Source organism: Candidatus Defluviibacterium haderslevense (assembly GCA_016712225.1).
Lineage (GTDB): Bacteria > Bacteroidota > Bacteroidia > Chitinophagales > Saprospiraceae > Vicinibacter > Vicinibacter haderslevensis.
Genome location: JADJRL010000003.1, coordinates 1,089,385 through 1,147,055, shown reverse-complemented (window position 1 = coordinate 1,147,055; position 57,671 = coordinate 1,089,385). Strand labels below are relative to the sequence as shown.

Sequence of the window (57,671 nt, the reverse complement as noted above, 5' to 3'; positions counted from 1 at the left end):
ACCAATCAATTATTATGTGCATTCGACACAAGTTGTGCTGAAATAAATCTAGATGATCCTCAGTCAGTAAAATTCTTTAGATGGCATACCACTGGTGGTACTATCATCACACAGAATCCTGAATTAATGAATAGCGTATGCATTATATGGAATCAACAAAATGGCGAAAATGGAAAAGTGTGTGTGGATTATCAAACAGACTGTGGTCAGAGCCAGACCTTTTGTAAGGATGTAATGTTTGGATTGGGTGTGAAAGATATAGCAGGACAAAATAAAACAATAAGCGGTCTTAGTACTTCACTCAGCGCTATAATTCCTATTGGAAAGTGGCAAAAAATAAGTGGCCCTGGGAAAGCCAATTTTAGTAATATCAATGATCCTAATTCTAAAATTAGTGTAAGTAAATATGGGATTTATGTGCTTTCGTGGAAATCTCAAAAGAATGATTGTTTAATGCAGGGCTTGGTCACTCTTAAATTTATAAGGGCTTAACAGGATTCCATAGACGTCAATCTTCACCTGATTAAGGATGGATAGCGTAAGTAAGATTTATTATAAAAAACTTGAATTTTATGAAATTTTGATATCTTAGTGTATTAATTAATTCTATTCTCTAATCTAAACCCTATGAACATGAAGAATACGCTATTTTTTTTATGCTTTTTATTATTCAAAACTTCCAGTCTATTAATTTCACAATGTCTACCTTTTTCAGGTTCAAACCAATGTAAAGACGCAAAAATATTTTGTTCACTCGACGACTTAAATGGATATCAATGCAGCAATCCGGATAATAGTCCAGTCGATTGCACTCCCTTTTACCCATTTATTGGTCCAGCATATAAAGCAGGTTGGTGGGCATTTGTTTGTGATGGTGGTTTCATTACAATAGATGTTGAGATCATCAGTTGTCAAGGAACGGGTGATGGAATTAAAATTGGATTGCTTGGAGGTTGTGAATGTGATTTTAAAACAGATACCAGGCCAACTCCAAAATGTATTAAAAAAGGAACTTATCAGATAACTGAAAGTTTAACAGCCTGCAAAACTTATTATTTGTATATTGAAGGGTGTGATGGAGATATTTGTGATTTTATCATTCATACATCCGGAGGCTCTGCTCCAAAATTGAGTCCATTGGGTAAAATTAATAATGATATGGATGGTAGAATAGAAGTTTATAAAGGATGTCCAGAAAATTATAAAGTAACAGCACAAAATAATGGCTGCGAACCAACGTATGTGTGGACAGTAGATGGGGTAAAACTTTCTGGTAATAATGATAACATAGATTATACTTTTCAACAAGTAGAAAGTTTTCAATTATGTGTTACGGCATACAATGGTAATCCTTATTCAGGAAATATTTGTGATTCAATAGGACCAGAATGCGTTACGATTGAATCAAGAGCATTAAACTATCCAGTACTACAAATTCCAAAATGTGCAGAAATTATAAGAAATAAACCATGTGACACCTTTCAAATCACAAAATTTGGATGCCTGTTAGATTCTATAATTTGTTATGATATTACTTTACCTGTTCCTGATCCACCGACTATTTATCATATAGCTTGCGATGCTGCTGATGTCTATATTGATCCAACAACGAAACAAGTTTTTAATTCATGTCAAAATGATGAAGAAATTTTATTACCAAAGTCTACCCTTCCATATCATTGTGATAGTAGCTATAAATTAACTGCAATTTTTTTGGATTTTGGTGTTAGTTTCAGAGAAGATTGTATTGGGGACAAAGTAGAAATTGTTCCTAGAGTAATTAATAGGACTAAGAGTTGTGGTGGAGGTGAATCCTATGAATTTATCTATCAATGGTTTGAAAAAAAGGAAAAGACCAGAATAAATATTGGAACCAGTGAAATACTTCAAGTAGATAAAAAGGGTGATTATTGTTTGGAGATCACAGTAAACACAAAATTAGGGATCATAGAAAAAAAATGTGTATTTGAATTTTGTGAAAATTTAAATGAAAATGAATTTGCAACTCATCCAACTGCGAAACTTAAAGGTTTTCAACTGTTATGCCCGTTGGATACGAGTTGTATTCAATTGTTAGATGCACCGCAGAATTCGGCTTTATTTTCCTGGAATGTAGTAGGTGGAACCATTCTGACACCCAATCCTTTTTTAACAGACCAGATCTGTGTATTATGGAATAATCCATCAGGATTAGACGGTAAGGTATGCGCTTCATATGAAACGAATTGTGGTAAAAGCGATACCACTTGTTTAGATGTTAAATTTGGAATAGGTATTAAAGATATTGCTGGTATAAATAAAAGTGAGCTGGGCCTTAAAACTAATCTGTCAGCAAAAGGAATGGGTTACTGGCAAAAATTAAGTGGACCAGGACGAGCGACGTTTGCGAACATGAATGATCCAAATACTTCGGTTAGTGTAAGTAAATATGGTATTTATGTGTTCCAGTGGATATCTCAACAAAATGGATGCACTTTAAAAGGAATTGTTACTATTAAATTTATTAGGAACTAAAATTCAACCTTATTCATTTAATTGATATTTTAGTTATGTTTTGTTTATCATTAAAATGAATATTTCAAAATAAGTTAGCATTTAATTCATTTCATTCATATACTTTTGCGCATATTTAAGTTTAGCTGATCTAATCCTGGCTTCGAATATTCTATTCATATATTCTTCCAATTTTTGTTTAGCGGGGATAAATATTATAGCCATTAAAGAAAGCATCAGCAACATTTGCCATGGGGAATGATGTGTTATTTCTTCCAGGATAGGATGAAACAAAAGACTTATAAATTCAAAACTAGATAATATAATAAGTGTCGACATAAAACTTATAACTTTCATATTAGCTAAAAAAGTACTGGAGAAGATCATGATAAATGCTAACAGACAGATGATAATCAGAAGAATCAAACTGTATTGGACTTTTTGTTTGTAAGCTAATGCAGCCTTTTGATTTTTTGTTGTTTGTTCTTGCTCTAATAAAAATTGATTTATTTTGTGTTGTTGTAAATTATTTACAAAAGATTCCGCTTCAAAAGATTGTTCTAATTGAGATTTTAATTGTTGGTAAAATAAAAAGCTATCTTTTTTGTTTTCTTTAATATAGATATCCGCTAATACGTGATAATCTTCTAATAAAGATGATTTTTGCATTTGTTGTTTGGATATGGCAACGGATTGTAGTGCATAAGATTTAGCTATCGCAAAATGTTGTTGTTTTAATTCATATTGAGCCATTTTTGCCAAGGATGTAATTTGTGTTGGAACAATCTGTTGATCACGACTAAATTTTAGACATTCATTTAAATAAGTTAAACCTAAATCAGGGAATTGTTTTTCGATATAAATAATACCTAACAAATAGAGACTTCTGCAATATCCATAGGAATCTTCGTGCTTATTGGTTATGCGATGTGCCTTTTGTGCATATATTAAAGCTGAATCAATTTCCATTATACCAATATATGCATCGGCAAGATTAGTATATACCCGATTGGGTAATATACCGTCAGGTAAATATATTTTGGCTTTATTTAAATATGCAAGGGAAGAAGTATAATCTTTTAGATCTCTAAATACAAATGCTATTTGTTTTAGGACAAAACTTTTTCTATAATAATAATTACCTTTTTCAAGAATGCTCAGACTTTCAAAATATCTAGAAATAGCTGTGTCTGTTTCTTTTGTCATGGAAAAAGCGCATCCTTCATAAGCAAGAGCAGTACCATATAGTGAATCGCACTTTAATCTTTGAGCCAGTTCTTTCATTTGATTACTGTAATAAAAAATACTATCGCTTTGACTGGTATAAACATAAGTATTACAGACTTCTGTTAAAATTTCAAATTGTTCTTCAGGCTTGATTTGTAATTTTAATTGTTCCAATAAACTATCCCTAATCTCTAAGTTTCTGCTCTGGCTGAAAATTATTATGGGTCCGAAAAGGCAAACAAAGAAAAAAAAGTAATTTATATAAATGTTGATTCGCATAGTATGATTCTAGTTCAATTCTTCCAATGTTTTTTTAACTCTTTTTAAATGCTGTTCCTTATTTTTAGTCCGAAGTAAATGTATCATCCAATGTTCTATTTTATGATGAATTGGAATGATAATCGCTCCAATACTAATCATAATACTTAGCATAATTATTGGACTTTGTTCTGTCGTTTTATTTAAAATGGGAAATAAAAGTAAATTAATAAATTCAAAAATCATGATCATTAGAAATATGCCTAAATAATTAATATGACGTTCATTGATATATGCAGAATATGAAAGTATAAATAATACAATCAATAAAGATAAAATAACTACAAATGTAAAAACATATTGAGTGATTCTATTTCTCTCTGATATTTTTATTTGATCATCAATTTCTTTTTTTTGGTTTAGTAAGTAACTTTGAAAATTTGAATTCTGATCTTGAAATATTTTTTTTATTTCAATTAAACTATCAGCATTAGCTTGATATAATATTCCATATTTAAAGGCACTGTCTAAATTTGATTGTGCAAGAAATATGTCTTTAATGGTTTTAGTTAAATCTTTAATATAACTAAAATCTTTTCTTGCATAAGCCTTTTGATATCCAAATTGAGCGATGGACAAAGCTTCATTTAAATCTTTATGATGAAACAAAAATTGAGCATATGGCAACTCATAATTTAGCAAGGACATTGAAAAATTATGTTTCAAACAAAATTGATGACAGGTGGAATAAAATGTTGAAGCTAATGCATGTTCACCTTTCGCATCATATACTTTGGCAAAGATAAATAGAGATCTGGCAAATCCATAAGGATCAGTATTTTCATTGGAATACTCATTCGCTAATTGAATATAATAGAAGGCTGAATCTGTTTGTTGAAGAGCGAGATATGTTTCAGCTAAATGGGCATAAATTCGTTCATTTAAGCTCTCATCACTCTTGCTCAATGTTAATGCCTTTAAAATAAATTCTTTTGCTAAAACATAACTTAACATATATTTATAACAAATCCCAATTTCTTTATATATCAGAGCAAGGTTGACACTATTATTGCATTTTTTTTCATATTCTAAAGCCAAATTTAATTGAGCTAGTGAAGAAGCATAATCTCCTGACATATTAAAATTTAAGGATAAATTTAAATATGCATTTGAAATAAGACTATCTTTTCCAGTGTGTTTGGCAATGTTGAACATATTTCTAACGCACATTCTATGGCTATCTATTTGACTGGAATTGTTATATTCATCAGAAAGTAAGTTATATAAATTGTATAGTTTAAATGCATTTGATTCATGTTGGATATGATTTTTTAAAGAATCAACAGATAGAGCAAAACTATCCAATGGGGAACAGATCCATATAAAAAAAGAAAGTGAGAAATATTTAAAAAATGTAATCACGAATAGTTTTAATTAATGAAGATTCAAAAAGTTATATAATTTGATTTACAAATAGAAATTACCTTGCCTTGGAAATATTTGTTTAATTTATGTGAACTATTTTTTTAACAATTACTCCAAGTTTAGTCATCAATTTAATGATAAAAGTTTGGTTTGGATAATTTGATAAATCTAGTATTTGGTTTGAAGTAATTGGAGTTTCATTAGCTATTGATTTGCCTTGTTGATCAAATAGCAAAATTTTATATACTTCATGATTTGGATCATCAATATAGACTATGCCTTGAGTGGGGTTTGGATAAATATTAATGTCAGATATTTTGTTATTTTTTGTTGATACTATGGTTCCATTAATATTAATATCATCCAGAAAAAGTAAATTTCCGAAACCACTATGACCTTCGAATCTTAATTTTATTTCATGATCTTTATACATAGTCAGATCAACAGTATCTTTAACCCAATCACTTGGTGTAGGAGTAAACGCATCGTTATAAATCTTAAGGGTAGTCGCAAGTTCAACTGAAGTTTTACGGTATATGGGAAGCCATGTCAGTCCGCAATCTGTTGAAATGCTAATCATCAAAGTATCCTTATAATTTTGTTCATAAATACCATAAGCTCTAGAAAAAGTTAATAAGACAGTAGCTGAAGTATTTTTTAAATCAATTCTAGGAGAAATAAAATAATCAGTCCCATTTAAAAAATTAAAAAATGGTGCAAGTAAGGCATGTTGAGATAGCCCAAATCCACCATAGCCTTGAATTTCGGTCCACATATTTCCTGTTTGAAACCATTCCAAAGGCGGATCAAACCCACTTTCAAAATCTTCCATTAATTTTGGTACCGTTGAATTATTTATAAAAATAAATCTTGTTTTTTCATCATTCAGGGAATACTGATCCATCTCTTGATTTGGCATAGAAGTATTCACAATAATATGGTGTACACCTCCTGATAAATTAATATTTTCTATAGTATCTATGAGGGTTTGTTTTGATGGAAGCTTACCAGTCCATAATTTTGCTTGAGGCTGATTATCTATTACATAATTTATACGAACACTTTTAAGTGTATCGGTTCCATAATTGGTTAATGCAATGATTAATTGGGAAGATACACTATCACAATAATCTAATCTTTCTGGACTTATGATTTGCGTAATGGAAGCATCTTGTGTTATGGCATCGCTTGGAGTAAAAAGATCTACTGAATAAATACCTCTGCCATGGGTGGCAGCATAAAGTTTTCCATTTCGGGTATTGATGTCAAGATCTGAAATTATAACGCCAGGCATTCCATTGTTGTAAGACTTCCAATCAATAAGTGTATCATTTTTATAAAACACACCAAAATCAGAACCAACATAAATATCATGTAGTGTATTATTTTGGATAGCGATGGTATTCATTGGAATATTTGGCAATGATCCGGATATATTATTCCAATGTTTTCCACCATCATTAGATTGGTAAACTTTTTTTCCATCATGAAATCCGGAAAAGGTAACATATATTATTTTAGAATTAACGTCACTTAATTTAACATCAGTAATGGATGCTGAATCACTTGGCAATCCATTAGTTATATTTTCCCATGAAATGCCATTGTTTTGCGTAACAAAAATATTGTGATAAGACGCTACGTAAATGGTATTCGTATCAGCTTTAGACATAGCAATTGAAGTAATGGGAAGATTCTCATCTAGAACGGGTGAAATAATATTCCAATGATCGCCTTTGTCATATGATAAATAAATTTTATTTCCAGCAAAGTAAAGATGCTTGTTATTTAATGGATTAATTATAAATGGAGATTCCCAGTCACCTTGAAATTCAGTTGGTGTGATTAGATTATAAAATGTTGCTCCGCCATCATCTGAACGGTACAAGTAGCCGTATTGAATAGCAGCATAAACAACCTGTTCATCACCCTGGTCAAAACTACAATCCAAACCGTCTGCGGCATTCACTGTAAACCAATTTGTACCGTCAAACAAATGTGTGGAATTATCTTGAGCTCCTGCAATAATTGAATTGGGTTTTAAATTGGAAGTGTTTAATTTATAATATTGTGTAATATTCAATCCATTATTTAATGAATTCCATGTTTCACCCACATCATGGCTTACATATATTCCGCCATCATTAGCCGCATAGATAGTACTTGGATTAAATATGGAAAATTGTAAACTATGAAAGTCAACATGAATGCCTTTCGTTGGGGATTCAATGGAATCAACTTTGACATAAGTTTTGCTTGTGTTTGTGGTTTTTACTAAATCAACTAAACCAATTAGAGCAATCGATGTATCAACAGGTGAAAGCGCAAAAGCTTTGTCATAATTGCCTTGATGAAAAAAGGGATTAGATAGATTGTTGATTGTTTTAAATGATTTTCCACCATTATCGCTTCGAATTAATTGTCCAGCACCACGAAGGACATAGATTTTAGAAGTATCAGCTGCGGATATTCTGATGTGGCCTAAAGTTGACGCACCAACTAAATTTGTTAAATTGACAATTTTAAAACTAGCACCGCCGTCATAGCTACGCTTTAGTTTTTGACTATTATTGGTAAGTGCATAGTATTTAGTAGCATCCAATGGATTGATCAATAAATCATAAGTTCTTGTAGTATCCAATTGTGTCCATGAATTCCCGGAATTTGTTGAACGAAACAATCCTTTGTCACATCCTAATAGCAAATGATGAGGTTGGATGGGATCGATTATCATTCTGTAAATATTCTCAGTTTGATACTGTTCGTAAGTAAATCCTGTGGGTTGCCAAGATAGACCACCGTTAGTTGACATAAGTACGCCACATGAATAATGACCTTGATGAAAATCGGGATTTGATGTAATGGTATAATTGCCAATGGCATCACCTGTTGCAATGTACATGGTATCAGGATGTATTGGATTTATGGCAATATCACTAATACTCATGCTTGGTAATTGGTTATCTAAGCAGGTCCATGATCGCCCACCATTTATTGTTTTCCAAATTCCACCACCCATACTACCTATGTAAAGTGTCTGACTATCAAGTGGATGTTGTGCTATGCAATTGACTCTGCCTACTCCAACGCGTGTGCCATAATATGGGCCACTGGGAGGATCATAAAATGGGCCAATGGCTGACCATGGATTAATATTAAATGGTGTTTTGTTTTGGGCATAATAATTATTGTATGCATTATAAACTGCGTCAGAATTAAACATGACTCCTTTTGGGCCTACACGAGGCAACATAAATTGTTCCCAACGTTTGAATTTGGCCATGGCATTATCCTTTTCATCTTCTGGCTCATTAAATTGTACGGTTTCATTTTTAATATTTGAAAGAATTTGTTTTCTTAGATCAAAGAAATTGTTTGGTGTGGAATATGACTGTTGGCCAATAGTTATTTGTACATTGACTAAGAATAAACAATAAAGACTAAATCTTTTCATTTTCTATTTTTTTATTTTGTGATGAATGGGATCCATTAATTAGTTGATTTCAATTGTGAACATACATCATTCACAACATTTTGAGTATTATTTCGGGCAAATGAAGTTGAATTGAGGAATAGTAATTTCCCTTTGGAGTGTATATATTTTTTATTTTTTATTTGGATGGAATTCATAACCCAAAGTTCGGCATATTTTTCAATGAAAAGTTCCGCTGAAGGCTCCATTTCTAAATTCCAGACTTTCGCAATACCACATTTTATTTTTGGATAAAACGTTTTATTTGTAAAGCGATTTTTAATAATAACTGTACTAAATTCATTGGGTACTGTCTGGGTAGTCCAATTTTTATTACAAAACCAATCTTGCTCTCTTCCGGATGCTCCACCTATCCACTCGGTTATTTTTTGAGCATGAATCATTTCAACAAATAAGCACAATACAATTAAAGTAAGCATTTTTAAATTTATTCTGTTCATGTTAATATAGTTTAAAATTTAATGAATGATACTGCAAATGTATGATGGTGTAAAAATAAATACAACCACATAAAAGGGGGGGGTGTTTTTCCTGTATAAAATGTAGGAAAAATAACCTAACCAATAATTTCTTATTTGGCATTTACATATTACCTGGTTGAATAGAAATATATTAATTATGAGTTAAGGGTATTGATAATTCTATTTGGGTGCCTTGATCTAATTGGCTGAAAATATTTAAAGTTCCATTAACTTCTTCAGCTCTGTGTTGCATATTTAAAAGTCCTCCTTGATGTGTAATTTGATCGATATCAAAGCCAATACCGTTGTCTTCTATAGTCAAGTATAAACTTTGATGTGTTATTTTTAATGTTAGTTTAACATGACTGCAATGTGCATATTTGATTAAATTATTAACCGCTTCTTTGAATATTAAATACAATGTACTTTTAATCTTTAAAGATATTGAGAAATCATCGTTTTCAGGTGGAAAATCAAAGTTGTAATGAACATTTTGTGCATCGAGTAGGGCAGTGCTGTATTCTCTCATCCTGCTCATAGTTGCAACCAAACTATCATTATCTGGTTTGATATTCCAAATAATATCACTCATTTTTTCAAGTAAGCGTTGACTTCGTTCATTGATTTTTTCCAATGCAATATTGACTTTTTCTATGTTTCCAGTTTGTAGATTATTTCTGGTAGTTCTACTTAATATATTAATACTACTAAGTGTACTTCCTATATCATCATGTAAATCTCTGGATAATTCAGATCTAAGACGCTCTATATTGGTAATGTTTTCTATTTTTAATTGTAAGTTAAGTATTTCCGTTTCATTTTTTATTTTTTCAATCCTATTAGATTTATACCCAAGACCTAATGCCAAGCAGAGAATTTCACACAAAACTCCAATTTCTAAATAAGTGGCTGGCGGGATGTTTAAAGTAGACCATTCTGTAAAATTATTTAAGAGAATGCTAAAAATGACTGCAATAAATAAAAATGAAAACCCTATAAAAATGAAATTATTTAATTTATTCTTGCTATCATTAGTATAAATGACCAATACTAAGACCAACATTCCGATAGGTGGTAAAAAGTTGAGTAATAAATTAAAAATAATGAACCATCTTGATGAAAAATCAAAAACTAACAAACAAATAAAAATTACTAATGAGATAGAAAAAATTTTCAAAAAATCATTTGATAATTTATATATTACCGGATATTTAATTTTAATTTCAGTAAAATGTTGAATGAACAAAACATAAAAGATAGCTGCTATTAAATTTAATACGGTAGGCATTTGATAGAAGTAATATGGATATAATTGAGAAATAAATCTAATATTAGAATTTAATTCAAATGATCTTTCTAAAAACAGAAAAATGGTAAATGAATATAAAGAATAAAATAAATATTCAGAAATTTTATTGGAGAAAAAATAAATTAACATGAATAACGCTAACGTAAATATGCCGCCTAAAACTAATGAATGAAAAAAAGCCAAACCTTGATTGTTCGAATCATTCTTTAAAACCCAATCATTAAAAGTAGAGGATATGATTAATTTGGGTTTAGGGATTTCATTAATTTTTCCATAGTGTTCTATTTGTATATAATAGCTTATACTATCATTGGGATTTAATAGGACCTTAATACCATAATTAGGTTTTATATTATTTGCACTGCTTGTATAATCAGTAAACCCTGCGGAAGCAATGTATTGAATAGAATTATTATATTTAAATAGTTTTATCAATGCGTACTTACCTACATGGAGTTGAATAGCAATGCTGGTGTCGTTTGGATTAATTAGTTTGATTTTAAGCCATTGACAAAATCTAACTTGATTGTAGAAACGTTTATATTTTATTTTGGTTAGAGGTTCAAATTTTATTTCATCAATCAGAACCGTATCTTGTATGGTTCGCTGTTCATCAATGTAGCTTAAAGTTTCATTGGATATGTCAATTATTGTATCCGTAAGTGATATTGATCTTGATTGGCAATAGGCTTTGCTTGCAAGACATATTAAGCATATTATAATATAAACATAGTATCTAATACGAGCATTAAAAAATTTGAAAGAAAGGGGAATATTAGATTTCAAAATGGTGATCTATTATTTGATTGAATTTATTGAGAATATTTTTATAAAATTACTTGAATTGATAATTTTCATTCTATTTGTAGAAATTCTGATAAGAACATATAAATTTACGAATTCAATTTTAATAAATCTTAAGATCCTAATTGGAAAAGTAGTATAATTTAAATTAAAATCGAAATAGCATTGACCTATTGTCATATTTGAATTAGCAGTCCAAATATAGTGTGATGTTTTATAAATATAGATTTTGTTATTTAATCTTCTTTTGACTTGAGTCATATGTTGCTTTTATTATACCAATTTATTTTGAATCGCTTTGGCTACGGCTTCACTTTTTGAATTTACGTGCAGTTTAGTATAAATATTTTTAATATGATATCTTAGGGTTTCTATACTGATATTGATCTCACCGGCTGCCATTTTATAACTATAACCACGCACCAATAGAGATAGTACATCATTTTCTCTAGGTGTAAGTTTTTGTAATTCAATATTAAATTGGAATGGTTGAGAGAATAATTTTAATACCTGTCTGGCTACAGAAGGTGTCATCGGAGCACCACCTTCTTGGGCTTCCTGGATGAAACTAATCATTTTGTCGGGAGCCGTCTTTTTTAGTATGTAACCTGATGCGCCATAACAGATGGATTGGAAAATTCTATCATTATCATCAAAAACAGTTAACATTATAATTGTTACTTCCATTTTTTCAGCCCTAATATTTCTAAGTCCTTCAAGGCCATTAGTTACAGGCATATCTATATCCATGAGCACTATATCAGGTTTATACAGTCTAATTTGCCTTATCGCATCCTTGGCGTGTGTAAAATGAGCAAGGACTTGCATGCCGGAAGCATGATTGATAAGATCTTTTATACTATCTGCAAAGTCTTCACTATCTTCATATATTAGAATTTTAATCATCTTTTTTATTTATGGACAAAATAAGCTGATTTAAACATATTTTTTACCTACATATTCATGGGATCTTTTTTTTGACTATTATTTACTACTCTAATTGTAACAATTAAGCCAATGTTGTAGTACTCCTGATTTCAATTAATAGGTGATGATATTATTTAATTTTATTATTTTATACTTTTGCAATACAGTGATTTTGGAAAATTTATATTTCTGTTTAATGGATCTATTTTATGTAGTTCAAAGTAATCAGTAAGATTATGATTAAAATGCCAAGCAGGGATATGATGAAGAAATAATCTGCTATATTTTCAAAGGATTTTTCTTTTTTAGTATTATTTGTTTTTATTGAGATAAAAGAAAAAATACTTGATAGCGTTAGTAAAACAGCAACGATTGATGTTAACTCATCAATGATTTCTGTTTCCACCATATTGGAAATATGTAGAGAAGTAATGACAAATAGGCAGAAGCCTAAAAGTATAGCAGAAGTATTTAGTATATGAGGTGATGTATTATTAGCCATTTGGCAAAGCTAATAAAACGAACCAAATTTGAGTTTCAAATTTTAAAAAAACTCAAGCAAGGTATCATTTATCTCATTTTCATTATTGGTTTAACTTGTTGAAGTTTGCCGTTTTGAATTCTTGCGTAATAAGTTCCAGCAGGTGCATCTTCCAAATCACATGGTAGATCATATTTACCCGCTTCTAATATTCCATCATATAAGGTTTTTACGAGTATTCCCTCATTATTGAATATTTGAACCGATGTATGATCTCCTTTGGTTTCTATTTTAATTTTAGTAGTCGTAGTAAATGGATTTGGATAGGCATAAATCAGATTTTCACCGGCTTTATTATTTTGATCATGAACATCTGTAGGGATGCAACCAGAAGGATCAAATAAAGGTAAAGCTTGAAAGTTTTTAAGCAATACATTCTCTAAGTCATCTTTTGGTACGCAGAACCAGTCTTGAAGGATTGAGGCATACACTGACCTAAAGTCATATTGCATAGGAATATTGGAATTAACCGTTGCCGCAGGATCAATCGTTGGATTTTTTCCTACCAAACCGGGTACAATTTTCTTACCAAATAAAAACATGGGTTGGCCACCTCCATGGTCAGTTCCAATAGATGCATTTGTTTTAATCCTTCTTCCAAATTCTGAAAATGTCATTCCAGCTACTCGATCTTCAACACCGAGTAATTTACAATCATCAAGAAATGCATGGATAGAATCTGAAACCCCTTTTAAGAGATTGGCATGATTTCCTGTTGTTTTATCAGTGGTTGAAACTTGGTTAGAATGGGTATCGAATCCACCTGTACTTACCCAATATATTCTAGTCTTTAATCCTCCTGAAATGAGTTTAGCGACAATTTTGAGCGCATTGGATAAAGAAGCTCCTGGTGCAGATCCGGTAGGGTACAATGTTGATAAGTTTTTACCTTTCATAGCTCCAGCTGAAACTGAATCACCAAATTTATCCGTTTGTCTTTGGACTTCACGAACATAAAGTAATTCCTTTCCCTTAAAATCACTAGTAGCTTGATCTTTGTATATAGATCCTGTTAAATTAAGTAGGTCATTTGTATTATTTATGGAAATACCCATATTCACTCCCATGTTTTGTAATCCCAGACCGACACTTCCACCTATTCGGATGGCAAGTGGATCAGGTAAAGTAGGGTTTGGAAATCCAACTGGGTAATTGGGGTATTCATAATTCAAATATCTTCCAGCCCAGCCAGAATTTAAAAATTCTTTAGAATCTGAAGCTGACATCCATATATCCGTAGCTCTAAAATGGGAAAAACTAAAACTTGGATAACCAACACTCTGAACGATTGATAATTTTTTTTCATCCCATAGTTCATTGAATCTATTCATGGCTGGATGAATACCAGTCTTTCCGTTTGTCCCCGATAAGCTTAGAATTTTATCTTGAGCCATCAACAAATTACTTCTATGAGACAACAAAGTATCATATTGATCTAATGGAAACACCATATTTAATCCATCATTTCCGCCACTCATTTGAACGATAACTAAGACACGATCGGTATCATAAAGGGCTGAAGTCAAGGCTGAAAGCATTGGAGTCGAAGCATAAGATGTAACTGACATACCACCTATAGCTACCGGTACTGACTGTATAAATTGTCTTCTTTTCATTGTAGTAAATTTTGTTGGATGATGAATGAATTAACACAAATGGAATTCAGCAGCAGACTGCATGTCCAAAAATAGATCTCTAAGAATTGTAGGTACCTTTTTAGCAGCTGGATCTGTTGTGGAAGGATTAGATACATATAATAAATAGGCATCAGTCCAATAATGGTCACTTACTTGACCCTGAAGTAAGAAGGATGTTTTTAGTTGATCTTTTACCGTTTGGGATATTGGAACACCAAAAAGTAGTTCTACCGATTGATCAATAAGTGCATTGGGATCTTCCGGTGTATCCAATGATTTTACAAATCCAAGATGATCTTCTTTGATGAGTATGCTTTTATTTGCGGCGTCAAAATAATACGTACCGGAATTAATTCCACTTTTAGACAAATTCTCATAATAAACCTTTCTTTCTGGATAAGTTGCCGTATCGATCCACATTTCATGAAATGATGGAGTCTGATAGTATGCAGGCCATCCAGCAACATTTGGGGGATCGAGGATATCCTGACCCATATTTCTAGCATAATTCTTAAATGTAGACCAAAAATAGTACTGCGCTTCGAATTTTGTAGCATCTGGAATTACAACTCCAAATTGACGTACTTTAGATATTACAAAACACAAAGGATCTTTGATTAGACAACCTCTGTTCTCTGGTTTGAAGAAATGATCTGATGTAAAGAATGCTTTTAGTAATGTTTTTATATCGTATGAACTATTTTTAAATATCAAAGCTAATGGTTCAATCAATTCAACTTCAACTGTAGGTGAAATTTCATAATATATAAAGTAAGTATATAACTTTCGACAGATGAATTTAGAAACTTCATCAGTAGCTAAAATCATTTTAATGAGTTCAGTAATTTCCTTTTTAGCACCGGCTTCATCATTAGTAGCAGATGATTTAATAGTTGTATTGTTATAAAAAGATGAGAATTTTTTATCAGCGATATCATGATTCGCAGGGTTAAAACTAACTTTTGGAATAATATTGACAGTTTTGCCTTGAGCATCTTTTGTTGTGGTAGTAATACTCCAACCTGTAAGTAGGCGGGCAGCAGCTTTGACATCATCTTCAGTATAATTGGATCCTGGGCCTTTACCAACTGAAAATAATTCTTGCAACTCGCGACCATAATTTTCGTCCGGAGCAGATTTCTTATTTACATATCCGTTAAGATATCTAAGCATTCCCGGATCTAGAGTAATTTCATTGAGGAATGTTTCAAAATTTCCGATACAATTTTTTCTCAACAAAACATTGGTAAAATAAGAATAAAATGAGTTACCAATTTCATTAGCTTCTGTAGAAAAATGGTTGTGCCAAAACAAAACCATTTGCTCGCGTAAATTTCTATCCTGATGTATCATAAGACCCATCCACCAAGCTTTTATACTTTCCCTTCTGGAGCCATCAGGACTATTGGTTTGATTATTAATTGGAGTGTTTACCCAAGTTTCTCCATATTTAACCTCTGTATCTAACATCGAAGGATCAGGCAAGTTATTCACTCTTAATCCATAGTATTTTATAGGTGGTGGAACCGTGTTGTTAAACGTCAATAGGGCATCTACAACCTCATTCAGGGACTTATTTTTAAAAAAATTTAAGTCAGCTTTTGATACGCCAAATAATGTTCGGCGCAACAGATGCAGTAATTCAGGACTGTCGAAAGGTCCGCTATAAGGTAATAATGGAGCTACATTTGCCATAATTGATTTTATTTGATGTTAAAGATACATAATTTCCTGATTCACTTTTATTAAATTTTGTTGCTTATCTACATTAAATTAATAATTAAACATTAATTGGAATGACCACTGATAATATTCGTACGCCAAATGAGTCAATTTAGATTAAATTTGCCCAAATGAAGGCACATAGTCATTTATTGAAGGATGCTAAATTGAAGAAGATCATAGGCAACTTGCCTAAAGATCATGTTACATTTCCTGAATTTGATGGTCAGGTAAGAGAACATTTAATTAGCTCTATAGTGAGTCAACAACTATCCACTAAAGTTGCCAGAGTAATACTCGATCGATTTATCAATTTTTTTGATGGGACTTTCCCCAGTTCAAAAGCCATATTAAATGTTGAACCTATCTTACTTAAATCGGTTGGTTTATCGCTCCAAAAAGCTCAATACATACATAATATTTCCATGTATTTTGAAGAAAACAATAGACAAAACGAAGATTTTATTGGTTTGAGTGATGAACAGATTATTGCAGAACTGACTCAGATCAAAGGAGTTGGAAAATGGACAGTTGAAATGGTACTTATATTTTGTCTTGGACGACAGGATGTATTTGCTGTAGATGATTTTGGAATTCAGTCCTCTATTATAAATGCTTATAAGTTAAAATTAGAGAAAAAAGAACTCAAGCAAAAAATGTTAAAAATTGCCGAAAAATGGAGACCTTACCGCACTTTAGCTTGTCTTTATTTATGGGCATCAAGAGACTTTAAACAATAATACCAATGATTACACACGATCAATTAGACCAGACTATTGCTAATTTTGAACATGATCCCAAGATTGTAGATGCGGCATTTGAAGCATTAGAAAATAGTCACCAAATATTAATAGATATTTTAGCAGGAACACATGCTTCATTGCTTACTGATGATGAAATGGATTATTGCTTATTTTTATTCGCAATTATTTATCATACAGTGTCCAAGTATAGAGCACTTCCGGAATTGGATGAAGCATTTATTGTTAAAGTAGAGGAATCAGTTTGGGAATTTATTAATGATCATAAAGATTTTGAAACCTGTATAGATCATTACTTGAATCAATCTGAAGAAAAGGACCTTTATGAATTTATCGAACTTTCTATTGGTCCATCAGATGATCAGGATATTGCAATATCTGATACCGGAAGAATCATAATGCTTGCTATCCTAGTAGCAGAAGTGAAATGTTTATTGGAAACCAATTAATCGAATAAATCTTTATAATATTCAGGTTCGGGCTGGCATTTTTTATTTCCAAAAACTTGAAACCCTGGTATCTAAATTATTTCTAACATTAACATAAAATAAATTAAAATCTCCCCGATGAAAATTCGAGGTTCGATAGAGAAAACTGCCTTTGAATTTTGGTTTGCTGGTCCATAGTATGTTTTTGTAGATTTGGGCACTTACAGAAGGAATGGCAGTCTTTTTCATATCTACCACCAAACCTAGATTTTTATCTTTAGGTACCAAGTCTTCTGAGGTTTTCCAATTCAATGGATTTGTAATCATCATTGGTTTTTCCAGGCCAAGCCATTTAGGTTCATACCCTCTTTTATAACTTCGCCAACTGCATATACAAGAGGTTTGATGTTCGTCCTGACATACTTGTAAATGTTTAAATGCATCTTTTGGAACTGGATAGCCAACCACATAGGCCACCACTAATTTATTTTTTAACAATCCATCATCAAAAAATTCTTTCAATAGTCGGATTAAATGCAATGCACCCTGGCTATGACCCGCTAAAACTATTGGTCTGTTATGATTATAATGTTCCAAATAATATTGGAAAGCGTTTTTAACGTCTTGGTATGCTACATCCAAAGCTTGAGAAGCTGAATTTTTATCTTCAGATATGAAGGCCTGATAATGAGCTTGACGGTATCTTGGAGCGTATATTTTTCCTGAAGCATTAAAAATGCTGGCTTGAAATAGGATGGAACTTTCATCAGTAGTTTTATTAAGTTTAAGATCATCCACAGAGGCATTCCATTTATTTTGATGTTTTTTGCCAACATAAGTGGTTGGATATAAGAAAAAAACATCTACATCTGCTTGATTTTGCTTGTCTATAAATCCCTTGGGAGTCCGGTCCGCAAAATCCAATCGGTCTGGTAATGCAGCCCAATTTTGTGCTAAAGAATAATCTGGATTAGGTCCTAAATGAGCAGAATTAAATACCTCGGATGGTTTTGTTGTACTACATGACCATAATGCAACTATAAACAGTATAAACAGTCCTTTTTTCATAAATCAAAGTAATTAGCCATTAACCTATTGAATCCGCGGATTTATCCCTAGTTTTGACCATAATTTGGCAAATCTAAGCAAACTACACTATACTCAATAATCCATTTTCGTGAAAACTATACAAAAAAAAGATATTTTGACTTTAAGTTCTGACGAACTTAAACTGCGGTTGTCCGAATTAGGTTTTGAAAAATATCGCTTTAAACAAATCGAAGATTGGCTTTGGAAACATGCAGTTCGATCTTTTGAAGAAATGACCAATCTTAGTTTGGAAAGAAGACAATTACTGGAAGAGCATTTTACTATCCATAAGTTAATTACTGACAAAATACAACGCAGTTCAGACGGTACTATTAAATTCAGATTTTTATTGCATGATGGTCAAAAAATTGAATCTGTTTTAATTCCGGTAGATGATAAAAATAGGTTTACCGTTTGTGTATCTTCACAAGCGGGATGTAGTCTGACCTGTACCTTTTGTGCGACGGGTAGAATGGGACTGATTCGTCAACTTACAACTGCAGAAATATTTGATCAATATATTGAAGTCAATAAAATTGCCTTAGAGACCTATGGCCAAGCTTTAACCAATGTAGTTTATATGGGCATGGGTGAACCATTGCTCAATTATAAAAACGTAGTGCAAAGTGTACGTAGATTGATTTCTTCTTCTGGTCCCAATTTGTCATTTCGCAGAATTACGATTTCTACAGCAGGAATTGCAAAAATGATTTATAAATTAGCAGATGAGAATATCAAGTTGAATTTAGCATTGTCCTTACATGCCTCTAATGATGAAAAGAGGAGTGAAATGATGCCCATAAACGATAGTAATAATTTGTATTCACTTATGGGTGCTTTGAAATATTTTCACCAAAAGACAGGAAATCGTATAAGTTATGAATACATTGCATTTGAACATTACAATGATTATATTGAGGATGCAAAAAATTTGGTAAAACTCTGCAGTCAGTTCCCGGTAATGGTTAATATTATTGAATATAATTCAGTTAAGGGAATAGATTATATTAAATCAACATCAGACCGAATCGATGAATTTGCAAAATGGGTAAGTGCCAGAGGAATAATGATTACAGTTCGAAAAAGCCGAGGAAAAGATATTGATGCCGCATGTGGACAATTGGCCAATCAAAATTAGTATTCGCATGCAATTTATTATTCATTTTTTCGTTGCCATTTCATCAAACATAAGGGGATACATGTTAAGATTTACTTCTATTTTTTTTGTTTTAATGATGGGTTCATTTCATATGCTGAAAGGACAAAATAGCAATGGTCAAATCATTGCAAGTGACTCCAATTATATACCAACAGTGCGATCGATTTATTTTCAAGATGTGAATTCCACTTTATCGCTACCCATATTTTATTTAGACTCCGTATATCAATTTAATATTCATTTTGATTTATTGGAAAACAAGCCTCGAAGAATTTCATATAGTTTATTATTGTATGATCGAAATTGGAATCCTGTAGACTTGGATCCTTTGGAATATTTGGAGGGTATTAATGAGCAACTCATTACAAATTACAAATCATCACAATTAACGCTTGTACCTTATATCCACTACACGATTAATTTTCCGAGTACTGAATTGAACCTTAAGTCAACTGGAAATTATTTGCTCATAGTATATGATGAAGATGAGAATGTGCTTTTTACCAGGAAGATTTATGTTGCTCAAAATAGATTCAGAGTGGATGTTAAATTTGTATCAGCTGCGGATATAGCCAAATATTATTCCCATCAGGCCATAGAAATGAATATTACAGCTCCGTATCCTTATAAAGTTTTGAATCCATTACAGGAACTACAAGTTGAAATTTTTCAAAATGGAAATCCGAATACCAGAATTATCCTAAAAGAACCTTTTAATTATTCCAGTGATAAATTTAATTATGTCAGAAAAGACGAAATAATATTTCCTGCAATGAAGGAATATAGATACAAGGATATTAGGTCAGTACAACAAAAGACTTTTGGAATATCTTATTGGGATGAAAGGGACGGTAAGTATAATTGTTATTTTGTTCCTGATGAAATTCGCGCAGACAGAAATTATTTTTCTGATATAGATATCAATGGAAGATTTTATATTTCAAAAAATGATGTTGAATATGCCAGAGATAATTATATAAAAGAATATGTTTGGTGTTATCCAAGTATAAAGACAAGTCGGCATGACGAACGAGAGGTATACATATATGGAGCTCTTTCTGATTGGAAATTAAAGGATGAATTTAAAATGACCTATGATGAATCAAAAAGAGCCTATTTAGGTTCGTTTTTGTTTAAAAATTCATATTTTAATTACATGTATGCTACATTAGATGATCAAGGTAATATCAGTACTTCTGAATTTGAAGGTGACTGGTATGAGACAGAAAATGATTATTTTGTACTTGTTTATTATAAAGGATTTGGAGATCGAAATGATAGAATTGTTTTTGCAGGTAGGTTTACTTCAAATTAAAATGGTTGATATAAAGTTGGAGCGATGAAGATAAAAATTACTTTTTGTGTTTTATGGATTATAGGTCATTCTCTTTGTGGCCAAGAAACCTGGTCACTAAAAAAATGTATACAGCATGCAGTAGAACATAACCTGAGTTTGAAGCAAAGTGAATTATCGGTGAAAAGTGCTGCCATCAATTTAAAAGAAAGCAAGTTCGGCAGATTACCTAATTTAAATGCTGGAATAAATCCGGGTGTTAGTTTTGGAAGAAATATTGATCCGACAACTAATTCATTTATAACTGAGAATATTTTTTCAGGTAATTATAGTTTATCAACTAATGTTCCTATTTATCAAGGTGGATTAATCAATAATACTATAAAATTTAATAGCAAGCAAGTTGAAGCCAGTAAAGAGGATTATCAACAAAGTGTGAATGATATATCACTTAAAGTAGCAAATGATTTTTTGACAGTGCTTCTGTCACAAGAGCGATTGGAAATTTCCAAACAAAATTTTGAATCGGTGAAACAACAATTGGATCAAACAACAAAATTAATTAAAGCCGGATCTAAGCCAGAAGGTGATTTATTGGATTTAAAATCCCAATTAGCAAAAGCTGAACAAACTGTAGTGGGAGCTGAAAATGGATTAGATTTGTCTTGGTTGCAATTAAAGCAAACACTTCGGTTAGATCCTTCATATAATTTAGTGCTTGAAAAATTGACGGATGATCAATTGAGAGATATTGAACAGGAATCGTACACCTTTGAACATTTATTCAGCCATGCTGAGAAAGAGCAACATGGAATTAAAGCGGCATATCTTAAATGGGAAGCAGCAAAATTTAATGAAAAGATAGCAAAAGGACAATATAAGCCAAGTATTTTAGCCAATGGATATTTAGGCTCGCGTTATTCCGATGCCGCAAAACAAATTACGGGTTATACATTAACGAATCAGGTATATCCTGGTACAAAAATCGATGGTAAATCGGTAGTTTTTGAACAATTATATCCAGAAGTGAGTGGGACCGAAGTCATTCCATTTGGAAAACAGTTCGATCAATTTCTTGGATACGGCATAGGACTTTCAATTCAGATTCCAATCTACAACAACTTTAAAGTAAATGCAGCGGTTCAGAGAAGTAAAATTCAAACCGAACAATCAGATATCTTTTATCAGGTTCAAAAAGAGAACTTAAGTCAACAAATTGCGCAATCGTTAGCAAATGTTAAAGCTGCGGTAAAGGAATATGAGGCTGCAGGCAGGACAGTGGAATTCGCAACTTTATCCAGAAACAATACCCAGCGTAAATTCGAAATAGGATCTTCAAGTACACTCGAGCTCAATCTGGCGCAGAATGCACTTCAAAGTGCCTCATTAAATTTGATTATTGCTAAGTACGATTTATTATTTAAACGCAAGGTGTTGGACTTCTATGCTGGAAAGGAGTTGAAATTGTAGGTATTGTTGTAACCAGTTATTTATTTTTAATCAACCGAATATGCTCCCCACTTCCCTGTTGACCGGGATTGGTAATATCTATTGTAAGTTTTTCGCTGTTGGCATATAAATGAACATAAGCTGGGTTCACGATGCTATTTCGAGTATCAGCCCAGTACCCAACTTCTAATTTTAATACACCGAATACACAATTTCTATCTCTATATCCTCCTCCTTTTATATTAAATTTTGCTTCATTTGTTGCTCCTACATTGGGTTGATTCCAAGAGGTATTATTTACATCTTTCATTTTTCCGCCGGCCATAGAGAGACCTCCGAGAAAATCAATCAATTCTTGCCAGTCTTCAAGTGTAGCCACATGAAAACCTGCTGGCGCTAAACCTCTAGGATCAGTTACTGTGTAATAATTATAATTTAAGCCATAAGTATGTGTATTAATGGAATCATTATTATAATAGCAATATGCCCCATTAACCGTATTGGTCCAACTTGAACAATCTTTTAAATTGGGGATGGGATCTCCATTACTATATTTAGTACCAATAAAATCACTAGCTATCCATGTTTGATTACCTATTTTTATCAGATCATATTTATTTCCTGAGTTATCCGTAAGAGTGGTTTCTACTGTATTTTCTTCATGGCAAGAAATAAATAAGGCAAAACAAGAAATGAGGTAAGTGATTCTTAAAATTGAAATTTTCATATTAATTTAATTAGGTTGTTTACTCTATAAAAAAATGTGGTGTAAAGTATTTTGAAAAAATTGCTATTCAAAACAATGTATTTGAATAAAACAGATTATACAGCACAATAACAAAAGTATAAAATAATTTGCTAAAAAAGCAATTTTTGATCAAAATTATGATTATCCATTATCTCATATGGATTCTCTTTTTTATTATCATAGTTTAAAAGTTATATATCAAGTTTTATATCAAACAAGAAGACAATATTGCAAACTCTAGTATTTTTGTTGAAATTCCTTAGGTTTTTGTTTTTTGCCAATCATTTTTTGAAGTGATTAATTAAGACTTGAAAATCCATTAGCTGTGAAAATTAGATATAAAAATAATATTTATTGAAATATAAAATCAATCTTTTAAATATTATTTACTTTTAAAAAATCTAAAAATTCAGGCTTTCTCCTGGTTGAAAGTAATGCTATAGATTTGTCGGTCATGATAATTTCAAATTCAGATTTTAAGGACTCTACATAATTTAAATTTATTAAATGTGATCGGTGACTTAAAAAAAATTGATGCTTCAATAATAATTTAGAATATTTTCCAATATTATAAGAACTCAAATAAGATTTATTGTTATTGACTATAATTTTGGAATATCTATTCCATCCTTCAATTCGAATGATATCACCAATACGAATGAACAAAAATTGGTTATTTACAAAAACTGCAATTTTTTGATCTATTTCATTTTTTGAATTTATATTATCTATAAGAGCCTCATATAGTCGACTCTTTTCTTTTAATTCAATTCGTTCATGTAAGGTGATAAGCATTTTTTTAAATTCTGAAATACTTACAGGTTTAAGAAGATAAGCTAATGCTAAATTCTGAAATGCCTGTATTGCATATTCAGCATGACTTGTGATAAATACAATTTCAAAATTTATAACCTCAAACCTTTTGATCAGTTCAAATCCTGATTCAACAGGCATAACAATATCCAGAAATACGACATCTGGGTTTGTTAATCTAATGCCTTTCTCTGCTTCCGCAACAGATGTTGCCATTCCAACGATTTCTAATGATTCAAATTGACGATTGATAATATTTTTTAATGCTTTTAACACCATTTCTTCATCATCTACTAAATAGCATCTTAATTTCTTCATGACACAATAATATTTTTGAAAATAATTACAATTTTAGTTCCAACATAATAAGGCTCCGTGTCATCTAAATTTGAAATAGAATATTCTAAACTATTTGGTTTTAGTTTGTTCATTATTTCCAATTTCTCTAAAAATATTTCCATGGCATCTGAGGTTGTATTACTCAAGCTAAATTTTTTCAGTGATTTACTTTTTTCAGTTCCGATTCCATTGTCTGAAATGGTTACTATTAAATCACGATTTGAAGCCTCGAAATTTAATTTCAATTGTCCACCTTCTAGTCGATGAAACAATCCGTGTTGGATAGCATTCTCAACAAATGGTTGCAATAAAAGAGGTGGAATAAAAATTTTTGTAAGATTGAGTTTTGGATCAATTATTATTTCAGAAGTAAAACGCTTGCTAAATCTAATCTGTTCCAAGTTAATAAATTTCTGTAGTAATTCTAATTCTATTTTGAGATTGATCTGGCTACTTCTGGATGCAGTTAAAAATGATCTAATTAAAATCCCGAATTCTGTTAAGAAATGTTCAGCTTCCTCATTTTTATTTTCTTGGATAAAGTACTGAATGGAAGCTAAAGAATTATAAACAAAATGTGGATTCATTTGAGATTCCAAGGCCTTCATTTTATATTCCCTTAATCCGATCTCAAGGTTGCGAATATTGATTTTAATTTCATTCCTACGATTTAACCATTTTCTATAACCCCAAATAATACTTGATATGAGAAATGCATTAATCAATAAAATAAATTGCCATGTTTTCCACCAAGGCCTAAGAACATTTAATTTAAGTATTTTAGAATCTAACAATTTATTGCTGTATTTATTTATCGCACGGAGATTTAAGTTATAAGAACCGGACGCAAGATCGGATAAATCCAAAGTATTAACTGCCAGAGTCTGCCATTCATTGTCGTTTAAATTATATTGATAGGCCACATCTTTACTGATTTGGAAGTCCAAAAGAGATAGACTAATGCTTATGGGTTTGAAGTCATGTGGAAGTGATTTAAGGAAATCTTCGGATTTAATATTATTTCCTTGGTAAATTTCAGTAATCCTCAGATTATAGGTCTTGAAGGGTATGCTATCTGGGTTTATGTAATGGATCGCATCTTGTGTAACAATGATAAGTTCACTTCCATTTGAATGTACATTTATAATAGACTCTGGAACAATGCCCTGTTCATTAGTAATGGACTTTTCTATATTGAATTCATTACCATCATATGAAATTATATAAATACCATTATTTGAGTGAGCAATTATTTTTTCACCAAAGGGAGATAGTGAGCGAACTTTAAGATTTTCAGTACCATTGATTTTTATAAATTGAGAATCTTGATTCATGATATATAACCCGAAACTTTCAGTTGCTATTATTAGGGACTTAGGCTTTGAATATATTATTGCAGCATTCGATGTTAATAATTTGTCTTTAATTTTTAAATTTATTGTATTTATTAATTTAAACTCCCTATTAAAATGGTAAAGTGTTTCTTTAGTAAATAAATAAATATTATTGGAATCTATAGTAATGAATTTGAGTCTAAAAGAGTCAATATGAAATTTGTTAACTTTTACTTCAGAATTTTGTGTATAATAGATAGCCGCATAATTAAAATGTGTTATACCAATTATACTGTCTTTATTTAAAAAATTTGTTTCTAATGGTAATGCATATGTAAAGTTCCCCTTATCAAAATCATCCAAATTGTGAAATTTTTTATTTAGAACATAATTATTATTCTTGTATACTATATAATTATTATTTACATTTGATTGAATGCACAAATAATTATCAAACCAGGAGTATATTTTTACTCCAGATTTAGTATAAATGCTCTGTTCTATTTTTTTTGTTGTGGTTGAATAAACTCGGAAGTACCCAGTATTGGTGAGTATCAAAATATCATTATTCAATTGAAATGAGTAAATAATATTCTCTCCGGGTTCTAAATTGATACTTTTTTTAACTGGTAGTTTTATAATATATTGTTGAATTCCATTAGATTTAGTGCAAGTCCAATAGTTATTTGAATTATCCAACAAACTTCTATTTAAATCAATTTTAGAATTTATATTAAAGTTATATACTAATTTTGATTTTTCAAAAATTAAAAGACCTTTGGTAGAGCTGCAATAAATTTTGTCACCCATGCATTGAGGGCTATACCATTTAGAATCATTCTTTAGTATATATGGATTGAATCTTTGAGAATCTGAATCTAAAATATACAATGAATCTGCAAATTCAGTTAGACAAACTGTTTCTTTATCAAATTGATAGAGATATACTTTCGTTTTTTGATCAATGTGGTAATCAGATGTATTTTTAGACATTTTTTCATATGTGAAATTATTTCCATTTGGTGTTAATTTAAAATCTGAAATAACTCCATGAAATATTAATTCACCATTTTCACATTCCTCAACATGCCTGATATTAAGGTTTCGATCAAATTTTTTAACTGTATGAACATGATCATCCTTCAAATAAGTTAACGTATTCTCATGTGTATGAATCCAAAGTCTATTTTCTGAATCTAAAGATAATAGCCAGACATCTTGATTTGGAAGTCCATCTTTTGCTGTAAAATTTCTGAATTTATGACCATCATATTTACTTATGCCTTTATCAGTGAAAAAATAAAGAAATCCAAGTTTATCTTGTATTACGCCATATACTTTATTAGATAGCAATCCATCTTTTGTACTTAAAGAGTAGTCTGGGTTTTCGTAATTGATATTGAAATTTTCTTGACCACATATTTTACTGATAAGATTAAACTGGATAAACAATATAAATATTAATATATTTTTATGATTAAAATATATTAACTTAATACTTAGCATAAATTTTAGTATTTGTAGATTTAATTCAATTTAATATTGAAATTATTGAATGAATTCATTGAGAGCAAATTAACAGTCAACATAATTAAGGATATATTAGGCCATTTATTGTATCTTAAAACACTGTTACCTAACCAAAGTAATATTTCCATATTTAATTTTGTGTTTACAAGCTTTGCTTCTTATTATATAAGCATAAACTCCAGGTGGTACATCTTGTGATTTAAAAGTTCCATTCCAATGTTTATTACTTGATTCAAAAAGTCGTGATCCCCAACGATCGTAAATTTCTATATCAAAGTCTTCAGTAAATTGAATTCCTGGAAATACATCATTCACTTGATCGCCATTAGGTGAAAATACATTAGGAAGATAGAGCCCATTATCCTCAATAAATTCCAATGAAATGGAATCCAAAAAGATCCCACAACTGTTTGAAATTATAAAGGAATAGATACCTGATTTATTAATGTTAATTCCTGAACCAATAGTTCCATTGGACCATTCTGTTCTTGGGTCTCCAGTAGAAAAATTAAATTCATCTTGTCCACAAAAAATCAAATGCTCTGAAGGAAATTCATTTGGAATAGAATCATAAAAAACTTCTATTGTGTCTAAAAGATTATTACAATTATCTTTAAACTCATACCAATATGTTCCAGGTTTATTGATATCTATATTATTGTGAAATTGCTTATTCCATAATTCGTCAATAATGGGAATGGAAAGATTAATATTTATTCCTTCACATACAAATGTATCGTTCGGCAAATAGGGTTTTTCATAAACTTTCATCTCTTTAATTTGAATCGTATCTGATATTAATCCACACAGAGAAACAATGCTAACCCAATAGATTCCTGCTTTAGTAATTTGATGTGATGATCCCGATGTATTATCGAACCAAACCGAACTACTGGAACCTGAATTTAAAGTTAGTATTGTTCCCTCACAAATGGTTGTATCAGGTCCTAAATCAACCTTAGAATTAGGATAATAGCTCACTTTAATTGAATCGCTAACATCTCCACAAAAATTTGATAAATAGGCTATTATAGTGCCTTCTTTTTTTGCGATGAAATAGGGTCCTACCGAACCATCATGCCATAATGTATTGGGGTCATTTGACCAAATGGTATCGCTTTCGTTAGGGCATATTTTAATATCTTTACCAAGTTCTAAATTTGGTTTATTCTGGAAATAAATATGAATTGAATCTCGACTTAGATCGCAAGTATTATTAATCTCAGCCCAATATAAACCAGATGTGGAAACAATTATGCTATTACCAATAACACCGGTACTCCATTGGGTTGTTGGAGAAGTACTTGTTAATGTAATAAGATCACCTTCACAAAGCAGTGTGTCCTGAGGTAATTTCACCCTAATACTTGGATAATAGCTTACGAAAGTACTGTCGTTAATTTCACCACAAAAATTAGATAATTTAGCCTTTATGAGACCTTCTTGCTTAATGATAAAAAATGAACCAATAGAACCATCATGCCAAATTGTATTCGGATTATTTGACCAAATGGTATCTACATGATTAGGACATATTTGGAAATCAGGACCTAATTCTAAAATAGGTTTTGATGTATACGATATATTAATGGAATCCCGAGATATACCACATATGTTTTTAATTTCTCCCCAATATAGTCCTGATTTTTTAACAACAATATTTTTTCCTTTGGTTCCGGTACTCCAGATTGTAGAATCACTTGTTGAACTCAAAACTATTGAATCTCCTTCACAAATTAAAGTATCTTCTGGAAGCATTAATAATGAATTATTATAAAAGCTAACTACCAAACTATCACTCAGATTACCACAGAAATCTAATATAGTAGCTTTAATTATACCTTCTTTATTTATAATAAAAAATGAATCTGTTGATCCATCATGCCAAATCGTGTTTGGATCATTTGTCCAAATCGTATCCACATCAGATGGACATATTTGACGATCAGGACCTAATTCTAACATAGGTAATGCTCTATACATTATAGTTACAGAATCTCTAATAACGCCGCAAATAGTACTTATTTCTCCCCAAAAAATTCCTGGTCTGTCAACTACTACTTCTTTTCCAAAAGAACCATTACTCCATTTAGTCAGATCAGAAGAGGATTTTAAAATAAAAGTTTCGCCTTCACAAATAACTGTATCATTTCCAAGTGAGAAGATTGGTTTATTAAGAATTGTAATTACATAATTATTTATGCTGTCACAATTGTTAACCCTAATCGTATCAGAATAGCTACCTGATGTTGTGATTGTTTTTCCATTTAGGACTATTTTTTCACATGAAACGGTATCAATAAGATTTATGACTCCTTTACAACAATCAGGATAACCAATATTAATATAAACCCCATCATCCGGAGAACTTCTTGAATTATGATGCTCTATCTCTATAAAATAGGAGCTGTCTGGAAAATTTGTATAGATCAAATTTCCCCCATGAAAAGTAGTTCTTGGGCCATTAACATCAAATAGTATCTCTGTTCCAAGGTTTGTTATTTTTATGGGATCATCATTTGGCCCATAGTCTTCTAACAAGAGACAAAGGTTAGAAATATCTAAAAGATTATTTGATCGATCGTAAACGCGCATTTTTCCAATTTGAGGAGTACTGAATGCTCGCTGATTCGGAAAATCACCAACTAAAAACAGTAATTCTTTTTTATCGGTTATTTTATCTAAAATAACTTGATGGGTCAATGTCTGAAATGCTAAGTTGCCCGGCATCCATAGTGTAGGTACACCTATAACTTTTTTAGGAAAATATAGCGGATTGAAAATATCAATATCTGTTAAAAAAGGATGAATGAGTCCAATATGAATATCCCCAACTAAAGTAGCTGAACCTTTCAATGTGCTTCCAATATAGGTACTGTTGGTACTCATATTCCACAAAGCCCATCCAATATTCTTACAATCAAGAGTACAAGGAAGGCAATTTTTAAATGCAACAATTACTGAATCTCGAGAAGTGCCGCAAGAATTAGTGAGCTCTCCCCAATAAATTCCTGGTTTGTCAACTACAAATTCCTTTCCAAAAGAACCATTACTCCAATTAGTCAAATCAGAAGGGGATTTTAAAATAAAATTTTCGCCTTCACAAATAACTGTATCATTTCCAAGTGAGAAGATAGGTTTATTTAGAATTGTAATTACATAATTATTTATGCTGTCACAATTGTTAATCCTAATTGTATCAGAATAGCTACCTGATGTTGTGATTGTTTTTCCATTCAGGATTATTTTTTCACATGAAATGGTATCAATAAGTTTCGTGACGGTTTTACAGCAATCGGGATAACCAATATTAATGTAAACCCCATCATCCGGAGAACTTCTTGAATTCTGATGCTCTACCTCTATAAAATAGGAGCTGTCTGGAAAATTTGTATAAATCAAATTTCCTCCATGAAAAGCAGTTCTCGGGCCATTAACATCAAATTGTATCTCTGTTCCAAGGTTCGTAATTTTTATGGGATCATCATCTGGCCCATAGTCTTCTAACAAGAGACAAAGGTTAGAAATATCTAAAAGATTATTTGATCGATCATAAACACGCATTTTTCCTATTTGAGGAGTACTAAAAGCTTGTTGATTCGGAAAATCACCAACTAAAAACAGTAATTCTTTTTTATCAGTTATTTTATCTAAAATAACACGATGGGTCAATGTCTGAAATGCTAAGTTGCCCGGCATCCAAAGTGTAGGTACACCTATGACCTTTTTAGGAAAATATGGCGGATCGAAAATATCAATGTCAGTTAAGAAAGGATATATTAACCCAATATGAATATCTCCAACTAAAGTAGCTGAACCATTCATTGTGGTTCCAATATAGGTACTGTTTGTAATCATATTCCATTTGGCCCATCCAATATTCTTGCATTCAATAGTACAAGGAAGGCAATTTTTAAATGCAACAATTACAGAATCTCGAGTTGTTCCGCAAGCATTAGTTAGCTCTCCCCAAAAAATTCCTGGTTTCTCTACTATTAATTCTTTCCCAATAGAGCCATTACTCCATTTAGTTTGGTTAGAAGAAGATTTCAAATTAAAAACTTCATTTTCACAAATAACTGTATCATTTCCAAGTGAGAAGATTGGTTTATTAAGAATATTAATTACGTAATTATTTATACTGTCACAACTGTTTATTCTAATCGTATCAGTATAGTTTCCTGATGTAGTGATAGTTTTACCGTTCAAAATTATTTTATCGCATGATACAGTATCAATAAGATGAATGACTTTTTTGCAGCAATCTGGATAACCCATGATAAAGTTGTCTGGGAATACACAACGGCATAATCCAGCCTTAGAAACTCCACTACTTAAATTAAAACTATTTGCTGAAAAATCACATAAAGAACCTGTTAAATTTGGGTTATTAATAACACTTAAATATTTAGAATTCCATTGTGCAATATAAATTTTATCATCTGGTCCTCTTTGTAGGTAACCTGAGTAATACCCTCCAGATCCTGAACAATATCCAATTGTTTGAGCACTTCTTGTAATTGAATTTATATTATTACTTGTTAAATCAAATTGTGTAATATTGGTTTGAGTCCATTGAGAAAGATATAGTTTCGATCCATCTTGAGAGAATTCTACACCCCATGCTCTAGAATAATTTGGTATCCATTTAGGATTCGAAACTTTGCCTGAAAAAATATCAAAATCAAATAATTCTATTTCACCACTATTGTAAAGTGCAGATGCGATGCGACTACCATCTTTTGATAAACTCAATTGTCCTGCAGAATTATTCACAGCATTATTTGGTCCTCCAGTATGTACTTTGCCAACTTTAGAAATAATGGGATTCAAATATATTCCATTCTTATCTATTTTATAAACAAAAAAAGAATCTGTTTCATATTTGTGGGCTATCACCCAGTAATAATCTTCCGTACAATTATAAATTCCTGCAATTTTTTCAGTAGAATTTTCAAATAATTTTTGATTTTTTAATTCAACATCTCCATTTTGATTATTCAAGTTCATATTTACAATTGAATAGTAAAGTGGCTTATTTCCTAAGTCAGGCACTGAAAATACTACAAACTTATTACTTTGTGGTATTGGAACAATCAAAGTGGCTTGTCCACCGGATTTACTTCCTGATAGATTTGTTCCGTTGGGCATTATCAGATTATTTTTGTTATAAACTGTTAAACCATCAGAATAAAATAAGAGCTTACCATTATTGTCTGAAATGGATGAAGAATTATCTGAAGTGTTGATAGCACTTGAACTTATTGAAGTAGGTGGAGATGTATTAAAGTTGATTCCAGCATTTTGTGAAAAGAACCAAAAGTTTCCCTGTTTTTGACAAAATAATATATCTATTATAAAAATAAATAATATTAAAATATGGATAACTTTTTTCATGTAGGGTGCTTCATTACAAAGCTACCAATTCTTCCAATATTGTAGTTAATTTTGAGCTTATTATTTTAACATTATGATATTTTTCCATATATTCTCTGGACAGCTTTCCTGTCTTATTTCTCATTAATGAATTATTAATATACTCAATTAAATCTTCTTCCAATTCATTTAATCCTTTATATAAGATTGGACAGTCAGTTGGTAAAAGATCTAATACAGGTTGCATGATGTAACAAAAAACGGGCTTTCCCATAGACATCGCTTCGCATGCGGCCATACCATAAGCACCAAGGATAAATTGGTCCAGGTAGATATCACATTGTTCTATTGCTTGAATAGCTTCTGCATGAGATTTATTTGTAATTTCTACATATTCAAATGAATAATTTAACTTTAATCTGTCCATAATTTTGCGAACTTCTATTGTTCCTTTTGCCCCTGTGGCACTTGGTGTATGACAGATTATTGGAATTGATTTGTTGGCATCTGGATATCGGATATTAAATTTATTAATATCAATTCGTTGAAATATAGGCTCGAAGGTCTCAAATATATTAAGATTTAAGTACAAGCTCATTTCAGGACAAAGTATAGGCGTTGCATTTAGTTTTTTGAATTTATTTTGTATTTTATTGCTTCGGTTGAGGCTTTCTCTGGTATAAGTGTATGTACCATTCTCTAAGGCTTTCTTATAATACGGATTATGTTTAATTACAAATTCTGGAACCCTAATATCACTGCCTAACCATTCTACCAGTATGGGTTTCTTTAATAATTTAATGAGCCAAAAATGCGGCATATACATTTTGATGTCCCACTGCCATATGATGGCATCTGCCCAGATGATATGTTTTATCAAATAAAATTCTGCCAAAAATAAATTGATTAAATATAAGAAAGGTTTCCTAATATTAGAATCAACTTTGAATATTTTCCAATTTTTTTTAGGATCAATACCAAAGGAGATATACTGATTATAGTCTATGCAAACTCCGCGTGCGATTATATCCTGTGATGCATTGAGCTCATCGATGGTAATCGCTGGCATAGAAGCAATATTATATGGAGCGTAAAGAATTTTAATGGGTTTGTCCAATGAAATTATTTTATTTCTAATTAAATGTGACCGATGGAAGGAAAATTATCCCATTAATAAATTTATGAATATTTTTGAAATAGATTTCATACATGTCACTAAATATTGACATCAATAATAATTTTTATTTTTTTTATTTGATTGAAACCAATAACAAATCTTTCATTAGGGATCGATTAATTGATTTTTTAAAATAAAATACACTAATAAGTCCATTTCTATTTGCCAAATCTACCGCTGTAACAAGCTTCTTCTTCATGCCAAAAATGGATCTTCATATTATTGGAAGATACCAAATTCGTTACTTCTTCTTTACTAAAACGCTGTGCATTACTTGGAGCATACCAATCGAAATTGGTTATTTTAGATAGATCAAATCCCCATTCTTCATTCCAATAACATTTCAGAAAATTCCAATAAATAAAACGCTGTATATCATACTCACCACCTTTAATTCCTAACAATGGAATATCAGGTGATTCAAAACTAACATTTAATTCAGATAATCGTTTTCCCAACTCTGTAAGTTGCTCTGAGAATTCCCACATTTTGTCATTTGGGATGTTGTGTGTTTGGGTTCTAAAATAATCATCGATAAGTTCTCTTGGCAAGGCTTTTTTTCGATAAAAGTAACAAGCGAATTCACCATCAATGGATGTAATTTCCGCAAGATGTTTGAACGTCAAGGCAGGATTCTCGGTATGCATGATGACCTGATCACAAACTACGAAATCACTTGCTCCAAATTTTAATCCAGTTTCTGCAATGTTTGCCTGTAGAAAAAATAAATTGGGAATGTCTTTGAAATTTTCTGCAGCGATTTTACATGAATCAGAAATATCTATACCAATCACAATGGCATGAGGTGCTAGTTTACTAAACCATGATGATTTATATCCTAATCCGCATCCTGTATCAATGATGAATCTTTTGTTTTTTAAATAGGATTTGAGATTTTCTTCTGTTTCGAATCCATATAAGCTTAAGAACCATTTATATTGAGTTTCATAAAGTTTGTCAACATGTTCCATTTTACTGGTCGAATCCCATTTGTCTGAGAATATGTCTTTGGTTTGATTCTGATTGTACGCTATAGCTAGATGTTCATCCTTGAATGAAATAAAATTATCTTCAATGATAATTTCCCGATCAAAAAAGTTTTGTAATAATGCGCTTTTATTTTCCATCCTCAATTTCTTTACCAGGGTTTCCTGCTATTTTCTTTCCTGCAGCAAATGATTTATTAATAAAACTATTGGCACCGATAATACATCCGTCTCCAATATGAACACCTCTTGCAATGACCACATTAGGTGCTATATAACAATTGTTCCCAATAATAACTTCTCCATATTCATACTTCTCTTTGCCACCGCTTATAGCCCATTGAACCGTGTCATGAGTATAAATATGTACACCTGCAGAAATTGAACAATTTGAACCAATTTTTAATGTTCCGCTTCCATCTAAAATAGTAAATGGTCCAATCCAGGTGTTTTCTCCAACGGTTACATCACCATAAATCATTGCAGAATCATAGACACTAGTTCCTTTACCAAATTGAAGATAACTCGCTTTTTCCCATCTATCTGTCATTAACTCATTGAAAGGTAGAACACGATTGTACTTTTGCTTTATAGCCTCACGTTTCAATCTAAAAAGTCTGTTCAATAATCTATTAATCAACATTATATTCGTTCACCTTTTAAAAAAATTCTACACCAATATTCAAAATTTAAAAAACTCCAGATCAATAGCCGATGGTTAATTCGATGATCTATATGTTCAGAAATAATGTGAGACATGTACTCAGGATTAATGAACTCAGAGCTCATTGTTTTCTTATTTAACAACAATTCTTTTACATAGGCTGCATTCTCTCCACGGTACCAACTTTCATCAGGCGCTGAAAATCCCTGTTTTGGTCTATTCAATATTTTCTCAGGAATAAATTCTTCTAATGCTTTACGTAAAACATTTTTACCATCACTATATTCCTGATATTGTTTCTTTTTATTACCCGCACTATCTTCATCCAGGCTTTTCATATTTTCCAAATTGGCCAATTTATGCCTAACTGGAATCTTCTGTGCAAAATTAACTAAATCATTATCTAGAAACGGGAATCTTTCTTCCAGACCATTAGCCATTGATAATTTATCACCCACGAGAAGTAGACCAGGTAGAAAAGTTTTAATTTCAAAATATAGACTATTTTGGATGTGATGTTCGGGGGTATCATATTGAAGGCCTTCATTAAATTTGAATACATTCTCAAACGCAGTTCTAGGTTCACGTACATCGATAGTTCCAAATGTAGCCGGTTGAAATAATCTGGATTTGTCTTGATCTGGAACCAATCTTTGCCAGAAGCCATAATATTGATCGAAATAATCTTGTTGATTTAACGATTGAAAAACTCGGTAATATCTCCAGGGATATCCACCATATAATTCATCACCACCTGTTCCTTGTAGACAAACTTTTACAAATTTAGAGGCCAGCCGACTAATGTAATAATTGGGATAACTCATCCCCACTCTCAGGTCCTCCAAATGCCATACCACTCTAGGAAGTGACCAAGATAAATCGCCGGCATTAATGACTTGTTCATAATGTTCTGTCTTAAAAAAATTGGCCATTAACTCCGCATCTCTGCGCTCATCATAATTTACTTCTACACCGGTCACACTACTCATATCAAATCCACAGGTAAATGTTGACAAACGGGGTACGTGCTTGCTGGCTAATGCTGTAATGGATCCGGAATCCATACCTCCAGATAAATAGGAACCTACCGGAACATCAGAAACCATTTGTCGCTTTACGGCTTCTTGCATTAGACGTTTGGTTTCTTCTTTTGCATCTTGAAAAGTAATGGTATTATCTACTTCACTAAAGTTATAATCCCACCAAACCTGATGACGTAATGATCTAGTATCTTTAGAGATGCTGATCGTATTTGCTGCGGGCAACATATAAATGCCATCAAACAAAGTATGAAATCGAAATAAATTCTGAAAACTAAAATACTCATTTAACGCAGCAGTATTAATTTTTATGGAATAATTGGGATGTTCAAGTATAGCTTTGATTTCTGATGCAAATAAAAAGAGACGACCATCAAAATAATAATACAAGGGTTTTACACCAAATCGATCCCGTGAAATAATCAATTCTTGCGTCTTAGTATTCCATGCAGCAATAGCAAACATCCCGTCAAATCGTTCGAAACACTTAGGTCCCCATTCTGCTAATCCTTCTGAAATCACTTCAGTATCTGTTGTAGAAATAAAGGTATGTCCAAGGGTCAGCAATTCGTTTTTTAAGGATTGAAAATTGTAAATACATCCATTGAAAACAACGATCCACTCTTTGTTATGTGAATACATGGGCTGTGCACCTTTATTACTCACATCCAATATAGAAAGTCTTCTGTGCCCTAATCCTATATTCTGATTACAATATATACCTTCTCCATCAGGACCACGGTGTACCAGGCTTTGAACCATTTTATTAAGGATAGTTCTAGATACTTCCTTTTGATCCAAATTGAATATTCCTGTTATACCGCACATTTTAAAACTGTATTAGGCGGACTTTATGATGTCAACTACATATTGAAAATCTTCAGCAGTCATTAGATTATGTAAAGGTATTGACATAGAATGTTGGTCTGCTCTCATAGCATTAGGATAATCATCGGCTTTAATTCCATATTTATTTTTATAAAATGAGAGCATATGAACCGCATGTGTGCCTGGTCTCGTTGCAATACCGTGCTGTTGTAAATATTCCATCAAATCATTTCTACTACGTGGTGATTTACTTTCGTCAATGTATGTGACATAAGACTGCCATCCATGAGTATAATTTTCTGGAATGAAAGGCGTTTTCAACCAAGGGAGTTGTTCTAATTCTCTGGTATAAAATTGTGCCCATTGATGTCTATAATCAATAAATGTTTTTAATTTTTTTAGTTGGACTACACCTACCGCTCCCTGAAGATCAGTCATTCGATAATTATAACCCACCATATCAAATTCTGGTAAAATGTATGGTTTTGGTCCTTTATGTCTTTGTTCTTCAGACAATGAAGCGCCATGATTTCTAAGACAATTCATATGCGCTGCGATGGCATCATCATGAGTTGTTAACATTCCTCCTTCACCCGTGGTTACAGATTTTCTAGGATGAAATGAAAAACAAGCAATGTCACCTAAACCGCCTGCAAATCTACCTTTGTAAATAGCTCCTGCAGCACAGGCTCCATCTTCAATAATAGGAATATTACCAGCAATGTTTTTTATAGCATCAATATCTGCACATAATCCAAATAAATGTACAGGAATAATGGCTTTGGTTTTTGGGGTAATTTTAGCGGCTAACTGTAGTGGATCGAGATTGAAAGTTCTTAAGTCTATATCTACAAAGATTGGTGTAGCACCACAATATTCTACCACATTGGCGGTAGAAACCCAGGTAAATGCAGGAACTATTACTTCATCGCCTGGACCTACTCCACAAGCGACAACAGCAATATGCAATGCTGTAGTACAATTAGAAACAGCAATGGCATGTTTAACTTGATGAATATCTGCAAACATTTTTTCAAATTCTGCTACTCTTGGTCCCTGAGTCATCCATCCTGAAAAAATCGGACCCTTGCAGGCTTCCCATTCATCTTGCCCCATGGAGGGTTGGGAAATTTGGATATATTTTTTATTATCTAGCATGCGGTATTGTATTATTGGTCAGCTCCATTAGCATTTCGCCACTGAATTAATTTATTTAACCCTTCTCTTAAGTTATATTTGAATTCAAAACCAAGTTCGGTTTTTGCCTTCTTATTCGAACCAATTCGATTCTGAACTAAAGCTCTAGCATCATCGGCGCTATATGGTTTATAGATGACTTTAAGATCAGACTGTTTAAGTTCCAGAATGAGATCACATAAGGTCTTTATACTCGTCTGAACTTCTGTTCCTACGTTATAGAATCCATGAGCGATGTCACTTTTTAAAGCCAAGACATTAAATCGTGCTACATCCTCTACATAAATAAAATCATATGCCTGACTCCCATCCCCATTGATAACGGGTTGTTCATTGGCATCGATCTTATTGAGCATAATAGGAATTACACCCGTATAAGCCGCAGTCTGGTCTTGGTGAGGGCCGTAAACATTCATATACCGAAGTCCAATAACTTGAAGTCCATATCGATCATGGAAGGCTGTTGCCATAGCTTCTCCGGCTATCTTGGTAGCGCCATAGAAATTCTTATTATTGAAAGGATGGTCTTCAGTCATCGGTAACTCTACCGCATCTCCGTAGACAGAAGCTGATGATGACCAGATGAGTTTTTTGATATTATTTTTAACACATGCTTCCAGGACATTGAAAGTACCCGCAATATTTACATCAAACGCTGTGCGTGGATAGTCTTTACAGTGTAACAACCACATAGCCGCCAGACATATCACATAATCTTTGCCTTTCATGGCATCATTGAGTATATCAACCTCACGTATGTCGCCGCCTACAGGATAGAAAGAGCATCGTGGATCTTTCAAAGCTTCTGTTAAATAAGCCTTCTTACCACGTGCCAAATTATCATAAACCACAACTTCATTTACCGGATGTTTTAGTAATTCTGTCACTACAAAACTTCCTATAAATCCAGCACCGCCAATGACGAGTATTTTAGCTTGTTCTAACTCCATGGATTCCGTTATTGAAAACCAAAGATATGAAGTTTTATTATATCACAATAAAGTATATATGTTTGATCCACAAATTGTGAGTTAAAAATTAGATAATCAATAAATTAAATATTAGAATTATACTTAAACCATCAATCTAAAATACGGGATTCAAAATTCAAACAATTAACCTATATTTACCGACTGATCTGTATTTATATGAATGTAAAATCGAATTTATTGGGATTGCTATTTATGGCTATAATCAGCATGCCAAGCCTAATGGCACAATGCAATTTTAAAGTTGATGCAGGACCCGATATACTCGTTTGCAGAAAGGGAGATATGGATTTTTTTAAAGGTAAAATAACGGGAAACCCATTTGAGTATTATTGGGAACCACCTACCAATCTCAGTAATCCAAAAATTTTAAACCCTAAAGTAACCGTATTTGGACCTGAAACCTACATTTTGGTCGCTCGAGGAAATGATAATACCGAATTAATCAATAATGGGGACTTTAGTGCCGGAAATGTTGGTTTTTATACCGACTATATGGTCGGAAACATGTCTTGCTATGGAGCAGGTTATTTGGATTGTGAGGGAACTTATGATGTAATCACCAATCCCCAATTTGGTCATACCGGATTTGCTCCTTGTGGAGATCACACTTCTGGTTCAGGGAATATGATGGTCCTTAATGGCGCCGCTAATCTTCAAAATGTCTGGTGCCAAACCATTAATGTTATGCCTGATATGGATTATACTTTGTCGGCTTGGATTACGGCAGTAGTAAGTGCAGCACCTCCCATCTTACAATTCTCAATGAATGGTGACCCTATAGGAAATGTTTTTAATGCTTCAGGAGCTGTTTGTAATTGGCAAAATTTCACTACAACATTCAATGTTGGTGCAAATACATCCATTGAAATCTGTATTGTGAATCTGAATACCGCAACAGGTGGAAATGATTTTGCCGTCGATGATATCAGCTTGAAAAAAATATGTGAAGTACGTGATACAGTTGAAGTAGATGTAATTGATATTGTTGCGAGTATAGATATTCCAGAGATTGTTAACTGTGATCGACCAGTCATTACCCTTGATGGTTCTGCGTCATCATCTGGTCCCGGATGGACTTATCAATGGACCTCAAATCCCGGAAAAATAGTATCAGGAGGAAAAACCAATCAAGCAAAAATTGAAGGACCTGGTATGTATACATTGACTGTATGTGCACCATTACCAAATTGCTGTGAATCGGTAACTGTCGAAGTTTTAGGTAATATTACACCGCCAAAAGTTACTGCAAGTACTACAGATACCTTGGGATGTGGAAAGGATTTTGCTACAATCAAAGCCAAATCAAATAATTTCGAAGTTCGTTATTTTTGGTCTGGACCTACGGGTTTTTCATCCGAAGATCAAAATCCTGTGGTAACAGAAGCGGGAACTTACATCATTACCGTTGTCGATGAATACAACTGTAAGGGTATTGATTCCGTAAAGGTTTTGGAGCGTTCAGAAAATCCAAAAGTTACAATTGATTACCAGAATATCAATTGCAAATCAGATACGAGTATCCTTAAAGCAAATTCATCAATTAAAAATTCAAATTTCAAATGGCTAGGACCGAAAGGTAAAACAAATACAGGCGATGATTGGATCGTGGCTGATAGTGGAACGTATTACTTGATTACTACAACTCCATCGGGTTGTATTCGCACAGATTCATTTCAAATTAAATTAGACAAAACACCTCCGCAATATAGCTATAGTGTGGATACCATGAATTGTCTCAAAGACACAGCTACATTGTTCTTAAATCAGAAAAACAACACAGACCTGATTCGATTAAGTGGACCCGGTGCTATTATTAAATTGGATTCTCAACATTACAAAATAACACAAGCTGGTACTTATCAAATTGAATTGGAAGGAACAAATGGATGTATTACAAAACAAAATATTGAAATCTTTCAAGATATTAAAAAACCAATTATAACATCTCATGACGATACTATAAATTGCCTGAAAAATCAAATTACTTTGTTAAGTTTTACGTCAGACTCTTCTGCAAATATTATATGGAAAAATCCAAGTGGAAATATATTTCAAACTAAACAGTTACTCACATCTGATGGTGGGACCTACACATTAGTTGCAAGGTCATCTAACGGGTGTGCGGATAGCATTCAAGTCAAAGTACTGGTTGATACCGTTAAAGCGCAATTGAACGTTTCTTCAGACACATTAACCTGCACTAAAACCAATGTTATTTTATATCCACTTGGAGACACCACTCGGTTAAATTTCAAATGGTCAGGACCTGGTAATTTTAATTCCATTTTAAAAAATCCTCAAATCAATGTTCCAGGATTATACACACTACAAGTAGAAAAACCAAATCATTGCATTTCAGATGTCTCTGTTAATATTATCCAAGATATTCAGAAACCAGTTTTAACTTCCCAAAATGACATTTTAAGTTGTGCCGTAGATTCAATACAATTAAAAGCTACCATTTCTAATCATAACGGAACTTTATACTGGAAAGGTCCGAATGGGAATGTATTACCTGTACTCAATCCATTTATAAAAACAGCTGGTGAATATATTTTGTATGCAAGAAATACAAATGGATGTAGTGATTCATTCATGATAACAATAAGTCAGGATATTCGAAAACCTGATTTAATGCTGAATAATGATACTTTGAATTGTCTTAAAAAACAAATCACACTCACACCACAATCTTCTTTTGATTCCTTATCGTATTCATGGGTAGGCCCGAATGGGTTTACTTCGAGTCAGGATCGAATTACGATTAATACAGGAGGAACATATACAATAAGAATTCAAACCCCTCAAAAATGTTATTCAGAGCAAACGGTAACCATTATTCAGGATACGCTTACACCAAAAATTAATCTTATACCTGATACTTTGGATTGTCTGAAAACGAATATTATTTTGGGTTATACAACCAATGATGCAATACTTAATCAATTATGGTCGGGTCCTAATAATTTTACTTCCACAAATAAAGATGCTTCCATCTCACTGGGAGGATTCTACGATATTATTGTGACAGGAATCAATTTTTGTACGCAAACATCAAGAGTATTTATTGTCCAGGATACGATCAAGCCTAATTTAATGGTTAACACAGATACCATCACTTGCAATAAGAAAATAATAACACTTCAAGCTAAAAGTAATACTGGAATTAAATTTTTATGGATATTACCAAACGGAACAAATGATAATCAGGCTCAATTAACAACTTCACTTCCCGGAACTTATCAATTAACTACTACTGGATTAAATCACTGCAAAGAGCAGATTAGTGTAAATGTTGGAATGGATACTTTGGCTCCAAGACTTGAAGTCTTCAATGATACCATTAATTGTAATTTTCCAGTAGCTGATCTTAAAATTAAGGCTTCGACAAATAATCTAAGTTATTTATGGAATGGACCCAATCAATTTAAAAGCAATAAAGCAGTTGAAACAACTACAATTCCAGGTTTATATGAATTATCCATTCAAGCGCTCAATGGATGTATTACCAAGGGATTTATAACGGTTGCCATTGATACAATCCGGCCTCGGTTTATTGCAACAGCAGATAGCATAGATTGTAAACATTCGTTAGCAACAATTCAAGTAATTGGTATTAAACCCAATCAAATTATAAGTTGGAATAATTTAGGTGGTCAGATGGTATCTAATCAATCTTTATGGACAACTTCAAATTCAGGAATTTATTCAATATTAGTTACAGATACTCTAAATGGATGCAGGACTTCATCATTAGTTGAAGTTAAAAAAGATAGTTCGTTAATAGTTGATCTAAACCTAAATACTCAATCGCCTAAATGCGGAAAGGAATTTGGTGCCACAAAAATTATAAATATTATTGGGGGTCATGGTTCATTTAATTACTCATTGGACAATGGAAAAACATTTACTAAGAAATCATCTTTTGATCAATTATTACCCGGAAATTATAGTTTATTAGTACGAGATACGGTTGGATGTGAATTTACAAAATCTTTTGACATTATACAATTACCATTTGTAATTACAGATCTCTCTCCGGAATTGACTTTGGAATTAGGAGAAACTCAACAAGTTCAACTGAATGTAAATCTAGCACCAAATATGATTAGAACCATTACATGGAGTCCTACTTTAGGTTTAAGTTGTACAGATTGTACTAATCCTATAATTTCAACTTTCGAGGATACTGAATATTCAGTTACAGTTATAGATACCAATGGATGCGAATCTACTTCTCGAATACGTGTAAAGGTTAAATCTCCCGAAGCGTGGTTGCCTAATGTATTTTCACCTAATGGAGATTTAATTAACGATTATTTTTATGTACATACTTCATCAAAAGATAATATATTGATAAAGAAATTTCAAATATATGATCGCTGGGGCGATCAGGTATTTGAATCTACAAACAGCTCACCTAATATTCCGAATCAAGGTTGGAATGGATATTCCAGACAGAAAGGATGCAATCCTGGAGTATTTGTGTATTGGGTTGAATTGGAATTTCTCAATGGTAAAAAATATATTTTGAAAGGGGATGTGACTTTATGTAAGTAATATTTAGTCGTCAGTCAACATCCGCAAGTGAAGAAAAAAGAAAGTCATTAGTTTAATAGTCGTCAGTAACTGCCATCAGTGAAGAAAAAAAGGAAAATAGGTTTAGAAAAAAATAAAAAAAGTATGCAGCAATTATATAAACTATTGGTTTTGTTTGTTTTGGGGTGTCAGACTTTATCAGGCCAAAAAATCATTCAACCAACAACTTTTTTTACATCAAATACCAGTCAGGCAAAAGCAGCCAATGGTTGTAATATTGTAGTAAATGCTGGACCGGACATAACCATCTGTGCAGGTATTCCTAAAAATTTGCAAGGTATGGCCTCAGGTGGTTATTCTTCACTTACATGGGAACCACCAGATGGATTAAGTAATACTAAGATTGTAAATCCATTAGCTAATCCTGCAACAACTACAACCTATACATTGACAGCCATGGGTACATCCGGTAATCTGATTACCAATGGAGGTTTTGAAACAGGAGTCATTAATCCTGCTACAACCAATTATACACAATACACCAACGTAAATGCCTTGATTGGTTCTACTGGTGGATACATGATTATGAGTGTACCACAAATAGCGCAGGCATTTGGATGTAATCCTGCTATTGGGAATTTTACCCTTGTAATCACCCCTACGGGGTCAGGTCAAAATATTTGGTGCCAGACCATTCCAACGAGTAAAAACACGGATTATAAAATTGAATTTAAGGTATTTGGTATTTTGTATATTTTTGGACCAGCACCATCCATAGGATTGTCTATCAACGGAACCTTAATTGGAAATGTAGACGCCATTAGCGGATTGTGTATTGAGTCCGATGGTAGTTTTATTTGGAATTCTGGAAATGCCACATCAGCTAATATTTGTCTCGCAAGTTATAGTGGATCAGGACCTGCAAGTATGTGCGCTATTGATGATATTACTGTTAAAGAATGTTGTGTTGAAAAGGATGAAGTTACTGTTACCGTTTATGATTTAATTGCTGATGTGGCAAAGCCAGATGATATTAATTGTAATAACCGGCCGCTTACCTTAGACGCATCAGCTTCAACGTCTGGACCTTTGATTAAATATGAATGGACTACTACGAATGGAAAAATTTTGAGCGGAGACAAAACAACCAATCCAGTTATTGATGCTCCAGGAACATATACCTTTAAAATTATTGGTGAATATGGTTGTGAAAAAACAGTTACGGTAGTTGTAAACGGAAGTGTAAAGCCACCAGATCTGCAATTAAAAAATACTGACCTTACATGTGTTTTAGACCGTGCCACTATTGAAGCGAAATCTAAATCTTCGAATCCAATGTTTGATTGGTCGGGTCCTAATAGTTATACATCTACTCGGTCCACAGATTTGAATATAAAAGAGCCGGGAGATTATATTGTAACCGTAACAGACGATTATGGATGTAAAACTACTGGTAAAGTTACCGTCAAAGATTTAAGAACGGATGTTGATATTCAGATCATTGGGGATACCATACGTTGTGGGGAAGATTCTGTATTTTTAGTTGGAAAATCTATCAGCCCGGCACCATTTTTTGTTTGGAAGAGTCCAGGAGGTAAAAAAACAAATGCAAATGTGATTTTCGCAAAAGATACAGGTTGGTATGTTTTAACTGTGCAAGATTCTTTAGGTTGTTCGACCATGGATTCCTTCTATTTAATTAATTTTAAAACGAATGTACCTATTGGTTTTATTAGTGATACACTTGATTGTGTAAATCCAATCGTAACTATTAAATTAATTACAGATACATCAGGAACTGCTTCTTGGCGTGGACCTAATGGTTTTGTGTCTACTCAAAAACAAGTGAGTGTGACGGATTCGGGTTGGTATTATGTCAACATCCAGACGTCAGGAGGATGTAATGGATTGGACTCAGTATATGTTCCAAGATCTGCTGAACTTCCTGATGCGTTTATTATGCCTACAGATACCATTACTTGTCTTAAATCTACCATTACACTGCAAGGTGGGTCAAACACAATGGGTTCGTCTATACAGTGGCAAGGCCCAGGTGGTGGCTTAGGAAATACAAACCAAATTATGGTGAGTGATTCCGGGGACTATACATTATTTGTTACCGGATCAAATGGTTGTCTTGCATCAGCACAAATACATGTTTATAAAGACATTGATACACCAAAATTAAATTTAGTACCTGATACGCTGAATTGTATTGTTAAATCCATAGCCTTAAATCCTACAGGTAATGCCAATTTGAATTATCAATGGTCTGGGCCCAATGCTTTTAATTCTACTTTGAGTAATCCTATTATTACAGAAGCTGGTGAATATATTGTTGTTGTGATTGGCAAAAATGGTTGTCCAAAATCTGGATTTATATTAATAGAGCAAGATACGTTACCACCCAACATTGATGTATTACCTGATACAATTAATTGCAATAAACCAAGTCTAACTCCCAAGAAAATAACAGATTTAGACATCATCAATTATTCTTGGACAGGACCAAATCAATTTAATTCCAATAGCGCCAATCCTGTTTTAAATCAAGGTGGTCAATACAGTGTTACTGTAAGAAATTCGAGTGGTTGTGAAAGTACTAAATCGTTTACTATTTTCGAAGATATACTTAAACCTACGGTTTCAATCAGCTCAGATACTATTAGTTGCAAACAAGCAGGCCAAATTAAAATTGAAGCCATTGATCCTCAAGCAAGTTTTACTTGGACTGGACCTAATGGTTTTAATTCTGTTCAACAAAAAAATCCAATTAGCACTCCCGGTTGGTACATCATACAAGTAACAGGAATTAATGGTTGTATCACTTTAGATTCGGTTTTTGTATTTCAAAAAGACATATTGCCTAATGTATTTACTAGCAATGATACCCTGACATGTTCAAGAACTTCACTTAATCTTAAAGGTGGTTCCTCAACTCAGAATGTAATTTTTGAATGGAAAGGACCCAATGGATTTATGTCTAATCAGATGAATCCAATTGTGTCAGATTCAGGATTGTATACGCTTAAAGTAATTGATCCAAATGGCTGTGAAGTAATAAGTCAATTAATGATCACTAAACTTGGAATAAAACCTACAATATCACTTGCCTTATTAGATTCATTAACTTGTAAAACCAACACAGCAACTTTGGAAGTGACTAACAATCAAAATTCAAAAATGATTCAATGGTCAGGCCCCAATAATTTTAATTCATCAAATTCAAAAATTATCATTCAAGAAAGCGGTACTTATTACATTAAAGTTACCAATGCATTTGGATGTGAATCTATAGATTCTATCACCGTTCAAGATTTTAGAAAACTTCCTGTAATTCAGATTAATGACGAAAAATTGGATTGCAGCAGAAGGAATGCATTTGTTAATTTAATAACCCAAGATTTGGGATTACAGTTCAATTGGTCAGGCCCGAATGGATTTTCAAGTAATTTGAAAAATCCCGCAATTTCAGATCCTGGAACGTATAGTGTAACAGTTACTAATAACTTGAATTGCGCGCTTGTTAAACAAATTATAGTAACGAAAGACACCATAGTACCTGATATATTTCTATCTGCTGATACCATTACCTGTACTCGAAAAAGTGTACCTATCAAAGCCTTTACTACCACACAAGGATTTAATCTCATTTGGAAAGGACCCAATGGATTTATGAGTGGTTCTCCTCAAATACCTGTTACTTCCAAAGGATATTATGTGTGCACGATTATTAATCCAAGAAACAAATGTTTTATCATCGATTCTGTTCTTGTTTTGGAAGACACGGCATTGATTAGAAATGCTGTAATTAATAACCAAGATGCAAGTTGTAATCAAGATAATGGATCCATTATTATAGGATCTATCGATGGTGGAGCAGCACCTTATCAATACTCCATTGACAAGGGCAGTACCTTTCAATCTGGAAGTCTATTTAATGGTTTGAAATCTGGTATTTATGATGTTAAAATTTTAGATCGAAACGGTTGCACTTTTGACCAACAAATAAAAATAGATGTTGGATCCGGAGTTGATGTAGAATTAGAATCTCAAATTGAAATTCAGGCGAATGACAACAAACAACTTAATTTAGTTATAAAAAATATTGCTCAGACTGATGTGGATAAAATATTATGGTCGCCATCCGATCAATTAAGTTGTAGTGATTGCCCTAATCCAATACTAACAGCAACACATGATGATGTCATCACGGTGATTGTTACCGATAAAAATGGATGTTCTTCCGAGACCTCCATCAGAATTATAGTCAAACGTGATTTTACAATTTATTTGCCTACTATTTTTTCACCGAATCACGATGAAACCAATGATTCATTTTATCCTACATCAAGTATTGGATCAGTTACCATTGATAGAATGACGATATTGGATCGATGGGGAAATGTGGTGTTTGATAGAAAAAATTTCCTGAGTGATCAGGCCGCACTTGGGTGGTTGGGAACCTATCAAAATAAGCCAGTCAATCCGGGAGTTTATGTGTACCTGATAGAAGTAAATATTTCAGGAACAGTGAAAAAAATCTATGGCGATATTACATTGATCAGATAATCTGTTGTTAAGAAATATATGAGATCATGAATTCTTTTGAGAAAGATGAACTAATACGCTATTCCATATCCCAAAGTACTGATGCTCCAGACTATCTAAAGGATTTAGAAAGAAAAACACATCTTCATACTTTATCACCACAAATGATTAGTGGTCCTTTGCAAGGTAGATTGTTGAGCTTGATTTCTAAAATGAAATCGCCAAAAAGGATCCTAGAAATAGGTACTTTCACAGGATATAGTGCGCTTTGCCTTGCTGAAGGATTAGCTTCAGATGGGATGTTGGATACCATAGAAATCGATAGCACGTACGATCATTTTATTGATGACATTCAACAAAACATTCCATTGAGTAAGCAAATTTTATTTTATAAAGGTAATGCCTTAGATATTATTCCAACATTGCCTTATCAATGGGACTTAGTGTTTATTGACGGTGCAAAGAAGGACTATTTGAATTACCTTAAAATTGTAGAGAAGGAAATGATTTCCGGAAGTATACTTATCTCAGATAATATATTGTGGTATGGAAAAGTATTAGGTTCAGTTAAAGACAGAGAAACACAAGTGTTACATGATTATAATACTTATTTAGCTTCAAGTCCTGATTGGATGAATTTAATACTACCTATTCGGGATGGAATTTCTATTTCAATAAAAAAATAATTCATGTGGATTTGGAAAAATAGAGCTGAAATAGACATTACTGAATGGGATAAATATTTACAACATTCTAGCTCTCAACAAATTGAATTATCATCCTGGTATTTAGATATAGTTGCTCAACATTGGGGTGCTTTTTATCATAATGCTTCTGGAGCAAGAATTCCTGTAGCCTATCACACAAAGTGGATATTCATTAAACAAGTTTACCGCCCAGCTTTTATCCAGCAAATGAATATAATTTCTCAAAACACTTTGGATGTAAAAGACAGATTAAAACTTATTCAGACAATAAAACAAAAATTTCCTTGTGGCCAATTCAATTCTGGATTGACCATTACGGATTCAAAAATTCGTAAGAATTATGTTTTGTCATTAATATCATATAACCAACAGGGAGTTCAATTATTTTCAGCGCATCATAGAAAGGAGATCGTATTAGCTTCTTCCAAAAATTTGAAAATTCAATTATCAAATCAAATAGAAGTATTTATAGATCATTATCAAACATTTAGTTTATCTAAATTAGGACATTCGGGAATTGAAAAACACCTTTTGGAACAATTGATTTTGTCCTCATTGAACAAAGAAAATGGAATTTTATTGATGGTTTTTGATGAATCCAATCAACCTCTTGCAGGTGCTTTTTTCCTAAGTTATAAAAGGAGATTGGTGTATTTAATGTCCTATACGAATCCAGAAGGCAAGAAAAAAAATGCCATGTATGGGTTATTGAAATATGTAATCGATCATTACAAAGATACTCATGATGTATTTGATTTCGAAGGTTCAGATATACCAGGAATTCAATTTTTTTTCGAAGGTTTTGGAGCAACATTACAAAACTATTCTGAGTGGATTTGGAGAGATCATTTCATGTGTAAGTTATATCATCGTTTTAGAAGAGGTTAGTATAACCAAAATGTACTTTTGTTGCAGAAAAATCAAATTTGGCTTTAGGAAATTTTCCAACACCCAATTGTAATAAAAATGCACCAGCTTTAGTTTGAACCTGGATTCCTGCACCTATGCCTGTATATGATGCCCAAGGTTGTAATTGATTTTGAATCATAAGATGGAGTAATCCCTCATCTAGAAAAACATTCAAGAAACTATTTTTATCCAACAAAAATCGATACTCTAAACTTCCAATGGCGTATCCTGCTGCCCTAAAAATTGCTTCATCGAATCCCCGAATCGATTTAAATCCTCCTATTAATAATAATTCATTATTGAGAATAGGTCCTTTGGTAACCAATTGATGTCCCTGAAAAGAACCTTTGATGACATGACGTTTTTTTGGATTTAAATAATAGGCCGATTTTACAATGATGTTGAGCTGTAGTGGGTTGGCATTGAGGCTATCGTATTGTGCAATAATAGGTCGCTCTGTAGAATTATATTTTAAATAGGAGTCATTGGTTTTAATTTTTTTTATTCCAAGGTCAAATTTAATAAGATTTTCAAATCCGTTTTTTGGTGATACCAGTTGATCCAAACTATTATTACTGAAATATATTCCTGAAGACGAATATCGATAATCCAATTCATTGGGTAGTGCATTATTGTTGATAATGAAAGTAGTGTCGAAGCGAATAAGATACGATTGATCCACAGCCCCTGTAAATCCTGCTTCGCTGTTGTTTTTTAAACTATATCTTATACTGGCAGTTGTTTTTAGATTGATATAATCTTCTTGAAATTTGACTAAATTAAATGCAGCTGATAATCCTAATGGTAAAAATGGAATGTAAGGAAAGTCTCCAATAATTTTTAATTCAGGTGAATTAATGGTTAGATTTTCATACTTCAATGACAATCGTTCTCCTGTTTTTAGTGAGTTCCATAAATCAATACTTGCTTCACCGGTCAATTTGTATTTTCTGGAACTGGAATTATTATCGGGAGCAACACCAAGTAGAAAGTCAAATTTGTTGGCAGGTTTTTTTTTAAGATAAAGCCACAACATAATGTCTTGTCCTGCAAAATAAATTCTTGGAGGATACATAGATTCGATGTATGGTAACTTATTGATTGTAGTTTCGAATGCATCAATACTTTTTTGATTAAATGCTTTACCCCGTTTCAAATGAGCTAAGCGCTCTAAATATTTCGTTGATACAATATAACCTTTACGTTGTTCGATCGTTCGAAAATTAAGTTTAGGGCCTTTTTGATAATGCATAATAGCAAATAAAGTATCACCTTTTGTTTTAGCTTTTATTGCTTTTATGATGCTAAATGGATAACCATGTTCTGCATCCTGTTTTACAATCAAAGCCATCCATTGATTGATCATATCAGGATAGTGAAGTGGATTTTTGTTTGAAAAATAATATTGGAAGCGAGATTTTAATTCTTCATTAGAGGTATCAAAATCAATAAATACTGCTTTAAAAACGGGACCTCGATATAAATGGTGCAAATAGTAACCCGCGAATTCTTCAGTCCGATCTAAGCTGGCCAAGATATGTCCTGATTTGCGTTCATTATAGATCCAAGCATCAATCTTGGATTTAAGTTTGGCACTATCCATTTCTCCCCACGTCATAACATATGAAGTGTCATCCACTACAATTGCTCTTGATATTTTATTCGGGATTTTTAATTCTTGTCCAATACAAAAATAGTTTGCAAAAAAATAAAAGAACATTATACTTTTGAGACTACGAATCATGAATGAAACCGGGCTATATATACACATTCCATATTGTAAACGCAAATGTACCTATTGTAATTTTCATTTCTCAACGCAATTTTCAAACAAGCAACAATTAATTGCAGCATTAATTCAGGAAATCCAAGAACGCGCCATTGATGCGGAAGGGAAAGATGTTAAAACCATTTATTTTGGAGGTGGAACTCCTTCTGTGTTAGGGGAAGAGGAAATGGCCCAAATTTTTGAAGTCATTCATAATTCCTATATAGTGTCTAATAATGCAGAAATAACTTTAGAAGCGAATCCAGATGATTTAACTAAAGATTACTTGCATATTTTGAAAAATCAAGGAATTAATCGTCTAAGTATAGGTATTCAATCGTTTGTGGATGAACATTTAGTTTGGATGAATCGGTCTCATGACGCCATGCAAAGTCATCAAGCTATTCAGGATGCCTTGTCAATCGGTTTTACTAATTTAAGTTGTGATTTAATTTACGGCATACCCATGTGCACAGATAATCAATGGATGGATAATCTCTCCTTGATCAACGCTTACCAAGTTCCTCATTTATCTGCCTATGCCCTTACGGTTGAAGATAAAACGCTATTATCACAAGACATTAAGAAAAATAATATATCACCTTTAAAAGATGACCATACCATCGGTCAGATGGATATGCTTTTGGATTGGGTTGTTCCTAATCAATTCGAGGCGTACGAGATTTCCAATTTTGCAAAAGCAGGTATGAGATCCAAACACAATAGTAGCTATTGGACTGGAAACCATTATCTTGGCTTTGGTCCATCTGCTCATTCATATGATGGTCAAAGACGCCAATGGAATATATCAAATAATACCTTATACATTCATGCTATTCAAAATAAATTGCCCTATAGTGAATTTGAAAACTTAAGCAAAAAAGAGAAATTCAATGAATACATCATGCTGCAATTACGGCGAATTGAAGGGTTGAACTTTACAATTATTCAAGAGGAATTTCCGGAATATGCTTCAAAATGTTTGGCTACATTAAATGGTATGGTAGAGGAGGAATTGTTAAATAATAGTGGGAATCGCTTTACCTTAACACGATCAGGAAAACATCTTTGTGATCATTTAAGTATGCGATTATTTGCGGAAGATTGAATTCTTATTTTTACTCAGCTAAGTATTCATGTAATATTTTAGTAAGCAAATGATATAGTAATGTCCAATTTGGGCAAATATTTTTTTCAGAGACCGTGGCAGTTGAGCACAATTTCTTAGATCGTAAGATTCCTTCTAATTCCCTACCTTGCATTGAATTTTGAAAAATTATGGCAAATAATTTTAAAATGGTCGCTAAGACCATGTTTGGTTTTGAATCGATACTTGCGAAAGAATTACAACAATTAGGGGCGACTCATATTGAGGAAGGTCTACGGATGGTGAGTTTCGAAGGGGATACAGGGTTTATGTATAAAGCGAATCTGGCACTTAGAACAGCCATCAAAATTTTAAAACCCATCTATTCCTTTACAGCCAGAAATGAAGATCAGTTATATAAAGGAATATATAAATTCGATTGGACCGAATTCATGCAAGTCGACCAAACATTAGCCATTGATGCGACGGTCCATTCGGAATACTTTAATCATTCCAAGTTTATTGCTCAAAAAACAAAAGACGCTATAGTCGATCAATTCAGAAATAAATTTGGTAAAAGACCAGATGTGGATATCACTTCTCCGGATCTAAGAATCAATGTCCATATCAATAATGATCATTGTACGGTTTCATTAGATACTTCAGGGTTGTCATTACATCAGCGGGGCTATAAAACCGCTACCAATATTGCACCGATCAATGAAGTACTCGCTGCTGGATTGTTGTTACTTTCCGGGTGGGAAGGTCAGTCGCATTTTTTGGATCCCATGTGTGGTAGTGGGACCATACTCATAGAAGCTGCTATGATTGCTTGTCGGATTCCTGCTAATTTGCATCGAAAAGAATTTACATTTCAAAGGTGGAATGACTGGGATCCAGAATTATTTGACTTAATTAAATCTTCATTATTATCTAAAGTGCGTGATTTCCATTACACCATTCAAGGATATGATGTAGATCCGACGGCCATTCAAAAAGCTACTGACAATATTCATAATGCAGGCCTTGAAGATTTTATTTCTGTCGAGCTCCAGGATTTTTTTACTTCTGTAAAGAAACATCCAGGGCCCTTGCACATTTTATTCAATCCACCTTATGGAGAACGAATTGATGTAGAAATGGAGACCTTTCACAAACAACTGGGAGATACCTTAAAGCAAAAATATCCCAATACACATGCTTGGATGATTACTGCTAATCTTGAAGCGCTCAAATTTGTAGGCTTGCGGCCATCCAGAAAAATTAAAGTATTTAATGGTGCGCTTGAAGGTAGATTGGTCAATTATGAAATGTATGAAGGCACAAAAAAAATAAAACCGATACAGGATAAACCTACAATAGAGTAATTAAATTTTTTCAGATCATTTCTAGCTTATAATAGGATGCCATCAGCGATTTATATAAAGGTGCTGAATCCAATGCAGTAGGATCGCCGATCAATATGATTTGATTTCGGGCTCGAGTTAAAGCTACATTTAATTTGCGATCTACACCTTGTGCATTCATCGAACTGATTTGATTCAATTGACGACTGCTGTGAATACAAGTGGAAATAATGATAATATCACGAGCTCCTCCTTGATAGCGTTCTACGGTATCTACAGTGATTGGAATATCATCATACCCATGATCGTGCAATAAATTATTGATCGTTGAAATTTGTGCGCGATAGGGTGTGATGACACCCAGAGTAGATTCGTCCCAATTTAAATTATTTTTCTCGTATAAATTTTTCAATGATGCAATCGTCTGGACAACAAGTAGTGCTTCATTGTAATGAGTTTTAATGGAAGATGATTTTTTATCAGGAGTAGAAGGAATATAGATCAATCGTTCCTGTGCAAAAATACTTTCATCTGTATGTTGATCAAACATTGGAAATTGACTGACTAAATTTATTTTTTGCCTACTATCATGATTTCCGGAAAGGATATTTAATTTTCCACCATAAAACATTTTGGCCGGGAATTGCATAATTTGTTCATGCATTCGTCCTTGTATTTGCAACATTTCGTAGGAATGATCCCATTGATTTGTTTGACATTGGTAAAACAATCTTTCAAATAAAGATTGATTCAAATGGTGAATTCCCAATTCATTCAATGGGACATTTTTTATCTCAGATAAAGTATCAGGAATGGCACTAACCGCAGGAAGTTGGAGATGATCTCCTATGAGTACAAAACGTTTAAAATATGAAAGCAAGCCAATTAAATTCGGCTCCAGTATTTGTGATGCTTCATCAATGATTACAGTATCAAAAGATTTCAATAATAAGAGTTCTTTTTTACCTTGAATGGACGCGATCGTTGCTGTTACTATTCTTGTTTGATTCAGATGTGTTTTAAGTTCTTTTCTGTTTTTAACATGTCTCAATTGTTCATCCAATAAATTTTTTTGATATTTTGGATTAACGCCATATTTTGATCCGATTCTAATGAATGATTTACTGGATGGTATATCTAATGCTTCCAGCACATCACATATTTCATCTACTGCTCTGTTCGTATAAGCCAGAAGTAAAATTTGTTCGTCTGTATATTTTAATAAATAGGTAATCAAATATTTGATTACGATACTTGTTTTACCAGATCCTGGTGGTCCCCACAATAGAAAATAATCTTCAGCACTTATTATTTTATGAATGATAGATCTGGTAGCTTGAGGAATGAATTGAGTATCCTGGTCATTTAATTCTAAAATTCCTGAAGGCTTCATGCCAAGCATTCTCATTCTATAGTTTTCATTAGCTCTTGCAAAATCAAACAAGTTTTCGTATTGATATTTAAAAGAACGATCCAATACATCATGTTCTAAGATCCAAAGTTGATCAACATTATACTGACTGATATCAAATTGTCTTCCTCGTAATCTGATGTGATATTCATCATTTGAAATTAAAATCAGGGTACATTTATATACCTGATGAGCGAGAACACTTATTTTGTTTTCTGTCTCCGGAAAAAAAACTAAAGTGTCACCATTTCTAAAATTGGTGATTTTCTTTTTGTTGTATTTGTTTTTTAAAATTATGAGTGGGGACTCTTCTTTGGAAGGATGAATCGAGGTGATTTGTAGATCTGTTATTATTGCAAATTGGTTTTCTTTTTCAGCATTATTCCATAACCAGAGCGAAGCCAATCCGGGTGTATTTAAATGGCCGACCAGTCCTGTTTTAGCAATCAATTGCTCTTGTGCAATAAACTTGGAGTAGTGTTTAATATAACTTTTCTCTACTTCCTTTAAAGCGTTAAATGAATTAAACCAAATATTAGCATCTCTTCGAGTAAATGCTTCAGATTCTGCAAATGACTGGATATTTACTTTATCTAATAGCGAATCCTTTTCGGGATCAGATAAGGCCAGATGGAGATGAATCATGTTTATGGCATTTCTGATATAGATAAGTTCTTTACGAATATTATGTAAATATGGAGCTGATCTTAATCCATTTTTTTCTAAAGCTGAATAGAGTATAAAACTCTGTTGGACGATATCATCTTCATACACAGAACGCAGTAACATATCGTACAAGGTAGCCTGAGCATGATGACTGGCACTAATACCATAGGTATTGGCTTGAAAAGGTTTACCACTTTTTAATTCAATGATGGTTCTTTTTTCATGAGGAGAGACATGTAGTACATCTAATCTTCCCTGAATGCCATAAATAGTAGAATAAAAGCTAGGCTCTAATAGACATTGGTTTAAATGTTTTATTTTTTGGTCAAAATGATCGTGAACCATTTCTTTAAGGTGTATAAAATGTTTTTTAGTTTCTGTAAAAAAATCATTCATATCTGTTTGATTCAACAGGCTGAATGCAAATGGATTTTTATAGAAAACGCGGGTTATTAATTCATCGTATTGGACTTCTTCATTTACAATTAATTCATCTAAAAAATCATTCACTGCAGTTCCTAACAATATTGATTTTCCGGCAGGTGAAAAGCTGAATAAATTAATAAAGTGTTTTATGGGTTGTGATTGCTTAAGTTGATAACAGGATGCAATAGATGTAACATCTATTAAATAGTCTGGAAAAATTACCAAGTCTTCTGCTTTCCAACCATCTTCTTTTTTTTCGATTTGATGAAAACAAACATAAAATGGAAATTTAATAATCAGAGCGGCTTTTGATAATTGACTTTGTTGGGTTAAGGACAGTGAATTGAATTTTAATACATGAATGCTGGCGTCCTTTTCATCCAGAATAAAATGCACGAATTCATCAATTTCTATAATGCTTGCTTTAATCGTTTTATAAAATGTAGTATCTGATTTTTTATGTAGATTTTTAGACGGCAAAATCCACGTTTGTAATTGGAATGGAATACTTTCTTTATGTTTTAAAGCTGTTAATTGAATTAAAATAGAAAGTCCGGTAAGAAAATTTTCATTGAATAAAGATGCAGAATCAAATTCGCCGAACGATTCTATATTTTTTTTAAAATCAAGGATTTGATCATATAAATCTTCACTGATATTGTGCTGATAATAAAGCTGTTGAAGTCGTTGTTTGAAATTAGCAAATAAAGAATCATTTTGATCTGTCCAGCTCATGACCATTTCTTCCAATGAAGCAAAA

34 protein-coding genes (2 of these 34 only partly in view) are annotated in these 57,671 nt (G+C 32.5%); 13 read left to right on the top strand and 21 right to left on the bottom strand.

The window, feature by feature from the left end; genetic code table 11:
• Positions 1–492 carry the 3' portion of a hypothetical protein gene (locus IPK88_04675; GenBank protein ID MBK8242699.1) on the top strand. Its footprint begins 807 nt before the window's first position, so the window shows 492 of its 1,299 coding nt (coding positions 808–1,299); its start codon lies beyond the left edge, outside the window; it ends in the stop codon at positions 490–492.
• A 141-nt stretch (positions 493–633) separates the two neighbouring features.
• Positions 634–2,514, top strand: a complete 1,881-nt coding sequence (locus IPK88_04670; GenBank protein ID MBK8242698.1) for a hypothetical protein — start codon at positions 634–636, stop codon at positions 2,512–2,514.
• Between the two features lie 81 nt (positions 2,515–2,595).
• Here the strand turns inward: IPK88_04670 and IPK88_04665 are convergent, their stop codons facing one another.
• From IPK88_04665 to IPK88_04630, 8 genes are all read right to left on the bottom strand, one after another.
• Complete coding sequence (locus tag IPK88_04665; GenBank protein ID MBK8242697.1) at positions 2,596–3,894, bottom strand: tetratricopeptide repeat protein; 1,299 nt, start codon at positions 3,892–3,894, stop codon at positions 2,596–2,598.
• A 114-nt stretch (positions 3,895–4,008) separates the two neighbouring features.
• A complete protein-coding gene (locus IPK88_04660; protein MBK8242696.1) occupies positions 4,009–5,400 on the bottom strand; it encodes a hypothetical protein in 1,392 nt (463 codons plus the stop codon).
• 82 nt (positions 5,401–5,482) lie between these two features.
• Positions 5,483–8,857, bottom strand: a complete 3,375-nt coding sequence (locus IPK88_04655) for a T9SS type A sorting domain-containing protein (protein ID MBK8242695.1) — start codon at positions 8,855–8,857, stop codon at positions 5,483–5,485.
• A 35-nt stretch (positions 8,858–8,892) separates the two neighbouring features.
• Positions 8,893–9,336, bottom strand: coding sequence for a hypothetical protein (locus tag IPK88_04650; GenBank protein ID MBK8242694.1), 444 nt, complete (start codon positions 9,334–9,336; stop codon positions 8,893–8,895).
• Between the two features lie 172 nt (positions 9,337–9,508).
• On the bottom strand, positions 9,509–11,452 hold the full coding sequence (locus tag IPK88_04645; protein MBK8242693.1) for a sensor histidine kinase: 1,944 nt from the start codon (positions 11,450–11,452) through the stop codon (positions 9,509–9,511).
• 291 nt (positions 11,453–11,743) lie between these two features.
• Positions 11,744–12,376: a response regulator transcription factor gene (locus IPK88_04640; protein ID MBK8242692.1), complete on the bottom strand. Its 633-nt coding sequence runs from the start codon at positions 12,374–12,376 to the stop codon at positions 11,744–11,746.
• Between the two features lie 591 nt (positions 12,377–12,967).
• Positions 12,968–14,554, bottom strand: a complete 1,587-nt coding sequence (locus tag IPK88_04635; GenBank protein MBK8242691.1) for a DUF1501 domain-containing protein — start codon at positions 14,552–14,554, stop codon at positions 12,968–12,970.
• 30 nt (positions 14,555–14,584) lie between these two features.
• Positions 14,585–16,270 (bottom strand): DUF1800 domain-containing protein, encoded by a 1,686-nt coding sequence (locus IPK88_04630; protein ID MBK8242690.1) that lies wholly within the window; start codon positions 16,268–16,270, stop codon positions 14,585–14,587.
• Positions 16,271–16,428: 158 nt separating this feature from the next.
• On the opposite strand from IPK88_04630, the gene IPK88_04625 reads away from it, so the two are divergent.
• Together IPK88_04625 and IPK88_04620 are read left to right on the top strand one after the other, a co-directional pair.
• Positions 16,429–17,037, top strand: coding sequence for a DNA-3-methyladenine glycosylase 2 family protein (locus tag IPK88_04625; protein MBK8242689.1), 609 nt, complete (start codon positions 16,429–16,431; stop codon positions 17,035–17,037).
• Between the two features lie 5 nt (positions 17,038–17,042).
• Positions 17,043–17,507 carry a hypothetical protein gene (locus tag IPK88_04620; protein MBK8242688.1) on the top strand — a complete coding sequence of 155 codons (465 nt, stop codon included), beginning with the start codon at positions 17,043–17,045 and terminating at the stop codon, positions 17,505–17,507.
• Between the two features lie 42 nt (positions 17,508–17,549).
• Here IPK88_04620 and IPK88_04615 read toward each other — a convergent pair whose 3' ends face one another.
• Positions 17,550–18,554, bottom strand: a complete 1,005-nt coding sequence (locus IPK88_04615; protein MBK8242687.1) for a DUF3089 domain-containing protein — start codon at positions 18,552–18,554, stop codon at positions 17,550–17,552.
• 109 nt (positions 18,555–18,663) lie between these two features.
• On the opposite strand from IPK88_04615, the gene rlmN reads away from it, so the two are divergent.
• The 3 genes from rlmN to IPK88_04600 all read left to right on the top strand — a co-directional run bounded on the left by rlmN (position 18,664) and on the right by IPK88_04600 (position 22,498).
• Positions 18,664–19,713, top strand: a complete 1,050-nt coding sequence (gene rlmN / locus IPK88_04610; GenBank protein ID MBK8242686.1) for a 23S rRNA (adenine(2503)-C(2))-methyltransferase RlmN — start codon at positions 18,664–18,666, stop codon at positions 19,711–19,713.
• 61 nt (positions 19,714–19,774) lie between these two features.
• Entirely contained in the window at positions 19,775–21,049 is a 1,275-nt protein-coding gene (locus IPK88_04605) for a DUF5103 domain-containing protein (protein ID MBK8242685.1), read from the top strand.
• A 24-nt stretch (positions 21,050–21,073) separates the two neighbouring features.
• The gene (locus tag IPK88_04600) at positions 21,074–22,498 is read left to right on the top strand and encodes a TolC family protein (protein ID MBK8242684.1); all 1,425 of its coding nucleotides are present in this window, start codon (positions 21,074–21,076) and stop codon (positions 22,496–22,498) included.
• Positions 22,499–22,514: 16 nt separating this feature from the next.
• Here IPK88_04600 and IPK88_04595 read toward each other — a convergent pair whose 3' ends face one another.
• The 10 genes from IPK88_04595 to IPK88_04550 all read right to left on the bottom strand — a co-directional run bounded on the left by IPK88_04595 (position 22,515) and on the right by IPK88_04550 (position 39,459).
• Positions 22,515–23,204, bottom strand: a complete 690-nt coding sequence (locus IPK88_04595) for a fibrobacter succinogenes major paralogous domain-containing protein (protein MBK8242683.1) — start codon at positions 23,202–23,204, stop codon at positions 22,515–22,517.
• Between the two features lie 396 nt (positions 23,205–23,600).
• On the bottom strand, positions 23,601–24,356 hold the full coding sequence (locus tag IPK88_04590; GenBank protein ID MBK8242682.1) for a response regulator transcription factor: 756 nt from the start codon (positions 24,354–24,356) through the stop codon (positions 23,601–23,603).
• A complete protein-coding gene (locus tag IPK88_04585) occupies positions 24,353–27,217 on the bottom strand; it encodes a histidine kinase (GenBank protein ID MBK8242681.1) in 2,865 nt (954 codons plus the stop codon). Before IPK88_04585 ends, IPK88_04590 begins: the two co-directional genes overlap by 4 nt.
• Positions 27,218–27,343: 126 nt before the next feature.
• The gene (locus IPK88_04580) at positions 27,344–32,638 is read right to left on the bottom strand and encodes a gliding motility-associated C-terminal domain-containing protein (protein ID MBK8242680.1); all 5,295 of its coding nucleotides are present in this window, start codon (positions 32,636–32,638) and stop codon (positions 27,344–27,346) included.
• Positions 32,639–32,651: 13 nt separating this feature from the next.
• Positions 32,652–33,734, bottom strand: coding sequence for a glycosyltransferase (locus IPK88_04575; GenBank protein ID MBK8242679.1), 1,083 nt, complete (start codon positions 33,732–33,734; stop codon positions 32,652–32,654).
• 218 nt (positions 33,735–33,952) lie between these two features.
• A complete protein-coding gene (locus IPK88_04570) occupies positions 33,953–34,921 on the bottom strand; it encodes a methyltransferase domain-containing protein (GenBank protein ID MBK8242678.1) in 969 nt (322 codons plus the stop codon).
• The gene (locus IPK88_04565) at positions 34,911–35,423 is read right to left on the bottom strand and encodes an acyltransferase (GenBank protein MBK8242677.1); all 513 of its coding nucleotides are present in this window, start codon (positions 35,421–35,423) and stop codon (positions 34,911–34,913) included. The genes IPK88_04570 and IPK88_04565 overlap by 11 nt, the downstream gene beginning before the upstream one ends.
• Positions 35,423–37,312: an asparagine synthase (glutamine-hydrolyzing) gene (gene asnB / locus IPK88_04560; GenBank protein ID MBK8242676.1), complete on the bottom strand. Its 1,890-nt coding sequence runs from the start codon at positions 37,310–37,312 to the stop codon at positions 35,423–35,425. The genes IPK88_04565 and asnB overlap by 1 nt, the downstream gene beginning before the upstream one ends.
• A 12-nt stretch (positions 37,313–37,324) precedes the next feature.
• Positions 37,325–38,470, bottom strand: coding sequence for a DegT/DnrJ/EryC1/StrS family aminotransferase (locus IPK88_04555; GenBank protein MBK8242675.1), 1,146 nt, complete (start codon positions 38,468–38,470; stop codon positions 37,325–37,327).
• An 11-nt stretch (positions 38,471–38,481) separates the two neighbouring features.
• Positions 38,482–39,459, bottom strand: a complete 978-nt coding sequence (locus tag IPK88_04550) for an NAD-dependent epimerase/dehydratase family protein (protein MBK8242674.1) — start codon at positions 39,457–39,459, stop codon at positions 38,482–38,484.
• Between the two features lie 198 nt (positions 39,460–39,657).
• On the opposite strand from IPK88_04550, the gene IPK88_04545 reads away from it, so the two are divergent.
• The 4 genes from IPK88_04545 to IPK88_04530 all read left to right on the top strand — a co-directional run bounded on the left by IPK88_04545 (position 39,658) and on the right by IPK88_04530 (position 50,186).
• Complete coding sequence (locus IPK88_04545; protein ID MBK8242673.1) at positions 39,658–44,061, top strand: gliding motility-associated C-terminal domain-containing protein; 4,404 nt, start codon at positions 39,658–39,660, stop codon at positions 44,059–44,061.
• A gap of 123 nt (positions 44,062–44,184) precedes the next feature.
• The gene (locus IPK88_04540; GenBank protein ID MBK8242672.1) at positions 44,185–48,612 is read left to right on the top strand and encodes a gliding motility-associated C-terminal domain-containing protein; all 4,428 of its coding nucleotides are present in this window, start codon (positions 44,185–44,187) and stop codon (positions 48,610–48,612) included.
• Between the two features lie 26 nt (positions 48,613–48,638).
• Positions 48,639–49,277, top strand: coding sequence for an O-methyltransferase (locus tag IPK88_04535; GenBank protein ID MBK8242671.1), 639 nt, complete (start codon positions 48,639–48,641; stop codon positions 49,275–49,277).
• Positions 49,278–49,280: 3 nt separating this feature from the next.
• Positions 49,281–50,186, top strand: coding sequence for a hypothetical protein (locus IPK88_04530; protein MBK8242670.1), 906 nt, complete (start codon positions 49,281–49,283; stop codon positions 50,184–50,186).
• Here IPK88_04530 and IPK88_04525 read toward each other — a convergent pair.
• Positions 50,173–51,927 (bottom strand): BamA/TamA family outer membrane protein, encoded by a 1,755-nt coding sequence (locus IPK88_04525; GenBank protein MBK8242669.1) that lies wholly within the window; start codon positions 51,925–51,927, stop codon positions 50,173–50,175. The genes IPK88_04530 and IPK88_04525 overlap by 14 nt on opposite strands.
• A gap of 7 nt (positions 51,928–51,934) precedes the next feature.
• On the opposite strand from IPK88_04525, the gene hemW reads away from it, so the two are divergent.
• Positions 51,935–53,083 (top strand): radical SAM family heme chaperone HemW, encoded by a 1,149-nt coding sequence (hemW, locus tag IPK88_04520; protein ID MBK8242668.1) that lies wholly within the window; start codon positions 51,935–51,937, stop codon positions 53,081–53,083.
• A 170-nt stretch (positions 53,084–53,253) separates the two neighbouring features.
• The gene (locus IPK88_04515) at positions 53,254–54,429 is read left to right on the top strand and encodes a class I SAM-dependent RNA methyltransferase (protein ID MBK8242667.1); all 1,176 of its coding nucleotides are present in this window, start codon (positions 53,254–53,256) and stop codon (positions 54,427–54,429) included.
• A 10-nt stretch (positions 54,430–54,439) separates the two neighbouring features.
• Here IPK88_04515 and IPK88_04510 read toward each other — a convergent pair whose 3' ends face one another.
• A protein-coding gene (locus IPK88_04510; GenBank protein MBK8242666.1) for an AAA family ATPase crosses the window boundary here: on the bottom strand, positions 54,440–57,671 show its 3' portion. It continues 83 nt past the right edge of the window; the window shows 3,232 of its 3,315 coding nt (coding positions 84–3,315); its start codon lies off the right edge, out of view; it ends in the stop codon at positions 54,440–54,442.

Coding starts and splice junctions, on each gene's coding strand:
- IPK88_04535 (MBK8242671.1), top strand. CDS start 48,639: ATGAATTCTTTTGAGAAAGATGAACTAATACGCTATTCCATATCCCAA.
- IPK88_04615 (MBK8242687.1), bottom strand. CDS start 18,554: ATGAAAAAAGGACTGTTTATACTGTTTATAGTTGCATTATGGTCATGT.
- IPK88_04625 (MBK8242689.1), top strand. CDS start 16,429: ATGAAGGCACATAGTCATTTATTGAAGGATGCTAAATTGAAGAAGATC.
- IPK88_04670 (MBK8242698.1), top strand. CDS start 634: ATGAAGAATACGCTATTTTTTTTATGCTTTTTATTATTCAAAACTTCC.
- IPK88_04555 (MBK8242675.1), bottom strand. CDS start 38,470: ATGCTAGATAATAAAAAATATATCCAAATTTCCCAACCCTCCATGGGG.
- IPK88_04585 (MBK8242681.1), bottom strand. CDS start 27,217: ATGCTAAGTATTAAGTTAATATATTTTAATCATAAAAATATATTAATA.
- IPK88_04565 (MBK8242677.1), bottom strand. CDS start 35,423: ATGTTGATTAATAGATTATTGAACAGACTTTTTAGATTGAAACGTGAG.
- IPK88_04525 (MBK8242669.1), bottom strand. CDS start 51,927: ATGTTCTTTTATTTTTTTGCAAACTATTTTTGTATTGGACAAGAATTA.
- IPK88_04650 (MBK8242694.1), bottom strand. CDS start 9,336: ATGAACAGAATAAATTTAAAAATGCTTACTTTAATTGTATTGTGCTTA.
- IPK88_04540 (MBK8242672.1), top strand. CDS start 44,185: ATGCAGCAATTATATAAACTATTGGTTTTGTTTGTTTTGGGGTGTCAG.
- IPK88_04595 (MBK8242683.1), bottom strand. CDS start 23,204: ATGAAAATTTCAATTTTAAGAATCACTTACCTCATTTCTTGTTTTGCC.
- IPK88_04630 (MBK8242690.1), bottom strand. CDS start 16,270: ATGGCAAATGTAGCTCCATTATTACCTTATAGCGGACCTTTCGACAGT.
- IPK88_04530 (MBK8242670.1), top strand. CDS start 49,281: ATGTGGATTTGGAAAAATAGAGCTGAAATAGACATTACTGAATGGGAT.
- IPK88_04580 (MBK8242680.1), bottom strand. CDS start 32,638: ATGAAAAAAGTTATCCATATTTTAATATTATTTATTTTTATAATAGAT.
- IPK88_04655 (MBK8242695.1), bottom strand. CDS start 8,857: ATGAAAAGATTTAGTCTTTATTGTTTATTCTTAGTCAATGTACAAATA.
- IPK88_04570 (MBK8242678.1), bottom strand. CDS start 34,921: ATGGAAAATAAAAGCGCATTATTACAAAACTTTTTTGATCGGGAAATT.
- IPK88_04620 (MBK8242688.1), top strand. CDS start 17,043: ATGATTACACACGATCAATTAGACCAGACTATTGCTAATTTTGAACAT.
- asnB (MBK8242676.1), bottom strand. CDS start 37,312: ATGTGCGGTATAACAGGAATATTCAATTTGGATCAAAAGGAAGTATCT.
- IPK88_04515 (MBK8242667.1), top strand. CDS start 53,254: ATGGCAAATAATTTTAAAATGGTCGCTAAGACCATGTTTGGTTTTGAA.
- IPK88_04590 (MBK8242682.1), bottom strand. CDS start 24,356: ATGAAGAAATTAAGATGCTATTTAGTAGATGATGAAGAAATGGTGTTA.
- IPK88_04640 (MBK8242692.1), bottom strand. CDS start 12,376: ATGATTAAAATTCTAATATATGAAGATAGTGAAGACTTTGCAGATAGT.
- IPK88_04600 (MBK8242684.1), top strand. CDS start 21,074: ATGAAGATAAAAATTACTTTTTGTGTTTTATGGATTATAGGTCATTCT.
- IPK88_04550 (MBK8242674.1), bottom strand. CDS start 39,459: ATGGAGTTAGAACAAGCTAAAATACTCGTCATTGGCGGTGCTGGATTT.
- IPK88_04605 (MBK8242685.1), top strand. CDS start 19,775: ATGTTAAGATTTACTTCTATTTTTTTTGTTTTAATGATGGGTTCATTT.
- IPK88_04545 (MBK8242673.1), top strand. CDS start 39,658: ATGAATGTAAAATCGAATTTATTGGGATTGCTATTTATGGCTATAATC.
- IPK88_04635 (MBK8242691.1), bottom strand. CDS start 14,554: ATGAAAAGAAGACAATTTATACAGTCAGTACCGGTAGCTATAGGTGGT.